This window comes from Paucibacter sp. DJ2R-2, from assembly GCF_025717675.1.
Classification (GTDB): Bacteria; Pseudomonadota; Gammaproteobacteria; order Burkholderiales; family Burkholderiaceae_C; genus Paucibacter_A.
Map to the genome: position 1 here is coordinate 172,675 of NZ_JAJIRT010000009.1, position 57,671 is coordinate 230,345.

The following is a 57,671-nucleotide window of genomic DNA, read 5'->3' on the forward strand; positions in this document are numbered from 1 at the left end:
CCGAAGGCGGTTGGGGCATCTTTGCCAACATCGGGGATGCAGCCAAAAAAGCACGATCGTTCTATTCTAAGCATGAAGCCAGAGTCGCGTCGGGCTGCCGCTAGACTGCAGCCCCCAATGAGCATGAGCAGCAGCCCTCCCCTCGCCGCGGCACGGCCGCCCGCGCCCACCATCGGCGTCTTCGATTCCGGCGTCGGCGGCCTGACCGTGCTGCGCGCCCTGCAGCAGGCGCTGCCCCAGGCAGCCCTGCACTATGTGGCCGACGCCGCCCACGCGCCCTACGGCCCGCGCAGCCCCGACTTCATCCGCGAGCGCAGCCTGCGCCTGGCCGACTACCTGGTGAGCCAGGGCGCGGGCATGCTGGTGGTCGCCTGCAACACCGCCACGGCGCACGCCATCGGCACGTTACGCCAGCGCTGGCCCGAGCTGCCCATCGTCGGCACCGAGCCCGGCATCAAGCCGGCGGTCGCGGCCAGCCTGGCGCGCACAAACGGCCCGCGAGGCTCACGCATCGGCGTGCTCGCTACCGTCGCCACCATCGCCAGCGCTCGCTACCAGGACTTGATCAGCCGACATGCCGAGGGCATCGAGGTGTTCAGCCAGCCCTGCCCCGGCCTGGTCGACCTGATCGAGCGGGGACAGCTGGACACGCCCGAGCTTCACGCCCTGCTGGACCGGCTGTGCCAACCTCTGCGCGAGGCCGGCGTGGACACGGTACTGATGGGCTGCACCCACTACCCACTGGTGCAGCCGGCCCTGCAGCGCGCCCTGGGGCCGCAGGTGCAGCTGCTCAATATCGAAACCGCCGTGGCTCAGCGCGCAGCAGCCTTGTGGGGCACGCAGGACGTGGAATCCGAATCCCGCCCCGCCCTGCGGCTGGAAACGACCGGCGAGGCCGCCAGGTTGCAAGACTTTGTGCGCCAGGTCCTGGCCTGGCCGGACGCTCGGGCCGCCCGCGTGCAGGCCTGAGAGCCGCTTTCAGCACGCCGGAACGAAACAGGCCCGAGGACTACTTCACCTCGCGCGCCAGCTTCAGCATCTGCGAGCTGAGCATCAGGCCGCGCCGCTTGGCTTCGCTGTGGTTGATGCGAAAGGCCATGCCATTGGGCTCCAGCACCAAGGCGATGATGGCGCCGGCCCGGAAGGCCTCGGCGCTGGCGCCGACCACCAGCAAGGGGCTGTCGGCCAAAGCGTCCAGCCAGAGCTGCAGCTCCTGGCGGCCTGCAAAGCCCAACACCAGCACATGGCAGGGCCCCGCCTCGGCTGGCGAGCCCAACACCAAGACCCGCCCCGCGGCCTGGCCCATGGGCTTTTGCGCCACCACGCGCATGGCGTCTTGCAGCTCGCGGTCGCCCGCCACGCAGTAATTGAACTCGCGGCCCGGCGGCGGCGGTGGCCACTGCGTGAACTGAGCAAAGCGGTAGATGAAAGCCGCCTTGAGCTGCGCCTCCTCCTGGCCGGGATGCGCACGAGCGTCCCCGGCAGCCCACAGCAAAGGCAAGAGCAGGCACGGCCCGCGCCATGAGCGCAGCCAGCGCTTCATGATCCCACCCGATGGTTGAACTGCAGGCGCAGCACGCGGCCCTCCTGCCACAGCGGTGGTGCGCCCACATCAGGTTGGTCAGCATAGTGCTGGCCCGTGAGGTTGCGCAGTCCCAGCGACCATTCGCTGTCAGCGCTCTGGCGCCACAGCAGGTGCAAATGGTGCAAGGCATGGCCCGGCAGACTGCCGGCCGGAACTTTGCGGCGACTCATGGCCTGGGTCTGCCAGCCCAGCTGCAGGTCATCACGCCAGAGCAGCTGGCTGTAGGCCAGCTTGAACAGGCGGCGCGGCGAGTTGTCGAGTTCGGTGCCGCTGCTTGGCTCGCGGCTGTGCTGCAGCGACAAGCCCATTTGCAAGCGAGCTCCACCGTCCCATCGCTTTTCCAGGCCCAGCTCGAGGCCTCGGCTGCGCACACCCTCGCTGTTGATGAAGCTGAGACTCGTGTCCGGATTCAACACCTGGGTGATCAAGCCCGTCATGCGTGCGCGGTAAACCGAGGCGCGGTACTGCAGCTGCGGGGTCAGGCGGTGTTCCAGCGCCAACTCCAGGCTGCGCGTGCGCTCGGCCGCCAACGCCGGCAAGCCAGGAGCTTGGTTGCTGCTGAATTCGTAGAAATTGGCAGCGCGGTAGGCGCTGCCCTGCATCAACTTGAGATTGGCCTCCGGGCTCAACTGCCAGACCCAGGCCAAGCGAGGGTTGAGGCGTGCACCATCAGCCCGGCGGTCATGGTCCCAGCGCAGGCCCAGCACCAGGCGATGCTGGGCGTGAAGCTGCCATTCGTCTTGCACAAACACGCCCAGGCGCTCGGACGCCGAGGTGAAATCCAAATCAGGCGGCAGGCCTCTCGCACCCAGAGCGATTCGCTGCAGCCGGTCACGCTGCCATTCCAGGCCGCCCAGCACATAGTGCCCACGCCAGGCCGAGCTGCCCAGGCGCAGGGCGAACTCGTCCCACTGGCCTTCGGACAAGGTCTCCAGCTCCAGAGGCGGCCGCTCCGGCTGCTCCAGCGGGTCGCGCCTGCGGGATTGCGAGACCTTGCTGGAGGCCTCCACGGTCAAATCCCAATCGGCGCCCAGCGCACCTTCATAGCCCAGGGCCGCGAACTGGTTGAAGTAGATCGAACGGCCTTGGCCGATGCCTCCAGCCGGCCGTGTCGGGTCCAGCGGCACGGCATTGCCGCGCACGCGCTCACTGTGGCCGGCGCGAAAGCTCCAGCCCGCCATGCTGGCGCGAGCAAGCACTCGGGTGCCATGGTCCCAGTTGTAGTCGCGCAGGCGATCGGCCACCTCCGCGGGCACAGGCGTGCTCAGGGGGATGCGGTCCTGCTGAAAACCCGAAATCGAGATCCAGCCTTCAGCACCGCTGTCGAGCCGCTGACCCGCACTGGCCTGCCAGCTGCCGCCGCGCAGCGAATCGAGCGCCAGTCGGGCACGCAGGCCGGCCAGCTTGTCGGCGCGCTTGGTCTGCACCTGGATCACACCAAAAAAAGCGTTATTGCCATAGAGCGCCGAACCCGGGCCCGGTGTGAACTCGACCCGGTCGATCAGGTCCACATCGACATAAAACTCCGGTCCAATCAGGGCTGCATCGAAGATGTTCTCGTTGACGCGTACCCCATCGATCATCAGCAGCAATCGGGCGTTGAAATCGCCCGGCCGCCCCAAGCCGCGCGCGGCCACATAGACAAAATTGCCATTGCTGGTGGTGAACAAGCCCGGCAAGCAATTGAGGATGTCGGCCATGCTGCGCAGGCCGTAAGCGCGTATCTCCGCATCGGTGAGCACATAGGTCTGCGCCGGAGCCTGCTCGGCACTTTGCGCGAAGCGCGAGGCGGTGGACACCTGCACCGCCTGCGGCACAGCCTTGAGCCCCTGGCGCAACAGGTCCTCCAAACCCAGATCCAAGCCAGCATTGACCTCCGCAGCCGCAGGCTGCGGGTCTGCGGCGTGCGCATTCGCTGCGAGCAGCCCACCACACAAAGTCGCGGCCACACCGGCATGGGCGACAGCGCGCCCAGCGCGCTGAGCCCACCCTGCAGGGTGCTCAGCTGCTTGCATGACTGGCGCGCCGATAGGTGTTCTTGCCCGCACGCTTGGCGGCATACATGGCCACATCGGCGGCCACCAATAAATGGGCGGCATCGACCTCATCGGTCGGGCAAAACGCCAAACCGACCGTGGCACCGACGGGCATCAGATGCTCGCCCACGTAAAGCGGCTCCCGCACCGCAGCGATCAAGCGCTCGGCCAGCTGTTCGGCGGCCGTGTCATTGGGCAAAGCCGGCAGGATCAGGCCGAACTCGTCGCCGCCCAGACGGCACAGCACATCATTGCCGCGCAGGACACGACTCATGCGCCGCGCCACCTCGCGCAGCACCTCATCACCGGCCTCGTGGCCATGTTTGTCATTGACGGTCTTGAAGTTGTCGAGGTCGATAAACATCAGGGCCATCAGCTCCACGTTCTGGCAGCTGGCGGCCATATGCCTCTCCAGCGCTGACTGGAAGTACAAGCGATTGGGCAGTTGGGTCAGGGCATCCCGATGGGCCAGCTGCTCGAATTGCTGGCCGGCCTCCTGCTCCTGGCGCAGGCGCAGATTCAGTTCGGCCTGAGTGGTCTCGACGCGCTGCAGCATCTGGTTGAAACGTTCGCTCAGCCGCCCCACCTCATCGGGCCAGTGGACGATGGCGCGACGGGTGAAATCCTGATCCGCAGACACCTGCTCGGCCAAACGCGACAGTTCCACAATGGGCGCCAATGCCCGGCGTTGAACACGGCGCAGGGCTCGCCAGGCTATGGCGATGGCGACTGCGATCAGCAAAGCGGCCGCGCTGACCATCTTCAGCACCAGCAGTTGCAGCTCCTGCAAGCTCTCGCGCAAGACCAGGCTGCCGACCCATTCGCCCTTGAGCTTCACAGGCACCCAGACTTCGACTTCGGCCAGACGCATGAAACGGATGGACTGGGACTGATCCAGACCGCTCGGAACACTGTGCACCTGCCCACCAGCACCGCCGGCCGACCACTGGACAAAAGGCGTCCGGGCTGCGCTCAAGGCCCGTACCTCCAGCACCTCGCCACGCCGCACGAAGGCCGCCAGTTCGGCGCTGGCGGCCGCGCGGTCCTCGAAGACCAGCATGGGCGCCAAGCTGTTGGCCAGCAACTGGGCGCTGAGCTCCGCACTGCGGGCCTGCCGTTCGCGCGCGCCCAACCAGAGCATGGCGGCAATCAAGCCGAAGCTCAGCACCATGGAGATGGACAGGACCTGCAGGTTCAGGCGCGTCAGGCGACGCACCAAGGAATGCTGAATCTCACCCCGAACGGGCGGGCTGACCGAAGCGGCAGCAGCCCCGGACTTGACACCACTGACAGATGGCAGCTCCGGACCCGCTGCGTGTGCAGGGGCATTCTTACTGCTACTTTCAACGCTCATCGATCATGCCCAACTGGCCCGGCGCAACATGCACCAGTCACAAGCGGCATTTTTTACCATTCAGCCGGCCCGGTCTATCGGGGAAACAGCGCGGTCAAAAGCCGGCTTTGCAAGGCTCGCCTAGGGTTGGCCGCCGCTCACTCACGAGCGCCCAAACCTCCACGCTGGCAGGGGGGCTCAGCTGGCGACCAAACCGTTGCGAATGGCGTAGACCGTCAGCTCGGAATTGTTCGCCAGAGCCAGTTTCTCCAGCACGCGGGCGCGATAGACGCTGACGGTCTTGGGGCTGAGCATCAGCTCTTCGGCGATGTCCGACAGGCGCTTGCCGGAGGCAATCATCACCAAGGTCTGCAATTCGCGATCGGACAACTTTTGATGCGCTTGCTCGCTGACTGGCGCGGTCAGGCTTTCGACCAGCATCTGCGCAATCTCCGGAGTCACGTACTTGCGCCCCTGGGCCACCGTGCGCACGGCCTGCACCAGCACCTGCGGATCACCGCCCTTGTTGACATAGCCGAAAGCCCCGGCCCGCAGCGCACGGATCGCGTACTGGTCCTCCGGATACATGGACACGATCAGGGTCCGGATCGCCGTGCCTTCGTCCTTCATCACATGCAGCACGTCCAAGCCGCTGCGGCCCGGCATATTGATGTCCAGCACCAGCACGTCGACCGCGGCATTGGGCCCAAGATCACGCAGCAGGCTGCGCAGCTCGCCGTAATCACCGGCCTCGCCGATCACCTCGATATCAGGCACATCGGACAAGGTGTCGCGAATGCCGCGGCGAATCAGGGCATGGTCGTCGCAGAGAATCACCTTAATCATGCGCCACCCCATGCCGACGGGTCATGCGCGACCGCCGCGCCCTCATCGCCGCCCAACTGATCCATGGCATCGGCCATCAACGGCACCGAAAGAATCAGGCTCGTGCCCTTGCTGTTGCTGCTCAAGTCCACCCAACCTCCTACCGTTGCGGCGCGCTCGTGCAAGCCGCGAATGCCAAAACTGCGCGCCTTGGCCAAGGCGCCTGCAGCAATGCCGACCCCATTGTCGCTGAGTTCCAGCGTTAGCACGCCGGAGTCCACGCTCAGCTCGATATGAACCCGCGTGGCCTGAGCATGCTTGGAGACATTGGTCAAAGCCTCTTGGGCCGTGCGATAGGCCACCAAGGGCACGCCGGCAGGCAGCTGCATCTGATCATGGCTGGTGCGCATGGTCGTGACGATGCCGGTGCGGCGCTCGAAGCGCGCCGCCATCCACTGCACCGCAGCCACCAAGCCCTGCTCGAGAATGGCCGGCCGCAGGTTGTGCATGATGCGCTGGCTGGCCTCAATGGCCGAGGTCACGGTCTCCAGCGCCGATTGCACGCGCTGCAACACAGCCGGGTCCTGGGCGTGGCGGTTGATCCAGGCCAGGTCGAACTTCAGCGCCGTCAAGGAGCCGCCGACATCGTCGTGAATCTCGCGCGCGATCGCTGCCCGCTCCATCTCAACACTGGTCTGCAGATGTCCCGCCAGTTCATGCAGACGTTGCTTCGACTTGAGCAACTCACGGTCGGCCTCGATGCGCGCTCGCTCCGACTCGCAGGCCTCAATGGCGTGCAGCAAAGCCGGCGCCAGCCGCGCCAGATCTTTCTTGAGCAAATAGTCCGAGGCGCCCGTGCGCATCGCCGCCACCGCCGTGTCCTCACCAATTTCGCCGGACACCAGCACAAAAGGCAGCAGGCGCTTGCTCTCTTTCAGCATGTCCAGCACCAGCAAGCCGGAAAAACCAGGCAAGTTGTAGTCGGAGACCACGGCGTCCCAGGGTTCATCGAGGGCCTGCCGCACTTCGGCCAGGGTGTCCACCCGGTGCAATTCCAAATTCAAACCGGCACGGCGCAACTGAGCCATGATCAATTGATGATCGAGCTCAGAGTCTTCTATATGCAACACGCGCAGCCGGCGATCAGCGGTAGAGATCGTCATGGGGGGCGAGTATGCCGGGAATGAATGAACTACTCGGTCCGCCACAGGTGCGGCATTGGCACGAATCAGCGAGGAAGCGACGCCAATAAAGGGTTTACCCTTATATTTACTTCGTCGCCGTTGTCGAATCACACAAATAGGCCGGTTATGCGTCCATTGTCCTGTCGACAGTTCTGCAGGAATTGCCGAAGATGCTCGCAAGAACCGGTCGCCCCGCTGGGCCGAGACACTGCCCCGAAACGGGGTCGGGTCTTGCGCTTGGCAGGTCCATAAGCGTGGAGCAAAGATGCTGATGAATGAAACGCCTGACCCGCCCGAACAGGGAATGACGCCGCTGCTGGCTGCGGCCGAGCTCCAGGATCACCTGATGACGGTCACCCATGACCTGGAGCGCCTGCAACGCCTGCTTGATGACGCAGGTGAAGCCCTGTCCACCCACTTCTACAGTGCATCCAGCCATGTACATGGCCTGCTCAACGAAGCCCAATCACCCGGTGACGGCCACGCCCCGGTGTTGCAGAAAGTCATGCTGGACATTGCCGGCGCGATCACCGCGCTGCAGTTCCAGGACATGGCCACCCAGCTGATCGCCCACACCAGCCAACGCCTGCGCAACTGCGCGGACCAGTTAGCACGCGATACCTTTGGCGATGACGAAGACGGTGCCGCCGTGGTGGAAATCGCCCCGCTGCGGCCGAATCCGGTCACGCAAGATGAGATGGACGCCGGTTCAGTCGAATTGTTCTAAAGAACCTCAGTAATTTTCCGAAACCAGCTTGATACCCGGAGAAACAACAATGCACTCAATTCTTGCTGTGGACGATTCGGCCTCGATGCGCCAGATGGTCTCCTTCACACTGAAGAACGCAGGCTTCAATGTGGTCGAGGCCGTCGATGGTCAGGACGCCCTGGAAAAGTCCGGCACGCGTGACTTTGACTTGGTGCTGACCGACCAAAACATGCCGCGCATGGATGGCATCAGCCTGACCAAGAAGCTGCGCGACAACCCGAAGTTCAAGACCACGCCGATCCTGATCCTGACCACCGAGTCCAGCGACCAGATGAAGCAAGCCGGCCGCGCCGCCGGTGCCACGGGTTGGTTGGTGAAGCCCTTTGACCCGGCCAAGCTGATCGAAGTCATCGGCAAAGTCATCCGTTGATGCCCTCACCACACTGGAGCAAAGCATGGGAGATATGACCTCCGAGGGCGCCAGCCTGAGCGCCGGCATCGACCTGAGCCAGTTTTACCAAGTCTTCTTCGAAGAGGCGGCCGAGAACCTCGACACCATGGAACAGCTGCTGCTGAACCTGAATGTCGAAACCGCCGACGACGAGGAACTCAACGCGATTTTCCGCTGCGCCCACTCCATCAAGGGCGGCGCTGCGACCTTCGGCTTCAGCGATGTAGCCGAGCTGACCCACCAAATGGAGACGCTGCTCGACAAGCTACGCCGCCATGAGCTCAACGCCACGTCGCCCATGGTCGACGTGCTCTTGCAGTCCGGTGATGCCTTGCGCGCCCAACTGGGCCGCCACCAGGGCTCCGGTGCAGCCGCCGTGGACACCAGTGATCTGCTAGTCAGCATTCGCAGCTTTGTCGAAGGCGAGCAAGCCGCCGCGCCTGCACCCGCGCCCAAAGCGGCTGCCGCCGCACCGGCACCGGCGCCCCGAGCAGCAGCGCCAGCCAAGCCGACCGCCCGTGAACTGGAGCTGCAAGTCGGCCCACTGAGCGACCTGAGCCTGGCCGACAATCTGGTCGAGCTGTTCAAGGAAATCACCGACCTCGGCACCATCGAGCCGCTGGACGGCGGAGTGGCCGCTGACGGGGTGCGTCGATTCAAGGTCCTGACCGGCAGCTCGGACAACGATCTGCTCGATCTGTTCACCTTCCATGTGGCCCGCGAACAGGTCAAGCTGACGCCCTTTGGCCCCGGCTTCGGCTTTCATGCCGACGCTCCGGGCGCTCCAGCTGCGGAGGAGAAAGACAACGACCCCGGCTACGGCTTCTTCGACAACGCACCGGGCGTGCCCGACAGCGCCGAAGCTGGCACCGAACTCAAAGTACAGGCCGAAGCGGCCAAGCCAGTGGTGGCGGCCGCCCCCGCCGTCAAGGCCGAGGCTCGGCCGGCTGCCGCAGGCATGGAGCAATCCACGCTGCGCGTGTCCATCGAGAAGGTCGACCAGCTGATCAATCTGGTCGGCGAACTCGTGATCACCCAAGCCATGCTGGCGCAGAACAGCCGCGATCTGGCACCTGGCCTGTACCAACAACTGGCCTCCGGCCTGGCCGATCTGGAGCGCAACACCCGAGATCTGCAAGAGTCGGTGATGTCGATCCGCATGATTCCCATGTCGGTCGTCTTCAACCGTTTCCCACGCATGTTGCGCGACCTCGCCGCCAAGCTGGGCAAGAAGGTCGAGCTGGTGACTCAGGGTGAAGCCACCGAACTGGACAAGAGTCTGGTTGAAAAGATCACCGACCCGCTGACCCACCTGGTGCGCAACAGCTGCGACCATGGCATCGAGCAACCGGCCGACCGCGTCGCCAAGGGCAAGCCCGAGCAAGGCACCATCACCCTCGTCGCTTCGCACCAGGGCGGCTCGATCGTGATCGAGGTGCGCGACGATGGCCGCGGCCTGAACCGCGAAAAGCTGATCAAGAAGGCCCGCGAAAAAGGCATCGACGCGCCAGACACCATGACCGACTCGGAGGTCTGGGGCCTGATCTTCGCGCCCGGCTTCTCCACGGCCGACCAAGTGACCGACGTCTCGGGCCGCGGTGTCGGCATGGACGTGGTGAAACGGAACATCACCTCGCTCGGCGGCACGGTGGAGATCGATTCCGCTGAAGGCTACGGCATGAAGGTCTCGGTGCGCCTGCCACTGACCCTGGCCATCATGGACGGAATGAGCGTGGGCGTCGGCGAAGAGGTCTACATCCTGCCGCTGTCCTCTGTGGTCGAGTCCTTCCAAGTGCAGGCCGACACCATCAAGACGGTGGCCGGCTCGGGCCGTGTGGTGGAGGTGCGTGACGAGTACATGCCCGTCATTGGCCTAGAAACCATCTTCAATGTGCCGCGCTTCGACTTCGAACATGTCTCGTCCATCATGGTGGTCGTCGAGGCCGAAGGCGGCCGGGTCGCCCTGCTGGTGGACGAACTGCTCGGCCAGCAGCAGGTGGTGGTGAAGAACTTGGAAGCGAACTACCGCAAGGTCACCGATGTGTCCGGCGCCACCATCATGGGCGATGGCCGGGTCGCGCTGATCCTGGACGTCGGCAGCCTGGTCCGCCGTTCGCGCCATTGATCCGGCTTCGGCCGGTTCTTTACCCAAGAAACTCAGAGGTATTCGATGAATTTGAGCGCCATGCTCCGAATGTTCAGCATCCGCACCCGCATGATCGGCGCCATTGCCATGGTTCTGGCCTTGCTGGTGATCGTGGGTGGTGTCGGCCTGTACGGCATGAACTCGCTGCGCGGCCAGAGCCAGCAGTTCGCGGAAAAGTCGGTGGGTGATGCCCATCACATGACCTTGTTGATCGAGGCCATGGGCAATCTGCGGCGCTATGAAAAGGACATGGTGATCAATCATGCCCAGGCCGATCAGGTCAAGACATACCACCAGAAATGGGATGAAGCCCGCAAGGCGTTGGAAGATAACGTCAAGGAGTTGATGCACGGCCACGAGGACGCCAACAACAAGGTGCTGGGCCAGATCCTGCCCTTGATGAACGACTACGTGGCCAAGGCTCAACCCGTCCTGGGACAGTTGGAATCCGGGAGCATGGCCAGCGCCAGCGACGCCAATGCCGCGCTGAAGGGGGCCAAGGAACACGCACAAGAGGCCGAGAAGCTGTTGGCCGAACTGCGCAAGTCACTGACCCAGGAATCAGACAAGGCCATGAAGGCCAGCGAGTCCACGCAAGGCACGGTGTTCACTGTGTTCATCGCCGTGCTGATTCTCAGCTCGGTGATCGTGGTGCCCCTGACCTTGCTCAATATGCAGAGCATCTGCACACCGCTGGCAGAAGCCGGCGCCTTGGCCGATGCCATTGCCAAGGGTGACTTGACCATGACCGCCAAGGAGGTGGTCGGACAGGATGAAGCCTCGCATCTGATGAACTCGCTGCAAAACATGCAGCAGGCCCTGCAAAGTCTGGTCGGTCATCTGCGCGTTTCGGCCGACAGCATCCGCACGGCCTCGGTCGAGATTGCCACCGGAAACCAGGACCTGTCGGGCCGCACCGAGCAGACGGCGTCCAACCTCCAGCAGGCGGCTTCCTCCATGGTGCAGCTGACCGGCACGGTCAAGCAAACGGCGGATTCGGCGCGTACCGCCAACCAGTTGGCCAATTCGGCCTCCACCGCAGCAGCCAAGGGCGGTGATGTGGTGGGCCAGGTCGTCGCGACCATGGACGAGATCAACACCAGCTCCAAGAAGATCAGCGACATCATCGGCGTGATCGATGGCATCGCCTTCCAAACCAATATCCTCGCCCTGAATGCAGCCGTCGAAGCGGCCCGTGCGGGCGAGCAAGGCCGTGGCTTTGCTGTCGTGGCCAGTGAGGTTCGTTCGCTCGCTCAGCGCAGCGCCGAGGCCGCGCGTGAAATCAAGACCTTGATCGGCGCCAGCGTCGAACGGGTCGAAACCGGCTCGCGCCTGGTGCAGGACGCCGGCACCTCGATGACCGAGATCGTCACCAGCGTGCAGCGCGTCAGCGACATCATTGGCGAAATCTCGGCCGCCGCCAGCGAGCAAAGCGACGGCATTGGCCAGGTCAATCAATCTGTGGTCCAGCTGGACCAAATGACCCAGCAGAACGCAGCCCTGGTGGAGGAATCCGCGGCGGCTGCCGAAAGCCTGAAAGACCAGGCCGAGCGACTGGCCGAAGCCGTGGACCGCTTCCGGGTCACGGCCGAAGCCAAGCCCGCACATGGCGCAGGATTCGGAGCAGGCAAGTCTCGCCCACATGCATCGGCCAGCCAGCAGGCCGCAGCGCCCCGCCCGGCCGCCAGCAAGATGGTCAAGCCTGCTGCTGCCAGCCCGCGCCCGGCAGCAAGCCAGGCCTCGCACTCACCTGCACCGGCCGCACGCCCTAGCGCCCCAGCTCGTTCGCCGGCTCCTGCTCCGGCACAAGCCGAGGGCGACTGGGAATCGTTCTGATCACCCTTCGTCTTCCTCCTCCTTCGCAACACGTCAAACCCGAACTTCCAACGAGGTAAGCCATGGAAACCACCCGAGACAATGTGCCGGCGCTGCGCCAGGACAATGGAAACCTTGCCCTGAAGGCGCACGGCCCGGCGAGCGGCGAGTACCTGACCTTCCGCCTCGGTGCCGAGGAGTACGGCATTGACATCCTGAAGGTCCAGGAAATCCGTTCTTATGAGCCGCCGACCCGCATCGCCAACGCGCCCGATTTCATCAAGGGCGTGGTCAATCTGCGCGGTGTCATCGTCCCCATCGTCGACCTGCGTCTGAAGCTGGGCTGCCCCAGCGCCGAGTACAACAGCTTCACCGTGGTGATCGTGCTCAATGTGCGCAACCGCGTGGTTGGCGCCGTCGTGGACTCGGTCTCCGATGTGTTGGAACTGAACCGCGACGCGATCCGCCCGGCACCGGAATTGAGCTCCGCTTCGGTCGACACCAGCTTCATCACCGGCATCGGTACGGTCAGCGACCGCATGTTGATCCTGATGGACATCGAAGGATTGATGAGCAGCGCGGACATGGGCTTGATGGACTCGCTGGCCATGTAAGTTTCACCCGCGCCAGCTTTGGCGACGGGATGTCATGCCCTGCCGGCACTGCCGGTGGAGGAACAAGTCTTCGAAGCATTCGTTGGAGCAGCCACTATGGCATCAGGTGTGACCTCGATCGCACGGCGCGTTTCGTTGGTGGGGGTGATCGCCCTGGCGGGCTCCCTGCTGACCGTCAGCGGCGCCGTCAGTGTTCTCTTGACCCGGGTGGCACATGAGCGGGTCACCAGCTGGGTCGGAGACAAGACGCAGTCCCTGGTCGATTCCATGACGGCCATGGACGATGTGGCCAAGACCATGGTGCAGCAGAGCTACGGCACCTTCCGCCAGGAATTCGGGCCGGTGTTCCAGCTTGATGAGAGCACCGGTGACCTGCGTGACTGGGGCCCCAAACTCAATGGAAACACCACCCAGGTGGACAAGTTTGCCGGCACCACCGGTGGCGCCGCCTCCATCTTCTCGATCAAGGGCGATGACTTCGTCCGCATCACTTCCTCGTTGAAGAATGCCTCTGGCGAGCGCAATACGGCCCCGCTGGGCAAGAACCACCCGGGCTATGCCAGCCTGATGCAGGGCAAGCCATTTGCCGGCCGCGTGGTGCTCGAGGGCAAGGTCTTCATGGCCTACTACGACCCGATCAAGAGCGAGGCCGGCAAGATCATCGGTCTGCTGGCGATCGCGCTGGACATGGAGGGCTTCCAAAAGGCCATGGACAAGATGGCGGCCGACGCCAAGTTCTTCGAGTCCGGTGGCACTTACGCCATTGCTGCAGACGCCGATGGCAAAAACGCCCGGCTGGTGTCACACCCCACGGCGAAGAACAAACTGGTCAGCGAGGTGTCACCAGAGTTCGACAAATTCATGACCGCGCTGATGGCCTCCAAAGACGGCTATGTCGCGGATGCGCCCGATGTGCTGAACGGCAAGGGCGGCAGCTATTTCGCTGTCGGCCGGCGCAATCCGCAAGGCGGCTTCTGGATCATCGCCCAGGTCTCACGCAGCGAGTCCATGGCTTCGCACTGGGCCACCCTGGTGCCGTTCTGGATCATGCTGAGCTTGACCACGGCCGGCCTGGGTTTCGGCCTGTTCTGGATGATGCGCAACTGGATCACCAAGCCGCTCGGCGACCTGACCGACGCCATCAGCTCAATTGCCCAAGGCGACCTGTCGCAATCGGTGCTCAGCCAGCGCAATGACGAAATCGGCCTGCTGATCCAGCAGACCGAATCCATGCGCGAGCGCCTGGCCGAAACCATCGGTACGGTTCGGCAGTCCTCCGATTCGATCGGCACGGCCAGTGCAGAAATTGCCTCCGGCAATCAAGACCTCAGCCAGCGCACGGAACAGACGGCCTCCAATCTTCAACTGGCCGCTTCTTCGATGACCGAGCTGACGGGCACCGTCAAGCAAACGGCCGATTCGGCCCAGACCGCCAACCAGCTGGTGTCGTCTGCGGCCACGGCCGCAGCCAAGGGTGGCCAAGTGGTCGGCCAGGTGGTCGCTACCATGGACGAAATCAATGCCAGCTCACGCAAGATCAACGACATCATCGGCGTGATCGACGGCATCGCCTTCCAGACCAACATCCTGGCTTTGAATGCTGCCGTCGAGGCCGCGCGGGCCGGCGAGCAAGGACGCGGCTTCGCGGTGGTTGCCAGCGAGGTGCGCTCATTGGCTCAGCGCAGCGCCGAAGCGGCCAAGGAGATCAAGACCCTGATCGGCGCCAGTGTCGAGCGTGTCGAAGTGGGTTCTCGCCTGGTGAACGAGGCCGGCAACTCCATGACCGACATCGTCTCCAGCGTGCAGCGGGTGCAGGACATCATCGGCGAGATCACCGCAGCGGCCAGCGAGCAGAGTGACGGCATCGGCCAGGTCAACCAGTCGGTGGTGCAGCTCGATCAGATGACGCAGCAGAATGCGGCCCTGGTTGAAGAGTCTGCGGCCGCGGCCGAAAGCCTGCGCGACCAAGCACAGCGCTTGATTGAGGCAGTCTCGGTCTTCCATTTGGCCAAGTCCAGCATGGTGAGCCAAAGCCCCGCTCGGTCCAAGCCGGCCAGCTCAAGCAAGACGGTGTCCGCATCGCCCGCCCCCCGGCCAGCCAGCACATCCACCAGCAAGCCCAAGCCCGCGATGAAGACGGCCAAGGCGCCTGCAGCTGCACCGAATGTCAGCGAAGCCGGCAGCCCACCAAGCCGAGCACCCGCACCGTCACGTGCGAGCAGCCCCGCCAGTCCGCCCCAGCAAGAGGGTGACTGGGAGAGCTTTTGAGGCGCAGCCGCCTGCCCCTACCCTACCCGCCGCGCTCCGACCATCGCAGAGGATCCCTCATGTTCGATTCCATCAAAACCCGCCTGATCACGCTCAGCATTGTGGTGGTGGTGCTCACCCTGAGTTTGGCCACGATCGCCAACTATGTGATCGTGCGAAGCCACACCTACAGCAGCGAGCTGGCCAGTCTGGACGCCCTTGCGGCTGGACGCGCGGCCACCATCAATCAATGGGTGAGCACCCAGCGCGACATCGTCAGCTCCATGGTGCCGGCAGCGGCCGAGGCAGATCCCAAGCCCTATCTGGTGCAGGCCGCCAAGTCAGGTCGGCTGGAAGCGGCCTATATCGGCCATGCCGACAAGCGCATGTTGTTCAACACGCCGCAGGACCTGCCCCCGGGCTATGACCCGACCGGCCGCCCCTGGTACACCCTGGCCTCCAATGCCAGCGGCCCCGTCATCACCGACCCCTATATGGATGCCGCCCGCAAGCTGCTGGTGGTGACTTTTGCTGTGGCGGTCAAGGAGGGTGGCTCAACCAAGGCCGTGGCCGCCACCGACGTGTTCCTGAACGAGGTCTCCACCACGGTCAAGGCCATCAAGCCGACACCCAATGGCTTCGCCTTTTTGATGTCCAGCAAGGGCAGCATCGTTGCCCACCCGAATGCCGAACTGGCGCTCAAACCGGTCAGCGAGCTCTCGCCCCAGCTCGATGCCAAGGCTTTGAAACAGTTGCAAGAGGCGGGAGCCCCCTGGGTGGACGCCACGATCGGTGGCAGCGACTTCCTGCTGCGCGGCGTGGCCATCGCCAACACCGACTGGGTGCTCGTCGTCGCCGCCGACCGCAGTGAGGCGCTGGCCTCATTGAGCTCGCTGCTGCGCACCGCCGCCCTGGTGCTGGTGGTGGTGATGGTGCTGGCCGGCGCCCTGATGACCACAGTGATCTCCACCATGCTGCGCGGCCTGGAGCGTGTGCGCGCAGCGCTGGACGAAATCAGCGCCGGCGGTGGCGACTTGACCCAGCGCCTGCCCGAAAGCGGCCGCGATGAAATCTCCCGAATCGCCGCCTCCTTCAATATGTTTGCCGAGAAGATTCAGCGCATCCTTCTTGACGTACGCTCGGCCAGCAACTCCATCACCACAGCGTCCAGCGAGATCGCCTTGGGTGCACAGGACTTGTCGCAGCGTACCGAGCAGACGGCCTCCAATCTGCAACAGGCCGCCTCGTCCATGGAACAGCTGACCGGCACCGTGCGCCAGACCGCCGATGCCGCGCAGACGGCCAACCAGTTGGCGTCTTCCGCGTCCTCGGCCGCGGCCAAGGGCGGCGAGGTGGTCAGCCAGGTGGTCACCACCATGGACGAGATCAACAACAGCTCGAAGAAGATCAGCGACATCATCGGCGTCATCGATGGCATCGCCTTCCAGACCAATATCCTGGCTCTGAATGCAGCGGTCGAAGCCGCACGGGCCGGCGAGCAAGGCCGGGGCTTTGCTGTCGTGGCCAGCGAGGTGCGCAGCCTGGCGCAGCGTAGCGCCGAGGCAGCCAAAGAGATCAAGGGCCTGATCGGCGCCAGCGTGGACCGGGTTGAAGTCGGCTCCAAGCTGGTGGAAGCCGCCGGCGCCTCAATGAACGACATCGTGTCCAGCGTTCAGCGTGTCACCGACATCATCGGCGAGATCACGGCAGCCTCCAGCGAGCAGAGCGACGGCATCGGGCAAGTCAACGGCGCGGTCGTGCAGCTCGATCAGATGACCCAGCAGAATGCTGCCCTGGTGGAGGAATCCGCCGCCGCCGCCGAGAGCCTGCGCGACCAGGCTCAGCGCCTGACCGAAGTGGTGTCGGTGTTCCGCCTGGGTGCTGACGAAGGACACGCTGGCCGTTCGGCTGCGCGCAGCCCGGCACCACGCAGCTCCAGTATGAACAGCTCCGCACAGTTCAAGAAGCCTGCCGCTCACAGCAGCCCAAGCTCCAGCCCCAAGCCGGCACCCAAGGCCAGCGCGGGCCGCCCTGCTGCCGGCACAAGCAGCCCGACACCGAGCCCGGCACCGGCCCCCGCAGCCAGCAAGGCCGACACGAACGACGACGACTGGCAGTCGTTCTGAAAGTGCGGGCTGCGGCCCGCCAGCTGAACCCAAGGCGCGCTCCCGCAAGGCAGCGCGCCTTTGTTTTTGGCGCCGCTTCGGCGTCCTGAAGAAACGCTTACTGGGTATCGGCCTCGCGCAAGGTTTGCATCACCGGACGGCGAAGCACGCCGCGCAAGCTCCACCAACCGGCGAGCTGGGCCAGCAAGGCGCCAGCCACCAGACTGAACAGCGGCACCCAGAGGTTGAGGTTCCAGGCAAAGCCGAAAGCAAAGCGCGCCAGCAAAGCCCCGAGCAGGACCGCCACAGCACCGGCCAGAAAGCCCGCCAGAGCACCAACGCCGAGCAGTTCAGCCCTCTGCACCTGGGCCAGCAGTCGCGAGCTGGCGCCCAAAGCCCGCATCAAGGCGAACTCGCGGGTGCGCGCCTCACGGGTGCTGCCCACCGAGGCCAGCAGCACCACCAGGCCCGTGGCCAGGGTGAAACCGAACAGCAGTTGCACCGCCTGGATCACCTGATTGAGCACGGTCTGCACCTGAGTCAGCTGGGCCGAGACATCGACCACGGTCAAGTTGGGCATGGCACTGCTCAAGGCTCGGTCCAGACCGCCACCTGTGGGCGCATGAAAGGCTGAGACCCAGGTGCTGGGCAGGTCGGGCATGTGCTCGCGCGGGAACAGCACGAAGAAATTGACCCGCATGGACGACCAGTCCACTTTGCGCAAGGAACTGATGCGCCCCTCCACCGGCACGCCGGCGACATCAAAGCGCAGGCGGTCACCGAGCTTCAAACCCAAGGTCTCCGCCAAGCCCTGTTCGACGCTGAGCCCGTCCGCCTCATCCTCGACCCATTGCCCCTGGACGACCGTGTTGTGCTGGAGCAGCTGGGCACTGTGGCTGAGGTTGAACTCGCGCTCGACCAGACGCTGGGCACGATCGTCGCTGTATTGCTGTTGCCGCACCGGCTGGCCGTTGATGGCCAGCAAGCGACCCCGGATCATGGGAAACAGGTCATAGCTGCGCACACCGGCCGCCTCGATCTGCGTGCGGAAAGCCGGCACCTGATCGGTCTGCAAATTGATGACGAAACGATCGGGCGCGTTGGCCGGCGTGGACTTGAGCCAGCTGTCGATCAGATCGGTGCGCAACAGCACCAGCAAGGCCAGGGCCAGCAAGCCCACGGCCAGCGAAGACACCTGGACCACGGCGAAGCCCGGTCGCGCCGCCACCTGCCGGGTCGCCAGCACCAGCCAACGTGGCAGCGTCGGCCCGGTGCCAGTGCCGTCACCCTGGGCAGCGCTCGCGCCCAAGGGCACCCAACGCTTGAGCAGCCAGACCGCCAACCAAGCCATGGCCGCGAACAAAGCCAGGGCCAGGGCGAAACCCAGGGCGGCAATCAGACCCAAGGTCAGCTCACCGGCCAGCACCATCAGGATGCCGGCAAAGCCCAGCACGCCCGCCACCAACACCAGGCTGGAGCCCGCCTTGAGGCCGCCCAGATCGCGCCGAATCACCCGCAAGGCCGGCACGGCTGCCAGCTGCAGCACCGGCGGCAGGCCGAAGCCCAGCAGCAGGCTCAAGCCCAGACCCAGGCCCAGCAGCGCGGGCCAGAGCGAAGGCGCGGGCAAGCTGACATTCAAGAGGCCTGCGAGCAGGCTGACAAAGGCGAAATGCAGCCCCCAGCCGAGCAAGATGCCGAGCAGACTGGCCGTCAGGCCGGCCAGGCCGAACTCGATGCTGTAGGCCCAGGCGATGCGCTTCTGCGCCTGGCCGAGCACGCGCAGCACCGCGCAATCGTCGAGATGGCGGGCCGCAAAATCCCGTGCGGCCAAGGCCACAGCCACGGCCGCCAACAGCGCCGACAGCATGGCCACAAGCTTCAGGAACTTACTCGCCCGGTCCAAGGTTTGGCGCATCTCGGGGCGGCCGCTTTCGAGCGAATCCAGGCGCACGCCGCGCCAGCCCGAGCGCTCAATCAAGGCCTGGGCACGCGTGACAAACTGCTTCACCGCATCCCCGGCTACAGCAGCCTGGCCGGACGCATCGGGTGCCGCCACCGCCAAGCGATAGGTGACGCGGCTGGCCGGCTGCACCAAGGCCGTCGCGGCCAGGTCGGCCTCGGCCAACATCAGGCGCGGCGCGAAATTCATGAAGCCGGCGCCGCGATCTGGCTCGGTGGCAATGACCCCGGCCACGGTCAGCGCGCTCTCGCCCAGTAAAAGCGAGTCGCCCACACGGATTTGCAAGGCATCGATGACCGCAGCGTCCACCCACACCGTTCCCGCTGCCGGTGCGCCCACTCGGCGCCCGTCCGCCAGCAGCAAACTGCCACGCAGGGGGTAGGCCGTTCCGACCGACTTCACCGCCACCAATCGGCTGCGTCCGCCCTGGGCCTCGGAAGCTCGAGCCATGCTGGGGAAATTGCTGCTCAGCGTGCTGGTCAAACCCTGCGTCCGCGCCAGGTCCTGCAAGGCGCCCGGGATTGGCTGGTCGGCCAGCAAGACCGCGTCGCCGCCGATCAGCTGAGCGGCATCGCGCCGCAGCCCTTGCTCCAGACGATCCGACAAGAAGCTGACCGCGCACAAAGCCGCCACCGCCAGGCAAACCGCCAACATCAGCAAGCGCAATTCGCCGGCTCGCCAGTCGCGCCAGAGCTGACGCCAGGCCAAGAGCCAGACCTGAGGCGGCTGGTGGCTGGCAAGCAAAGGCTGGGAGGACAAAGCGGGTGCGGTGCTTGAATTCATGCTGCGCACTGTAGCGAGTCCCCGCCAAACTTGCCGTTCGTCAGGCCAAGCCCCGTCACTGGAGTCCTCAGGCGCAGGACCGTGCAGGCAGGCTGAACGCTGCATTCAGGCAGTCGCAGCCCAAATGCCCGACCGCAGGCGCCCAATAGCGGCATGGACACCTCCAATCGCCCAAGCCCTCTGCCCAGTCTCTTCCTGTCCCATGGTTCGCCCATGACCGCACTGGAGGGTCATGAGACCGGCCAGTTCTGGCGCCAGCTGGGCGCAAGCCTGGATGCAAACTACGGCCGGCCGCGCGCCATCGTCGTCGTTTCGGCGCATACGTCGGCGCGCCAGCCCTTGCTGCTGGCTGCGGCCCGGCATGAAGCCATCTACGATTTCGGCGGCTTCGACCCGCGCTTGTACGAGCTGCGCTACGACGCGCCCGGTGCACCGGCCTTGGCGCAAGAAATCCATGGCCTTGCTGCCGCGGCCGGCCTGAATCTGCAAGTCCTGCCCCAGGGCGGTTTGGATCACGGCATCTGGGTACCCTTGCGCTCGCTCTACCCCGAGGCGGACATTCCAGTGCTGCCCCTGGCCTTTGTGGCCAGCCAGTCGCCTGCTCAGCAGTTTGCGCTCGGCGCGGCCTTGCGCTCACTCAGCGAGCAGGGTGTGCTCATCATCGGCAGCGGCAGCCTGACCCACAACCTGAGCCTCTTGTTCTCTTCGGGGCAGATGCCCGCCTACGACGCCCCAGAACTGCCGACCTCGGCCGAGTTCAGGACCTGGTGGTCGCAGCGGAGTACAGCGCTCGATTGGCCCGCCCTCCTCGACTATCGCCAGCGGGCGCCGCACGCCGTGGCCATGCATCCCAGTGACGAGCACCTGCTGCCCTGGTATGTGGCCGCAGGCGCAGGTGGCCGCGAGCACGCACCGCAGCGCATCCACAGCGCCCTCAGCTACGGCTGCCTGGCCATGGATGCCTATGCCTTCGGCCCGCAGGCTGAAGCGCTGGCCGCGCGCCTTGCGCCACCGTGAGCGTCGCGGCGAGATCGCTCGCTATACTGCCGCGCAGGCGGGCGTAGCTCAATGGCAGAGCTGAAGCTTCCCAAGCTTAAGACGAGGGTTCGATTCCCTTCGCCCGCTCCACATCTCTAGTAGGGTCAGGTCTTGCCTGATTCCTAAGGCAAGTTCAGGCACTCCCCCCAAGAGGAGGAGTCGGGCAAGCCTCAAACAGTGCTCTCCCCACCAGGAAGGATGGCCGTACGGCGCGCAAAGCCCGATGCTGACGGCATGAAATCCAAACAGCTCCACATGCAGCCCGCGGCCGCCGCAGTTGGCACGCCAGGTCTAAGCCACAGCACCGCGCCCGCCCAAGCGGGGCGGCTCTGGTCACTCAGCGACGACGCACCGGCCCGGCTCGATGGGCTCGAGGTCAGCGAATCCAGCTTCGACGACTGGGCCGCTGTTTTGGCCGAATTGGACGGCGCAACAGGCCAGCGCTGAGCCTCAGGCCAGGCCGGCCGCCACAGGGCCGGCCGTCATTGCTTGCGAATACGGCCCGACTCGATCTGAGCCATGGCTGCCACCGGGTTCTCCGACAGCCACTCCACCATGGCGTCGATGTCCACACCCAGAGGCACGCGGTCTTTGCCCTGGCGCAGCACGCTCAGGCCATCGCCGCCGTCGGCCATGAAGTTGTTAACGACCACACGGTAGTTGCGCTGCGGGTCCAGTGCCTTGCCGTCGACCTGCACGTCCAGCAGGAGAGGCTGGCCGTCACTGCCCTGGGTCCATTGGTAGCGCAGGCTGCTCGAGATCTGCAGCAAGCGCGCCGGGGCATCTCCCTTCGGCAACTGACGCAGCAGCAGCTCCTGCAGCTGCGCGCCGCTGATGCTCATGACCACCAGCTCATTGGCAAAGGGCTGGATGGCGAACAGATCGCTCATGGTCACCGGCCGGCCGGCTTCCACCGTCAAATCGGCCCGGATGCCGCCCGGGTTCATCAAGGCAATATCGGCGCTGCCGCGCTTCTTGGCATAGGCGAGCTGGGAATCGGCCACCAGATTACCTAGCGGCCCATCACCAAACGGCGCACGAGCGTTGCGCTGGGCCCCTTGGCTGAGCGTCGCCACCGGCTTGGTGCGCACCGCGGCCGTCAAGGCGGCAGCGCGCTGCACCAGGGCCACAAATGCCGGGTTGGGCTGGTAGGCCGACTGCAGCACCGGGTGATTGACGGCCTGCGCATCGAGCACCTTGCCCTTGGCATCCAGCGTCAGGCGACTTTCCGTCACCCAGCCACCGTAGCTGCCCGCCTGCACCAGCAGGCGGCCATTGATCTTGCAGGTGTAGGCCTGGTGCGTGTGGCCGCTGATGATCAAGGCATAGGCCGGGTCCAGGCGCTGGGCAATGTCGACACCGCGCCCCTGAATGCCTGGGCAGACATAGCTGGGGTCATTGGCACCGCCCGCCTGCGTGGCGCCTTCGTGCATGACCGCCACCAGCACTTGCGCGCCTTCGGCTCGCAACTGGGGCACCAAGGCATTCAGAGTGTCGGCCTCGTCGGCAAAGCGCAGACCGGTGATGGCCCGTGGCACGACGACCAAGGGCGTGTCGCGCGTGACGGCGCCCACAAAGGCCACCTTGTAGCCGCCCACGTCCTTGATCACATGGCTGGGCAACATCGCCTTGCCAGTGGCCGCGTCCAAAAGGTTGGCCGCCAGATAGGGGAATCCGGGTCCTTTGAACTCGGGCCAGGCGCAACCGCTGCTCGGGCATTCGCCGCGCGCCTTGCGCATCAGCTCGGGCAGACCGGCATCAAGCTCATGGTTGCCGAGCGCACTGGCCACCAGGCCCAGCTCACCCAAGGCGCTCAGGCTGGGCTCGTCCTTGAGCAGGGACGAGAGCTGGGGCGACGCGCCAATCAGATCACCGGCGGCGACGAACACCGAATGCTGGCGCGGCGCGCGCAGCTTTTGCATGGCATCGGCCAAATAGGCGACGCCACCGGCCGGCTGCGGCTTGATCTCGCCGGTCTGCGGGTCGGGCAAGCGCGGCATCAAGGGGGTCGGCGACTTGGGCTGGATGTGCCCGTGGAAGTCGTTGATCGAGAAGATGCTGAGTTCGCGCGAGGCGGCGCTTGCGGCGGCCGGCGGTGCGGAAGCATCGGGCAGGCGCTGGGGACCGGCGCAAGCGCTGAGCAAGGCAGCGACAAGCCCGAAGCTGCCCAGCAGACGCAGCCGAACAGGTCGAGGGGCATGCCGCAAGGCGTGTGGCAGGGGCTTGGCGATGGCAATGGCGGACATGGGCAAGGCGGACTCCAAAACGGCAGAAGGCAAACAGCGCAAGGGCGCGCCAGGAAGTGGGACGCGGCCATGCTATGGACATGGAATGACAGCGCACATGGACCCTGCTGTCACGGAACAGCAGTGGCCGTGGCAAATTCGCAACGCAAGATGCGAAGCGTCGCCGCTGTCACGGAACTTCAATATGAACTAGGCACAGTGCGGATCGGAGCCAGATATGCCCAGTAAGCCAGTGCTCTCCCCCCCCGATTTCCGGGTGCACCCGGATATCGCCCAAGTGGGCAAGCGCTGGAAAATTGGGCCCTGAGATCTAGTTTCTGAACGCCACCGGTCAGACCCTGGGTCGACAATTGAACATTCTGCCCGCTCTGCCGCTTTTTTTTGACTCAACGCGCAAACGTTTTCGAATGGAAACGCTGAAAGCGGAAAGTTGCGAAATGTGACAGGCACAAGGCCCGGATTTTGACAAGAAGGAATTTCTGCGAAGCCGCAGGTATGTGGCTTCAATGCGGAAAACAGGCGCAAGTAAACGTTTGCGGCCGCCTTCGATGTACATTTTTGTGACAGATTTTTTACGCGTATTTCAGCGCTTTTATTGGAGTGATCACGATGAGCAGCAGGCATTGGACAGATTTTTCCCGGACGGCGCTGAGCGTCGCGGTCGCCATCGTGGCGGCAGCCCCGGCGATGGCACAGAACACGACCTCGGCTGTGGCCGGTCGCGTCACCAGCGCTGACGGCAAGGCCATGGCCGGAGTGGCCGTTAGCATCCGCCACGAAGAATCGGGCTCGGTCAACAACGTGATCACCGATGCCGAGGGCCGTTATTCGGCCCGCGGCCTTCGGGTCGGCGGCCCCTACACCATCAGCATCAGCAAGGGTTCGGACAAAGATCTGCGTCAGGGCGTCTACCTGGCGCTGGCTGAAAGCCTGAATCTCGACTTCACCCTGGGCGGCAATGTGCTGAGCACGGTGGTGGTGTCGGGCAGCAGCGCGGCCAACAACAAGTTCAGCAACTCCACCATGGGCTCGGGCACCAGCGTCAGCCGCAAGGAACTGGACGCATTCGCCTCCATCAGCCGCAGCCTGTCGGACTACGCCCGCAACGACCCGCGCCTGTCGCAAACCGACAAGGGCAGTGGCGAAATCTCCGCCGCCGGCCAAAACGCCCGCTTCAACTCCATCACCGTCGACGGCGTGCGCGTCAATGACACCTTCGGCCTGGAATCCAATGGCTTGCCCACCCTGAAACAGCCGATCTCGGTCGACGCGATCCAGGCCGTTCAGGTCAACATCTCGAACTACGACGTCACCCAGCAGGGTTACACCGGCGCCAACATCAACGCCGTGACCAAGTCGGGCACCAACGAGTTTGCCGGCAGCGTGTACTACGTGTTCCGCAACGACAAGACGTCCGGCGACCGCTACACCCTGGCCAACAAGGCCTATGCCCGCCCTGGTCCGTTCACGGAAGACCTGAAGGGCTTCACCCTGGGTGGCCCGATCATCAAGGACACCCTGTTCTTCTTCGCCAGCTACGAAGAACTGAAGAGCAGCCGCACCGCCCCGAGCTTCGGCCCGGTCGGCAGCAGCCAGGCCAATGTCGGTATCACCACCGACCAAATCGCCGCTGCGCAAGCTCTCGCCAAGGATGTCTACAACATGGACATCGGCAGCTTGGCCGTACCCAGCGGCATCAAGCTGGTGGCCAAGGACACCCTGCTGAAGCTGGACTGGAACATCAGCGAAAAGCACAAGGCCAACCTGCGCTACACCAAGTCCGAGGAAAGCAACCCGATTTTCCCGAACCTGAACTCCACCACCCTGTCGCTGTCTTCGCACTGGTACAAGCAAGACAAGACCCTGGAAACCGTGGTTGGCCAATGGTTCGCCGATTGGACGGACAACTTCTCGACCGAGCTGAAGCTGTCGCAGCGCGACTACAAGAGTAATCCGGTCAACGCCAGCGATCTGCCTCAAGTCAGCCTGACCTGGACCACCCCGGCCCCAGCTGGCACCGCCACCGGGAACCGCACCCTGCGCTTCGGCACGGAAGCCAGCCGCCATTTCAACAGCCTGCAAACCAAGACCTTCGATGCCTTCGTCGCCGGCACCCTGGCGCTGGATAAGCATGAAATCAAGGCCGGCGCCGACCTGCAGCGCAACGAAATCTTCAACGCCTTCCTGCAGAACACCAAGGGCACCTACACCTTCAGCGGCAACGACCCCGTGGCCCTGTGGAAGGCCAGCACCGTGACGGGTTACACCGTCCAGCTGCCGCTCGCGGGCAACGTGTTGCAAGACGGCGCGGCGGACTGGAAGCTGACCAACGTCGGCCTGTTCCTGCAAGACACCTGGACTGTCAGCAAGCAGCTGACCCTGACCGGCGGCGTGCGCATCGACACGATGAGCACCAACGACCGTCCCAAGACCAACGCCAAGGCCTCGGGCCCGGTGGTGGCTGGCAATGTCGCCACCAACACCCGCCAGACTGGCGGCTTCGGCTACGACAACACCAACACCCTGGACGGCGAAAAGCTGATTCAGCCACGTTTCGGCTTCAACTACGCGCTGGACCCGGTGGACAAGCGCAAGTCGCAAGTCCGCGGTGGCGTCGGCCTGTTCATGGGTTCGGCTGCCTCGGTCTGGCTGACCAACCCCTTCCAAAACAACGGTGCGGCCACGGCCAACTTCAACTGCGGCAATGGCGCCACGCCTTGCTCCAGCATCAAGTTCACGCCGAACACCGGTTCGCAACCGACCGTGGACGGCACCCCGCCGGCTGCACTGGTCGATTTCGTGGCCCCGGGCGTAGGCCAGCCGTCGGTGTGGAAGAGCAATATCGCGTTTGACACCGAGCTGCCCTGGCATGGCCTGGTGGCAGGTGCCGAGTTGCTGAACACCCGTGTGGACAACGGTCTGTACTACAAGTTCCTGAATTTCGGCCCCATCATGTCGACCTCGCCGATCGATGGCCGCGAGATGTACTACAACGCGGCCGGCCGCTCACCTCTTTGCTACGCTGGCGGCAATGACTCCAGCCCCACCACCTGCGGCCGCCTGACCCGCGCCCTGAACAACAACGCGTTCACCAACGTGACCGTGGTGGAAAAGACCAAGAAGGGTGGTGGCAATGCCCTGACCCTGAGCTTGTCGCTGCCCAACACCCAAGGCTTCGGCTGGGGCATGGCTTACACCCGCACCAGCGCAACGGAAGTCAGCCCGCTGACCTCCTCGACGGCCAACTCCAACTTCATCAACCGGGCTGTGTTCAACCCGAACGAAGAAGTGGCAGCCAACTCGGCCACCCTGGTTCGCAACCGCTTCAACGCGCAAGCCAGCTGGTCCAAGGCCTTCATCGGCAGCTACAAGACCACCGTCGGCTTGGTCTACGAAGGTCGTGAAGGCCGCCCCTACAGCTGGACCTTCAACAACGACATGAACGGCGATGGCGTGGCCGGGAACGACCTGCTGTACATCCCCAAGGCCCCGGGCTCGGGTGAAGTGCTGTTCCGCCTGCCTGTCAGCGGATCGACCATTGCCAACCAAGCCGCGCTGGACGCTTATCAGAAAAGCACCGCCGCTGCGGCTGAAGCCAAGTTCTGGACCATCGTTGAAAGCGAGTCGGGCCTGCGCAATGCCAAGGGCGGTGTGACCGGACGGAACAACTCGTTCTCGAAGTTCACCAACAGCCTGGACGTGCGCCTCAGCCAGGAACTGCCGGGCCTGTTCGGCAAGAACAAGGGCGTGGTCACGCTGGACATCCTGAACTTCACCAACCTGCTGAACAAGCGTTGGGGCCGCATCGACGAAATCGGTTTCGGCACCGGCGGCAACGTTCGCAACTTCGTGAACTTCGCCGGTATCGATCCCGCCACCGGCAAGATGATCTACTCGGTCAACGACCCGACGGACTACACGACCAAGCAAACTCGCGGCGAATCCGCATGGGCAGCTCAGGTCACCCTGAAGTACGAGTTCTAAGCATCTTCGACCGCCCACCCCAAGACTGCAAAGCATCGGGGCAGGCAGCCAGAAACCAAAAGGGGCCGCTCACGCGGCCCCTTTTTCATGGGCGCTGAGCTCTTACCTAGCTCAGCGCTTCATTCGCTTCAGTCCAAGCGAGCTCTGCTCACTTCTGGATGTCCCCCAGGCACAAATACTTCGTCTCCACATAATCGTCCATGCCCTGATGCGCCCCTTCGCGGCCGAGGCCGGATTGCTTGACGCCGCCAAACGGCACTTCGGCAGTCGCGATCAGGCCGGTGTTGATGCCGACCATGCCGTACTCCAAGGCTTCGCCCACGCGGAAGATGCGGCCGACATCGCGGCTGTAGAAATAGCTGGCCAAGCCGAACTCGGTGTTGTTGGCCAAGGCAATCGCCTCCGCCTCGGTTTGGAACTTGAACACCGGCGCCACCGGGCCAAAGGTTTCTTCCCGCGAGCACAACATCTGTGCGCTGGCATCAGCCAACAGGGTCGGTTCGAAGAAATAGCCATTCGGTCCTTCGACGCGCTTGCCGCCCGCCAGCAGGCGCGCACCAAGAGCCAGTGCGTCGTTGACATGCCGCTCCACCTTCTCCAGCGCCTGCTCGTCGATCAGCGGCCCGATCTGCACACCCGACTCGAAACCATTGCCCAACTTCAGCGCGCTGACCTTGGCGGCCAGCTTCTCCAGGAAGGTCTCGTAGACACCGGCCTGGACATAGAGTCGGTTGGCACAGACACAGGTCTGGCCTGCATTGCGGTATTTGCTGGCGATGGCACCCTCCACCGCGCTGTCGAGATCGGCATCGTCGAAGACGATGAAGGGCGCGTTACCACCCAACTCCAGGGACAGCTTCTTGACGGTCTGCGCACATTGCCGCATCAGAATTCGGCCGACCTCAGTCGAGCCGGTGAAGGACAGATGGCGCACCACATCGCTGTCGCACAGCACGTGGCCAATAGCGATGGAGTTGCTGGCATCCGCCGTCAGCACATTGAGCACACCGGCGGGCATGCCGGCACGCTGCGCCAGCTCAGCCACGGCCAAGGCCGACAGCGGCGTTGCCTCGGCGGGCTTGATGACCACGGTACAACCGGCCGCCAGGGCCGGCGCCACCTTGCGCGTGATCATGGCGATCGGAAAGTTCCAGGGCGTGATGGCCGCGCAGACGCCCATGGCCTGCTTGATGACCAGATAACGCTTGTTGTTGTCGGTGGTCGGAATGGTCTCGCCATAGACACGCTTGCCTTCTTCGGCAAACCAGTCGATGAAGCTGGCGCCATAGGCCACCTCGCCGCGCGCCTCGGCCAGGGGCTTGCCCTGCTCGGCCGTCATGATGCGGGCCAGATCATCGGCATGCTTGTTGAGCAATTGCGACCAGCGCATCAGGATGGCCGCGCGTTCCTTGGCGGTCTTGCTGCGCCACGGGCCGAAGGCGTTGTGCGCGGCGGCAATGGCCGCCTCGGCCTCGACGGTGCCCAGGTTGGCGACTTCAGCCAGTTGTTGGCCGGTGGCGGGGTCGCAGACGGCAAAGCGGTCCGTGCCGGCCACCCATTCGCCGTTGATGAGTGCTTGCGTGCGCAGGAGGCTGGCGTCCTCGAGGGCGGCCAGCGGGGAAGTCAGGGCATGGTCCATTGCAAAAGCTCCACGTGTCTTGGGTATTTGATGGGTTCTTGAGGCCACACTCTACCCGCTTCACCCGAGCCGCCCTCGATTCCGGTGCGGCCCGCAACCTATAATCAAAAGTCCTCAAAAATCAAGCATTTACCCTGTTCGAAAGACAGGGCTGCCCGCAGAAAGCCACGGAATGAAAGCAGCTGAAATTCGCCAGACGTTTCTGAAGTTTTTTGAATCCAAAGGTCACCAGATCGTGGCGTCCAGCCCCGTGGTGCCTGGCGATGACCCGACGCTGCTGTTCACCAACGCGGGCATGAACCAGTTCAAGGACGTGTTCCTGGGCTTCGACAAGCGCGCCTACAGCCGCGCCACCACCAGCCAGAAGTGCATCCGCGCAGGCGGCAAGCACAACGACCTGGACAACGTAGGCTACACCGCGCGCCACCACACCTTCTTCGAAATGCTGGGCAACTTCAGCTTCGGGGACTACTTCAAGCATGACGCCATCTCCTACGCCTGGGAGCTGCTGACCACCAAGTTCATGCTGCCGGCCGAGAAGCTCTGGGTCACCGTCTACGCCGAGGACGATGAGGCCTACGAGATCTGGAACAAGGTGGTGGGCGTGCCCGCCGAGCGCATCGTGCGCATCGGCGACAACAAGGGCGGCCGCTACATGTCCGACAACTTCTGGATGATGGGCGACACCGGCCCTTGCGGCCCCTGCACCGAAATCTTCTACGACCACGGCCCCGATGTCGCTGGCGGCCCTCCGGGCAGCCCGAACGAAGACGGCGACCGCTATATCGAGATCTGGAACAACGTCTTCATGCAGTTCAACCGGACTGAAGACGGCGTGATGCACCGCCTGCCCAAGCCCAGCGTCGACACCGGCATGGGCCTGGAGCGCCTGGCCGCCGTGCTGCAGCATGTGCACTCGAACTACGAGATCGACACTTTCGTGGCCCTGCTGGCTGCTGCCAAGGCAGCGGTCGACAGCTCCGGCGCTCAAGATTGCGACAAGGACAGCGCCTCGCTCAAGGTCATCGCCGACCACATCCGCGCTTGCAGCTTCACCATCGTCGACGGCGTGATCCCGGGCAATGAAGGTCGCGGTTATGTGCTGCGCCGCATCGCCCGCCGCGCCATCCGCCACGGCTACAAGCTGGGCGCCCGCACCCCCTTCTTCCACAAGATCGTGGCCGAGCTGGTGAACCAGATGGGCGAGGCCTATCCCGAGCTGCGCCAAGCGCAAGCCCGCGTGACCGAAGTGCTCAAGCAGGAAGAAGAGCGCTTCTTCCAGACCATCGCCAACGGCATGGAAATCCTGGAAGCCGCCCTGGTCGAGATGGGCAAGAGCGGCAGCACCGTGTTCGATGGCGAAACGGCTTTCAAGCTGCACGACACCTACGGCTTCCCGGTCGACCTGACCGCCGACGTCTGCCGCGAGCGCGACGTGACGGTCGACCAGGCCGGCTTTGACGCCGCGATGACGCGCCAGCGCGAACAAGCCCGCGCCGCCGGCAAGTTCAAGATGGCCGCCGGCCTTGAGTACAGCGGTGCCCCCACCGCCTTCCACGGCTACGAGCACCTGAGCTGCGAGACCTCCAAGGTCACCGCCGTTTACGTGGACGGCGCCCTGGTCGAGCAGGCGAATGCAGGCGACGACGCCGTCATCGTGCTGGACCACACGCCCTTCTACGCTGAGAGCGGCGGCCAGGCCGGTGATGCCGGCGAACTGCGCAACAACACGAGCCGCTTCGCCGTGGAAGACACGCTGAAGATCCAGGCCGATGTCTTCGGCCACCACGGCCGGGTGCTGGAAGGCGCCATCAAGGCTGGCGACAGCTTTGTCGCCAAGGTCCACGCCGAAGCCCGCGCCAAGACCGTGCGCAACCACAGCGCCACCCACTTGATGCACAAGGCCTTGCGCGAAGTGCTGGGCGCCCACGTGCAGCAAAAGGGTTCCCTGGTCAACGCCGAACGCACCCGTTTTGACTTTGCCCACAACGCCCCGGTCACGGCCGAGCAGATCGCCAAGGTCGAGGCACAAGTCAACGCCGAAATCCTGGCCAACGCCGGAGCCAATGCCGAAGTCATGGCCCTCGATGATGCGCAGAAGAGCGGCGCCATGATGCTGTTCGGCGAGAAGTACGGCGAAACCGTGCGCGTGCTGAGCATCGGTTCCTCCAAGGAACTCTGCGGCGGCACCCACGTCAAGGCCACCGGCGACATCGGCCTGTTCAAGATCGTGTCCGAAGGCGGCGTGGCCGCCGGCGTGCGCCGCATCGAAGCCGTCACCGGCGACAACGCCCTGGCCTATCTGCAGCAGCTGGAAGGTACGGTCAGCCGCGCCGCCCAGACCCTGAAGACCGCGCCGGCCGATCTGGAACCGCGCCTGCATGCCGTGCTGGACCAGGTCAAAGCGCTGGAGAAGGAACTGGCCACGGCCAAGAGCCGTTTGGCTGCAGCTCAGAGCAATGAGCTGTTGACCCAGGCCGTTGAAGTCAAGGGCGCCAAGGTCCTGGCCGTCACGCTCGACGGCGCCGATGCCAAGACCCTGCGCGAAACCATCGACAAGCTGCGCGACAAGATGCACTCGGCCGTGATCGTGCTGGCCGCCGTCGAAGGCGAGAAGGTGCATCTGTCGGCCGGCGTCACCGCCGACTACATTGCCCGCGGCCTCAAGGCCGGCGAGCTGGTCAGCTTCGTCGCCCAGCAATGCGGCGGCAAGGGCGGCGGCAAGCCCGATCTGGCCATGGCCGGCGGCACGCAGCCGGCGGCTGTGCCGGCCGCGCTGGCCTCGGTCCAGGCTTGGGTGGCCGAACGCCTGTAAACCCCCTACCATCCTCTCCATACGCAAGGGCCCAAGCGAATGGGCCCTTGTTCTTTTCAGCTACACCCCACCAGGAGTCCGCATGAGCGACACCATTGACCACCAAAACGCCGAGCGCCTGGCCGCTCTCCTGCAGATCCTCGTGGCCGCCACCCCCGAAGAAGAAACTGCCGTGCCCATCGACATGCTGGACGGCTACCTGACCGCGCTGATCTGCGGCCCGGTGGTGGTCACGCCCATCCAGGCCATGGATGCGCTGTTCGGCGAAGACTGGGCCGATGCCCTGGACGAGCAGGATGCGACCGAGGAGTTCATGAGCGTGCTGCACGAGCGCTGGAACGAGATCGCTGACAGCCTCGAACCCGAAGCCCTGGCCGCCAACCCGGAAGCCATGCAACTGACGCCGCTGATCACCGAGTTCGACGAGGCCACCAAGGCCGACCTGCTGAGCCAGGGCGTGCTGACGGCCGAACAGCTGGAACAGCTGCCGCCCAACGGCCTGATGTGGGTGGAAGGCTTTATGCAAGCCGTCGATGACTTCGAAGAAGCCTGGTACATCTTCGACAGCGAAAGCGAAGAAGCGCAGATGCTGGACGCCATGCTGATGTCGGTCGCTGCCGTGGCCATGGCCCCGGGCGAGCAACGCGAGGCCTACATCGCCGAAGCCTATGACGAAGGCGAAGAAGTCGACCAGGACGTGCTGCTGGACGACGCCCTGTTCTCGGCCCAGGACCTGCGCCTGTTCTGGATTCAGCAGTCGGACGACGAAGCCGCCAACGACGACGCAGGCCCGGACGCCTGAGACCTGATTCGCAGCCGGCGGGCCTGAGCGGGGCCTCGCCCAGGCGCTCGCCCTGTCGCTGCCCCTCCGCTCACAAGCGCCCGGCGCAGTTGGGCGCGCCGCAGCGGCAGCGCAGCCGCCCTTCATGGTGGCTTTCGCCGTAATCGCAGCTCAGCTCCTCGCCGGCCGCGATATCGCGCAAGGCATAAAACTCCACCCGGCCTTGGCTGATGCGCAGCACCGCGTTCGCAGCACAGCTGTGGTTGATGTAGCGCAGCGCATCGGTGGACAAGGTGGCGTCCACCGCTCGGGTTTCCGAGACCTCGACGATATGGATGCGCTCGCGGCCCTTGGCCCGGCGACGCGCCTCGCGCACCGAGATCGCCTCGCCGCGCAGCTCGCCAATCTTGCGCCGCTGCGGAATCGGCTCGGCGGCGAACACCCCCATGCCATCGATGGCGCTCTCGCCCACACGCAGCGCAAAGCGCTCGGCCGGCAAGGGTGGGCGTTTGCCGACTACGGCGGGCTCGGCCTGAGGCGCGGCAGGGGCGGATTCGATGGGCAAGGTGGAAATTCGAGGCATGGTGCTGCGATTGTCGCTGCGGCACCGCAGTCCGCACAGCCACCCTCGCCTGCTACTTGACCCCACCGAGGGCCGGCCGACATACTGGCCCGCATGAGTTCCGCAGCCATTCAAATTCACAGCCAAGCCAGCCGCAGCTGCCATAAGCCGCTGGTGGTGCTGATGGCGCTGGCGCACATGCCTGTGCTGCTGGCGCAAGTCCAGCACGCGGAGACGAGCAGGCTGCAGCGGCCCCAGCTCTCGCCCTGAACTCACAGACGAGTCCCCCGAATCCCTCCAAGCCCGCTGCCCCCAGCGGGCTTTTTTATTGCCCCACTGTCCCCACCACCAGGAGCCCATCGATGGAGAAGATCACGATCCGACGCAGCCAGGTTTCAGACGCCGCCGCCATGGCCCGGCTGATGTCCCACCCCGAGGTCTTCTCTGGTCTGCTGCAACTGCCCTACCCCAGCGAGGAACTCTGGCGCGCCCGCCTGCAGGACAACGCCGCACCGGGCAAAACCGATCTTTCGCTGGTGGCCGAGGTCCAGGGCGCGGTGGTCGGCAGCGCCGGTCTGCATCCGGCCGGAGCTTCACTGCGCCGCCGGCACGCCATGGGCTTGGGCATCTCGGTCGCGGCCGAAGCCCAAGGCCAGGGCGTCGGCCGCGCCCTGATGGCCGCCCTGCTCGACTACGCCGACAACTGGGGCCAGGTCTTGCGCACCGAGCTGACGGTCTACGCCGACAACGCACGCGCGATCCGGCTGTACGAGCACTTCGGCTTCCAGCGCGAGGGTCTGATGCGCGCCTACGCCCTGCGCAATGGCGCGTTTGTCGACACCCTGGCCATGGCCAGGCTGCACCCGAAGCCGCCGCGCTGGGATTGAGGCCCACGGGGCTGCCAAAAAAGCAAAAGGCCGCGAACGCGGCCATTTTGCATATGGGGGGAATAAAGGCGCCTCGCGGCGCGTGTAGGCCTCAGATCGGACGGAACTGGGCACGGCGCAGGTCGGCCATGCGCATTTCTTCCGGTGTAGCCTGACCTTCAACCACGACCTTGGGCAGTTGCTTGGCGGGGGCTCGCACGACAGGTGCAGAGCTCAGGCGCTTGCCAGTCACCACCAGGCGAGCCAGCTTGACCACTTCACTGGCCTGAACCGGTGCCGGCGGAAAGGCCAGCCCCAGAAAAGCGGCACTCAAGGCCAGCGGTGCGGCCCAAGCGCGAGAAAAGGGACGGGCCCGTGTGGTTCTCTGCTGCATTTCCAAATCTCCCCCGCCTGCTTTGGGCGATGTGTATTCAATGGAGCGGAGTATCACCAAGCCACGCACTCGGCTCCAGCAAAAAGCGACGAACTGCAGTTTTGGGCGATGAGGCAGCGCTGCAAGCGCCTGAATTTCCCATCAACCCACTGCTTTCTAGTTTTGATCTGCCTCAAGCATACCGAAGCTCACTCGACTTTCCCCAGAATACCCGGTAGGCGAACCACGTGTAGATCAGGATGGCCGGCAGTGTGACCAAGACCCCCCACAGAATGACGGCCAGGGACTTGGGCGCGGCCGCCGCCTGCCAGACTGTCAGACGGTCGATCAGCACATAGGGATAGAGGCTGTAGGCCAGGCCCAGGGCGCCGAGCAACATGACCGCGACCATCAGAGCAAAAGGCAGCCAGCAGAGCTTGCCGAGCACCCGGTGCGAGTTCAGCAAGGCGCGCAAGGCCAGCAAGGACAGACCCGTCATCAGCGGGATGGGCAGCAAGGCGATCAGCTCGGGCATGCGGAACCAACGCTCGCTGACCGTGGCGCTGACCCAGGGCGTCATCAGGGACACGCCGGCCAGGCCCAGTACTACGGCCGGCCAAGCCAGCTTGGCTCTTTGCACGGCCAGGGCTTGCACGGCACCGTCCATTTTCATGATCAACCAGCCGGCGCCCAGCATGGCGTAGGCCGCAGCCAGGGCCAGGGCAATCAGCAAGGCAAAAGCGGTGTAGCCCGGGCCTTCGGCGAAGCCGGTGATGTAGCGCGCCAGCATCCAACCCTGGGACAGTGCCGCCAGGGCAGAGCCGGCGATGAAAGCACCGTTCCAGAACGGCTTCCAGTCGGCCGGCGCCTTGACGCGGAAGTCGAAGGCCACACCGCGCAGCATCAAGCCCAGCAACATCAGCGCCACCGGCAGGTAGAGCGCCTGCAGGATCAGGCCATGGGCTTTAGGAAAAGCCACCAGCAAGATCCCCACCCCCAGCACCAGCCAGGTTTCGTTGGCGTCCCAGAAGGGCCCGATCGAGGCCACCATCTGGTCCTTGTGGGCGTCGCTGGCGCCGATCATCAGCAGGCCGACACCAAGGTCGTAGCCGTCCAGGACCACATAGATCAGCAGCGACAGGCCCATCAGGCCCAGGAACACCAAGGGCATCCAGCCGGCGGGGGTGCTCAGGTCGGGGTTCGAGAGGTTCATCAATGCGTCCATCAGGCAAAACTCCGACTCTGGGTCAGGCGCACGGGCGTGCTCGGGCCATGCTCAAGTTGCTTCTCCGCCATGTACTTGAGCGCACCGATATAGGCCACGATCAGGAACAGGTACAGCGTCACATAGCCGGCCAAAGTCAGGGCGATATAGGGCGCCGGTGTGGTCGAGGCCACCTCGCTGGTGCGCAGCAGGCCGTAGACGATGAAGGGTTGGCGGCCGATCTCGGTGACATACCAGCCGGACACGGTGGCCAGCCAGCCCGAGAACGCCATGCCGGTCAGGCCCCAGAGCAGCGGCCGCGGCAGCTGCTCGGCCACCCAGGCGCGGCGGCGGTACAGCCACAGACCCGCCCAGCTGAAGGCCAGCATCAAGACGCCCGTGCCGACCATGATGCGAAAGCCGAAGAACAGCGGTGCCACCGGCGGATGCGCGCCCTTGAACTCGTCCAGGCCGCGGATCTCGCCCTCGGCTTCATGAGTCAGGATCAGGCTGGCCAGCTTCGGGATGCCCAGCGCGAAATCATTGCTGCGCGTCTTCTCATTCGGCCAGGCAAACAACAGCAAGGGCGCGCCGCGCTCGGTCTGCCAGACGCCTTCCATCGCCGCCACCTTGGCCGGCTGGTGCTTGAGCGTGTTGAGCCCGTGCATATCGCCCACCAGGATCTGCAGCGGGATCAGCACCGCGCCCAACGTCAGGCCCACCCGCAGCACGCGGGCGGTGCTGGGCTGGCTCTTGCGCTTGAGCAGCTGCCAGGCGCTCAGGCCGGCCAGCAGAAAGGCCACCGTCAGGCCCGATGCCAGCAGCTTGTGGGCCAGTCGGTACGGGAAGCTGGGGTTGAAGATCACCTCGGCCCAGCTCAGCACATGGAACTCGCCGTTGATGATCTCGAAGCCCTGGGGCGTCTGCATCCAGGAGTTCAGGCTCAAGATCCAGAAGGCGCTCAGGCTGGTGCCAAAGGCCACCAGGAAGGTGGCGGCCAGATGCACCCGCTCGCTGACCCGGCCATGGCCGAACAGCATCACACCGAGGAAACTCGCCTCCAGAAAGAAGGCCGTCAGCACCTCGTAGCCCAGCAGCGGCCCGGCGATATTGCCGGCCCGCTCCATGAAGCCGGGCCAGTTGGTGCCAAACTGGAAGCTCATGGTGATGCCGCTGACCACGCCCAGCGCAAAGCTCAGCGCAAACACCTTGGTCCAGAAACGGTAGGCATGGAGCCAGGCCTCCTGGTGGGTACTCAGCCAGCGCCAGCGGAAGAACAGCAACACCCAAGCCAGAGCGATGTTGATGGTGGGAAACAGGATGTGGAAGGTGATGTTGGCGGCGAACTGCATGCGGGCCAGCACCACGGGGTCGAGGGCATGAAGGGCGTCCATGGCATCAAGCCTCCGAAGCCGGCTTAGCCGCAACACCGCTGACGGCGCGGCCGATGCGGCCCGGCAACTCCAGCATCTTCTGCACCTTGGAGCCCATCTTCATCAGCTGGCCCAGGGTCTGCGAATCCATCTTCTGCACATCGTCGAACCAGGTCGTCATCAGCTCGATCAGGTCGTGCATGCCGCGCATGCGCTCCTGCGCCACACGGTCCTCCTCGCAGGTCGGTGCCTCCAGCAAGGCATTGCGCAGCATGGTCAAGGTCGGTTCGATCTCGCGCCGGCGGCGCTCTTCGGCCAGGGTGCGAAAGATCTCCCAGGCGTCCGAAGGCGCCTCGAAATACTCGCGCCGGTCGCCCGGCAGATGGCGCAGGCGCACCAGGCGCCAGGCCTGCAACTCTTTCAGGCCCATGGAGACATTGGAGCGGCTGAACTCCAGGTTCTCGGCGATGTCGTCGGCGTTAATGGCCTGGGGCGAGACAAAAATCAAGGCATAAATCTGCCCGACGGTGCGATTGATGCCCCAGCGGCTGCCCATTTCACCGAAATGGGCCACAAAACTACGAACCAAGGGACTCATGGCTTGCATGGCGGTTTGTCCTTGCGCCAGCGCAAAGCCGGCGACTTCTGAGGGTGGAGGAATTTGATCTGCTTCAAGATTTTGCTGAATTTTCAAGAATTACTGAAAATTCAGCAAGCCCACAAGTCCAAGACCGTGCGAGCAGCGAGGTTGCTGCGCCAAGCGCCGGCCAATAATGGCGCGCCCCTCCAACACCGCGGCGCCGCGATGCCCGCCCTTTCTTAGCTCTTCCCTCCATGCTGACCCGCCCCCGACTTCTTCTGATGAGCTGGCTGCTGGCCCTGAGCGCCGGTGCCCTCGCCAGCGATGCCGCCCACCGCGTCCAGATTGCCAGCCTGCCCCAGCAAGACGGCAAGCCCCTGGCCCTGAGCGGCTACTGGTTTCCGGCCGCAAACGGCGCCGAGGCCCAAGCCCAGACCCGACCGGCCGTGCTGCTGCTGCACGGCTGCGGCGGAGCCCTTGGTCGACAGGCGGACCAGCTGTCCGAGCGCATGCACAGCTACCGCACGCTGCTGAACCAGGAAGGCTGGCATGTGCTGGTGCTCGATTCCCTGAGCCCGCGCGGCGAGCGCGAGCTCTGCACCCAACGCATCGGCAGCCGCCAGGTCACCATGCGCGAGCGCCGCCGCGACACCTTGGGCGCCCTGCAATGGCTGGCCGCCCGCGCCGAGGTGGATCCGGCCCGGCTGGCCTTGCTGGGTTGGTCCAATGGCGGCAGCACCGTGCTGGCCAGCACGGCGGCCGACCATGAAGAGGTGCAAGCCAACCCAGCCAAACCCCGCGCGGCCGTCGCCTTCTACCCCGGCTGCGAAGCCGAGCTCAAGCGCGGCTATCGGGCGCAAGCACCCTTGCTGATGTTGCTGGGCGCGGCCGACGACTGGACACCCGCCAAGCCCTGCGAACAGCTGGCCGCGGCCGTGCCGAAGCAGCTCGGCACTGCCGCCATTCAATTTCAGAGTTATGCCGGTGCCTACCACGGCTTCGATTCCGCCGCGCCCATGCGCCTGCGCCGCGAGGTGCCCAACGGCGTGAACCCGGGCGCGGGCGTCCATGTGGGCGGCAATGCCCAGGCCTGGGCAGCCTCGCGCGAAGCCCTGCTGGGCTTTCTGCGGGAGCAGCTGAAATGAGCGGCAGAGCAGGGGCTGCGGCACTCCCCGAACTGCACAGCCAGCGCTTGCTGCTGCGTGCGCCCTCACCCGCCTTGCTGGAGGCCGTGATTGCCTTTCAGACGCGCAACCGCGAACATCTGGCGCCCTGGGACCCGCCGCAGCCCGCCGACTTTCTCGAGCCCGAGTTCGTGCGCGCTCGCCTGCAGCAAGGCGCCGATGAATTCACTGCGGGCACGGCGCTGCGCTACTGGTTCGCACGCCGGGAGGAGCCTGCCCTGTTGATCGGCCAGGTCGGTGTCTCGCAATTGGCGCGCGGCCCCTTCCAGAACGCCAGCCTGGGCTACAGCCTGGATGAGCAGGCCCAGAGCCAGGGCCTGATGCACGAAGCTCTGCAAGCCGTCATCGCTGAGCTGTTCGGCCCGCGCGTGCACCTGCATCGTCTGCAAGCCGCCGTGCGGCCCGAGAACCAGCGCAGCCGTGCGGTGCTGCAGCGCCTGGGCTTCAGCCCCATCGGCCTGAGCCGGCGCTACCTCTTCATCAACGGCGCCTGGCGCGACCACGAGCTCTTCGACCTGATCAACCCGGGCTGGCCCGACGGTCTGCCGCCCTGAGGCAAAAGGCACGCGGACCTGTCGGAGCGCAGGCGCGACACCGCTCATCCCCGCTCATCCCCGTCTATAGCCGCTCGGCACCTTTTCTCCCAAGGTGAGTCGCGGGTCGAGACACTGGCGGCGCCGGGTCACTGTTCATAACCATGGACAGCGCCGCGGCACTCGCCATGAAAGCCCACTCACCATGACTCCGATTCGCTTGCTCCAAGGCCGCAGCCTCGCCCTGCTGATTCAACTGGCCGCCTGCGCCAGCCCAAGCTGGGCTGCACCACCAAGTTCCGGGCTGGACCTGCCCGGCTTCGACACCGCGGTGCGCGCGCAAGACGATCTCTACCGTCACAGCAACGGCGGCTGGCTGCGGACGACCCGCATTCCTGAGGACAAGGCCGAGGTCCACGGCGCCGACATGCCGGCCGTGGTGGACCAGCGCATCCGCAGCATCCTGCAAGAGCTGTCCTCGCGCCCCCAGCCCAAGGGCTCCAACGCGAGAAAGATCGGCGACTTCTACACGGCCTTTCTCGACACCGCCGCCATCGACAAAGCCGGACTGGCGCCGATCCAACCGCTGCTGGCCGAGATTGCCGCGATCAAGACACCGCAGCAGCTCGCCGCCTGGGCCGGCCGCGCCCAAGGGCAGATCGAAACCCCGATCTGGCTCTGGGGCGGCTTTGCCGACTTCATGAACCCTGACCTGAACCGCGTGATGGCCTGGCAAGGCGGCCTGGGCCTGCCCGACCGCGACTACTACCTCAAGCTTGAAGACGCCCAGTTCGCTCAAACGCGCGCCGCCTACTTGGTTTATTTGGGCCAGTTGGCCCGCCTCGCCGGCCTGCCCAAACCTGTCGAACTGGCCGCACGCGTGCTGGCACTGGAGACGCGCCTCGCGCAAGCCCACACGCCTTTGAGCGAGGCGCGCAACCCCGCCAAGATGTACACGCCCAAGACTGCGAACGAGTTGATGGCCACAGCCCCTGGGTTTGATTGGCAGGCCTTCTTGGCCGCGGCCAAGATCTCCGCCGAGGACAAAGTCACCGTCACGCAATGGGACACGGCCGTCGCCACGGCCCAGCTTTTCAGCGAATTGCCCTTGGCTGACTGGCAGGCCTACTTTGCGCTGCGCAGCCTGGATGCTGCCGCGCAAGTCCTGCCCCAAGGCTTTCGGGCGGCCCACTTTGCCTTCCACGGCAAGGCGAGCACAGGGGCACAGTTCGAGCAGCCACGCCAGGACCGTGCACTGGACCAGGTCAAGCAAGCCTTGAACGAAGCCCTGGCTCAGCACTATGTGGCACGCCACTTTCCAGCCTCGCACAAGCAAAGGGTGGAGACCATCTATCAGAACGTGCTGGCGGCTTACCAAGCGCTGATGGCAGAGAACCACTGGATGGAACCCAGCACCAAGGCGGCCGCACTGGAAAAGCTGGCCAAGTACCGGGCCAAGATCGGCCACCCGGACAGCTGGCGCGACTACGCCGCGCTTGAGGTGCGTGCCGGAGATGCTTTCGGCAACCACCAGCGCGCCAGGCGCTTCGCCTGGGAGCACAAGGCCGCCGCGGCCGGCAAGCCCATGGATCGCAAGGCATGGCCCATGTCACCGCTGGAGGTGAACGCCTTCTACGACCCTATGGGCAACGAGATCCATCTGATGGCCGGCATCTTGCAAGCCCCGCTGTTCGATATGCAGGCCGATGATGCAGCCAACTACGGCGGCATCGGCGCCACCATCGGCCACGAGATCAGCCATGGCTTCGACAATATGGGCGCCCAGTTCGACGGCGACGGGAAGATGCGTCCCTGGTGGAGCGAGGCCGACCGCAAGGCCTTTGAAGCGCTCAGCGCCCAGCTGGTGGCGCAGTTCAATGCGATGGAGGCGCTGCCGGGCAGGTCGGTCGATGGCACCCTGACGCTGCCGGAGAACATCGCCGACCTGGTGGGCTTGCAAATTGCCTATATGGCCTACCAGCGCAGCCTGGGCGGCCAGCCGGCGCCGGTGATCGACGGCTACAGCGGCGCGCAGCGATTCTTCTTGAATTTCGCTCAAAGCTGGCGCGTCAAGCGCCGCGATGAACGCACGCTGCAGCTGCTGAGCTCCGACCCCCATTCGCCGCACGAGTTCCGTGCCAACGGGGCGGCGCGCAATGTCGACGGTTTCCACGACGCGTTCGGAACCCGAGCCGGAGACGCCATGTTCAAACCCGCCCAAGAGCGTGTGCGCCTGTGGTGAGGCGCCATCGCGCAAGCGACACGCCCCGGCCCCACCCGCCCGTCCAGCTAGCATCGCTGCCATGAAGTTCTTTCCCGACGAGCGTCAGTTCTGGCTCTATCACGGCGCCGCCATGGGCTTCATCGCGGCGGTGACTCTGCTCAGCATCCTATTGTTCGGCCGCTTGGACGCCCAGAACCTGGCGTCCACCCTGGCCTGGATGCCGCCCTACACCTTGGCGGTGCTGGGCTTTCGTTGGCTCTATCAGCGGCGCGGCTGGGACCGGCTGGCCATGGGGCGGCTGATTCCCATCGTCATCGCCTACGGCAGCCTGAGCGGCGTGGCCGTCATGGCGGCCGTGGCCGCCCTGGTGATGCCTTTTTTCTGGGACCAGATCAGCGCCGGGCAAAAGGACTTCAACGCCTTGAGTTTTCTGGTCCGCAATATTCTCAGCAATGGCTTGCAAGCCCAGCTCTTCATCTGCGCCTGGGCCTTCGTCTACATCAGCGCTGCTGCGGCACAAAGGGCCCGCGAGGGCGAGCTTCAGAACCTGCGCCTGCAGATGAGCTTGAAAGCCGCTCAGCTGAGCAGTTTGACCGATCAGCTCAAGCCGCATTTCCTGTTCAACGCGCTGAACAACGTCCGCTTCATGATCCATGAAGACCCTGAGCGTGCCGACGCCATGATCGTGGCCTTGTCCGAGCTGCTGCGCTACTCGCTGGAAAGCAGCCAAAAAAGCAAGACCCGCCTGAGCGAGGAACTCGCCATCACCGAAGCCTTCGTGTCCATCATGCGCACGCAAATGGAAGCGCGCCTGGACTTCCGGCTCAGCGTTGCGCACGAGCTGAGGAACTGCCTGCTGCCGCCCTTGGTCCTGCAGCTCCTGGTCGAGAACGCCATCAAACATGGCCTCGATCACTTGCCCCAGGGCGGCCTGCTCCATGTCGAGGCGCGCGATGAGGGCGCGCGCCTGCGTCTGATCGTCGGCAATGAATGCCCCTTGAACGCCGCCACGGCCGTGCCCGGGCTCGGCCTGGGTTTGCCCAATATCGAGCGCCGGCTGAAATTGCTCTACGGTGGGCGCGCGAGCCTGGACATTCAGACGAGGCCCGGTCATTTCCAGGTCGAGCTCAGCCTGCCCAAGGAGTACAGCTGATGGAGCCAAGCAAGCTCAGAGCATTGGTGGTTGAGGATTCGCGCCTGGCCCGCGAGGGCCTGGTGCGCATGCTGGCCGCCTTTCCCGAGCAGGTCGAGATCGTCGGCCAGGCTGGCGACGCAGAACAGGCGCTGGCCTCGATCGAACTCTTGCGCCCCGACCTGCTCTTTCTCGACATTCACATGCCCGGCGAGAACGGCTTTGATCTGCTGGAGAAACTTGACTACACGCCCCGCATCGTGTTCACCACCGCCTACTCCGAACACGCGATCCGCTCTTTTGATTTCAACACGGTCGACTATCTGCTCAAGCCGATCAGCCCCTTGCGCCTCGCCCAGGCCGTGGCCAAGCTGAGCCAGAACCTGCCGCCGGAACCGGCCTCGCGTGAGCCCGAACACGAGAGCGTCAGTGAGCCCAGACCCGTTCTGGACCTCGACAGCAAGATCTTCATCAAAGACGGCGAGCGCTGTCACTTGGTCGCCCTGCCCTCGATTCTCTACATCGAGAGTTGCAAGAACTATGTGCGCGTGCACTATGCCAACAAGAGCAGCGGCATGAGCCAAAGCGCCTACGTCAAGAAATCGCTGAACCAGATTGAGGAGCGCCTGCCGGCCCAGCATTTCTTCCGCGCCAGCCGACAGCATCTAGTCAATCTGCAGGCAATCACCAGCATTGCCGCCTCGATACGCGAGGGCTTTGAGATCACCATGAGCGACGGCAAGCGTCTGGAGGTTTCACGCCGCCATGCGGCCGAGCTGAAAGATCTGCTGAGTCTTTGAGGCGACCGGAGGCCAGCCGACGGTGCCGAGCCCTGCGCCCCTTGGCAGCGGACAAAGCCTTGGCGCGCTGCGCGACGATCAAACAGCTCTTGCCTGCCCCGGCAGCGGGGCGTCCGACGCCCCTCCAAGCATCGCCAGCCGATTCCATAGGAAATATTGATTTATTTCTATAAATTATTGTTTTACAGAAATTGTTTCGCGAGAATGGCGCCCATGCGCTCCCATTCCGACTCGCCCGACACGCGCCCGCCCAGCGCCGCGACTGGCCACCCCTCCGCCGCCCTGGACCGCGTCCGCCGCCTCGCGCGCTGGGTGCAGCTGCTGTGCATCGCCGGCGCCGCCATCGTCCTCATCGTCCCCGCCCAACTCTGGAGCCGGGCCGAATGGCTGGAAAAAGTCACCCGCAACTACTGGGTCACCGACGCCGACATTCCCCTGCAGCTGGACGCTGCCTCGCGGGCCTGGGGCTGGGCAGCCAGCTGCCTGCCCAGCGCCGTGCTGCTGTTCGCGCTCTGGCAGGTCTGGTGCTTGTTCGGCGCCTACCGGCGCGGTCAGGTCTTCACCCGCGAGCCGGTGCTGCGCCTGCGTCGCCTGGCGCTGAGCCTGATGGTTCACGCCCTGGCCCAGCCGCTGGGGCACACCTTGTCCATCCTCGCACTGACCTTCTACAACCCGGTCGGCCAGCGCCAGCTGGTGCTGGGCCTGGGTTTTGACCATTTCCTCAGTTTCTTCGTCGGCCTGGTGATCTGGGGCATTGCCCAGGTCATGCAGGAAGCGCAGGCAGTGGCAGCGGAGAACGCGGAGTTCATCTGATGCCCATCGTGCTGACCCTGGATGTGATGCTGGCGCGGCGCAAGATGCGCTCACGCGAGCTGGCCGAGCGGGTGGGCATCACCGAGGCCAACCTCTCGCTGCTGAAATCGGGCAAGGTGCGCGGCGTGCGCTTCGACACTCTGAGCCGCATCTGCGCCATCCTGGAATGCCAACCCGGTGATTTGCTGCGTTATGATCCCGGCCCCGAGCCTGCCGAACCCGAGGCATCGCCATGAGCGCCCCGGCTGCCTTCTTGGCCCCGCGCCGCAACAAGCTGGGGGGCTGGGCGATCGTGATGCTCGTGCACATCGTCCTGCTGGCCATGTTCTTCCACGCGCGCCAATCCAACCTGGTCGGTGTGCCCAAGCCTCCCGCACAGGGCCAATGGGTAAGCATGCGTTTGCTCAGCCGCCCCTCGCTGCTACCCATGCCCCCCAAGCCCAAGCGCGAGATGCTGCGCCGGGCCAGCCCGCCGGGCACAGCGCGCGCTCGGGCGGAACAAAGCCTGGCCGCGCCCCCCCACAGCCCTGTGCCTGCGACAGCCGAGCCCGGCCCGAATGCCATCACCTGGGTGGCGCCGCCGGCCGCGCCCGCTCCGCCGCAAGCCAAGGCCCTGGCCTCGCCTGCGCCCCTGCAGCTGGGCCTGCCCGGCCGAGCGGCCTCGGGCGCTCTGCCCGGACTGGCCGAGATGGTGCGCCGCGATCCCCGGGCCAACACCCAGCGGCTCACCGTGGAAGCGCGCATTGCCTCAGCCCTCGGCAATGCCGAGATAAGCGAAGAGTCCATCAAGCCCGGCCACACCCGTTTCCGCCAGGGCAGCAGCTGTATCGATGTGCAGGACGCCCGCGTCAGCGAGCTCTTCGCCTTTGACGCGGTCGCGCGCGGCGCACCCAAGCTGGTATCTGCCTGCAAGAAGTAGCCCTTGAACGCCACCATCCAAGCCCTCTGACACCATGCCCAACACCACACCTCGCCAGAATCTGCGCTACTCGCGGCCCTTGTCCTTGCTGCTGCTGGCAGCGGCGGCACTCGGCCACAGCGCGCAAGCTCAGCCCACGCCCACCGCCGCAGCCGCCAGTGCAGCCACGGACAGCCCGGTGCAACTGGAGACGGTATCCATGACGCTGCAGCGCGACGGCTCGCTCATCCCTTATGCCAAGATGAACGAGATCCTGGGCCTGATGCAAAAGCATGGCGAAGGCCTGTTCTATATGGAATTCAAGCTCGCCTTCAAAGAAGCAAAGCCGGCCAATTTCACGCCCAAGCTGGCGGTGCAACACAACGACGGCGTGCTGCCCGTCAAGCTGGCCGAGGACGGCACATTCCAGCTGCCGGTGCTGCCGGCCGAGCAGGGCAAGGATGCCGACCTGGCCCGCAACTGGAAGCGCGGTGCAGCCTCGCTGAGCGCCAGCCTCAGGCTGTCGATCCAGCCGGATCAGCTGACCATGGGCGCGGTGCGCCGCATCGCCCGACTGGCCCACAAGCTGCGCAGCGAGATGCTGCCCTGGTATTTGCGGCCCTTGTTCCCTCAGTTCGAAGGCGTGCGCATCTGCAGCAACAAGCCCGAATGGGAGCTGGAATGGCGCGAAAAAGGCCAGCTGCTGGCGCTGCCACTGACGGCCGACCCCAAGGACCGCGATCCCGATGCCGTCAAAGGCCAGCCGCCGCGCAGCTGCACCGTGCTCAGCGGCCAGGAAAGCTGGCCCGACGAGGCGCGCCTGATCGCGCCGCCGGACAGCCGGCTCAGCGTGCGCGTCTTGAGCAGCAAGTGAAGCCCATCGCGCCCGTCTCGCCCACCCCTACACTGAAGCCATGACGACATTGCGCCTTCTCCACAACCCGCGCTGCTCCAAGTCGCGCGAAGCCCTGGCCTTGCTGCAAAGCGGCGGCCATGCCGTCGAAGTGATCGACTACCAGCAGACCCCGCTGGACCTGCCGGCCTTGCAGACCCTGCTTGGCCAATTGGGCCTGGGTGCCCGTGAGCTGCTGCGCAGCGGCGAGCCCGAATACCAGGCCCTGGGACTGGAGCGGCCCGAACTGGGTGAGGCGGAGTTGCTGGCCGCTCTGGCGGCGCACCCGCGGCTGCTGCAAAGGCCTATCGTCATTGACGGACAACGGGCCTTGATCGCCCGGCCGCCCGAGCTGCTGCGGGCCTGGCTGCGCTGAGCGCGCCCGGCTGCTCGCCTCAAGCTTTTTTGTAGCGCTGCAGGTCCGGCCCCGCCAGACGGCAGATGCGCCACTCGGGCAGCACATGGGCGCCCATGCGTTCGTAGAAACGGATCGCGTCCTCGTTCCAGTCCAGCACGGTCCACTCAAAGCGACCGTAGTCGCGCTCGACGGCGATCTGCGCCAGGCGACTCAGAATGCCCTGGCCCAGTCCGCTGCGACGGTGGGCCGAACGGACATAGAGGTCTTCCAGATAGAGGCCCGGCTTGCCCAGAAAGGTGCTGAAGTTCGTGAAGAACAGTGCGTAGCCGACCACCTCACCGTCGATTTCACCGACCAGGGCCTCGACCACAGGCTTGGCACCGAACAAGTGCAGCTGCAGCTTTTCCACCGTCAGCTCCAGCAGGTGGCTGAGGTTTTCAAACTCGGCCAATTCCTTGACCAGGCCCACAATGGCCGGCACATCTCGGGGCTCGGCGGAACGCAAGGTGTATGAAATCATGCGCAGCATTCTGCCCGGGAACGGTGACACATCCGCCACGGTTCAAGTGCTCGAGCGAGCACAGACCTCGGCTCGCCTACAGTGCAGGGCATGAATGCCCCAGCCGCCCCCTCGATCTACGGCCCACGCCGCCCCCACGACAGCGATTTCCTGACCCTGCGCGGCCTGCGCCACCACCTGCTGCGCTGGGGCCCCACGGCGTCCGCCAGCCCGCAGAAACCCTTGCTGGTGCTGCTGCACGGCTGGATGGATGTCGGCGCCTCGTTTCAGTTCCTGGTCGACGCGCTCAGCGCGCTCAATGACGAACGCCCCATCCTGGCCATGGACTGGCGCGGCTTCGGCCTCAGTGACAACGCGCCCGGCAGCAATTACTGGTTTCCGGACTACCTGGCCGATCTCGACGCCTTGCTCGACCAGATCAGCCCGGAGCTGCCGGTCGACCTGCTCGGCCACAGCATGGGCGGCAATGTCGTGATGAGCTACGCCGGCGTGCGGCCCGAACGGGTGCGCCGGCTGATCAATCTGGAGGGCTTCGGCCTGCCCGAGGCCAAGCCCGAGCAAGCGCCCGGCCGCCTGGCCACCTGGCTCAAGGAGCTGAAGGAAGCACCGCAGCTGCGCCCCTACGCCAGCCTCGATGCCGTGGCCCAGCGCCTGATCAAGACCAACCCGCGGCTGAGCCCGGACAAGGCCGCCTGGCTGGCCCCGCACTGGTCACGCCAGCAGGCCGATGGCAGCTGGCAGCTGCTGGCCGACCCCGCGCACAAGCGCGCCAACCCCATCCTCTACCGCAAGGACGAGATCGTGGCTGGTTGGAAGCTGATCACGGCGCCAACCCTCTGGGTGGAGGGTGATGCCAGCGATTTGAGCCAGTTCTGGGGTGACCGCTATCCGCGGGCCGACTTCGAGGCCCGGCTGAGCGCCGTGCCGCGCTTGGACAAGCAGATGATCCGCGCAGCCGGCCACATGCTGCACCACGACCAGCCCGAGGCGCTGGCGCGCTGCCTGGAAGACTTCCTGCTCCAGTGAATGCCCGGGGCCTGGCACTCAGCCGGGCGGGGCGTACAGCTCATCGAGCTTGCGCATGGCCCGGGCATAGAAGGCCACGATGACGCAGAACACCGCCAAGGCGCCCTGGGCCGCCACCCAGAAACTGAAGGGCCAGCCGAAAAAGGCGAAGCTGAGTTCGCGGGCGAAGTAGGTCAAGCCGAAAGACACGGCCAGCCACAAGAGCAGCAGCCACGCGGTCAGCCGGCGCGTGCGCTGCCAGTATTGCAGCTGGCGCGAGCTGGCCGGCGGCGGGTTTGGCTGAGCCGCGGGGCGGTCGAAATCATGCAGATTCATGGCTGGGCAGTGTGCAGCATTTCCCCCGGCGCCCGGCCTGGGACAAGCGCTTTGCCGCCCGGGGCCCATGGCATGTGAAAATAGCGGGTTCGGATGCAGGTGCGCCCGGCCCCGACCCCGCTCAGGGCCGCGCGGCGCCCACCCACGCATTCCACCGCAAGCACTCCTTGGGAACCAAGAACATGGACATCGAACGCATCAACACCATCGGTACCACCCTGGCCGACCTGACAGCGCGGACTGCCGCGCTAAGGGGGTATCTTTGACTACGATCGCAAAGCACTGCGACTGAACGAAGTCAATGCCGCGCTGGAGAACCCCAGCGTCTGGAACGAACCCAAGCGCGCCCAGGAGCTGGGCAAAGAAAAGCGCACGCTGGAAAACGTGGTCAACACCGTCGACCACCTCGAGAGCAATCTGGCCGACAACGCCGAGCTCTACGACATGTCCAAGGCCGAAGATGATTTCGCGGGCCTGGAAGCCATCGAGGCCGATGCGGCCAAGCTGACGGAAATCGTCGAGCAGATGGAATTCCGCCGCATGTTCAACAACCCGGCCGATCCGCTGAACTGCTTTGTCGACATCCAGGCCGGCGCCGGCGGCACCGAAGCCTGCGACTGGGCCAGCATGCTGCTGCGCCAGTACCTGAAGTACGCCGAACGCAAGGGCTTCAAGGCGACGCTGGAAGACCAGACCGACGGCGACGTGGCCGGCATCAAGAGCGCGACCATCAAGGTGGAAGGCGAATACGCCTTCGGCCTGCTGCGCACCGAGACCGGTGTGCACCGCTTGGTGCGCAAGAGCCCCTTCGACAGCTCGGGCGGCCGCCACACCAGCTTTGCCTCGCTGTTCGTCTACCCGGAAGTCGATGACTCGATCGAGATCGACATCAACCCGGCCGATGTGCGCACCGACACCTTCCGCGCCTCCGGCGCCGGCGGCCAGCACATCAACAAGACCGACTCGGCCGTGCGCCTGACCCACATCCCGACCGGCATCGTGGTCCAGTGCCAGGACGGCCGCAGCCAGCACAGCAACCGCGACGTGGCCTGGAAACGCCTGCGCTCGCGCCTGTACGACCATGAAATGCGCAAGCGCATGGAAGAACAGCAGAAGCTGGAAGACACCAAGACCGATGTGGGCTGGGGCCACCAAATTCGCAGTTATGTGCTGGACCAGAGCCGCATCAAGGACCTGCGCACCAACTACGAAACCTCGGCCACCCAGAAGGTGCTGGACGGCGACCTCGACCCCTTCATCACCGAGAGCCTGAAGCAAGGCGTCTGAGACCCAGACGCCCGCCCGGCTCTTTCCCTGACCTGCCTCTGACCCCGCGCCACCCGCGCGGGGCTTCAAACCTCTTGCCACCCAAGGATGCCCGCCATGCGTGAAGGCACTGCCACCCTGATCCGCCGCGAAGACTACTGCGCGCCCGCGTTCTGGATCCGTACCGTCGACCTGACTTTCGATCTGGACCCGGCCAAGACCCTGGTCACCTCCAAGATGCAGCTGGAGCGCAATGCCGCCGTCGCCCACGGCGCCCTGCGCCTGCACGGCGAAGAGCTCAATGTGCTGCGCGTGCTGATCAATGGCGAGAGCGTGTCCTTCCGCCAGGAAGGCCATGAGCTGATCATCGACAACGTGCCCGATGCCGATTTCGCGCTTGAGATCCGCAACACCTGCGCGCCCGACAAGAACACCGCGCTCAGCGGCCTCTACACCTCGGGTGGCAGCTTCTTCACGCAGTGCGAGGCTGAGGGCTTCCGCCGCATCACCTACTTCCTGGATCGCCCCGATGTGATGGCGGTCTACACCGTGCTGCTGCGCGCCGACAAGGCCAAGTTCCCGGTGCTGCTGTCCAACGGCAATCTGCTCGACTCGGGCGATCTCGACAACGGCCGCCATTTCGCCAAGTGGCACGACCCCTTCCCCAAGCCCAGCTATCTCTTCGCCCTGGTGGCCGGCGATCTGGTGGCGCGCGAACAGCGCGTGCGCACCCGTGCAGGCAAGGACCATCTGCTGCAAGTCTTCGTGCGCCGCGGTGATCTGGAGAAGACCGAGCATGCGATGAACTCGCTGATCGCCTCCATCGTCTGGGACGAAGCCCGCTTCGGCCTGCCCCTGGATCTGGAGCGCTTCATGGTCGTCGGCGTGTCCGACTTCAATATGGGCGCGATGGAGAACAAGGGCCTGAACATTTTCAACACCAGCGCCCTGCTGGCCTCGCCGGCCACCGCCACCGATGCCGACTTCGGCCGCATCGAGTCCATCGTTGCGCACGAGTACTTCCACAACTGGACCGGCAACCGCGTCACCTGCCGCGACTGGTTCCAGCTCTCGCTGAAGGAAGGCCTGACCGTCTTCCGCGACCAGGAATTCAGCATGGACATGGCCGGCGGCGCCAGCGCCCGCGCGGTTTGCCGAATCCAGGACGTGCGCGCCCTGCGCGCCAGCCAGTTCCCCGAGGACTCGGGCGCCATGGCCCACCCGGTGCGCCCCGACACCTTTGTCGAGATCAACAACTTCTACACCCCCACCGTCTACGAAAAGGGTTCGGAAGTCGTGCGCATGTACCAAACCCTGGTCGGCCGCGCCGGCTTCGAGAAGGGCATGAAGCTCTACTTCGAGCGCCATGACGGCCAGGCCGTGACCTGCGACGACTTCGCCGCCGCCATCGCCGACGCCAACCCCGGCTCGGCCCTGAGCACACGCCTGGACAACTTCAAGCGCTGGTACTCGCAAGCCGGCACGCCGCGCGTGCAGGCCCGCGGCGTGTACGACGCGGCCGCCCAGACCTACACCCTGACGCTCAAGCAGCACAACCCCGCCACCCCGGGCCAGGAGCACAAGCTGCCCCAGGTGATCCCGGTGGCCCTGGGCCTGCTGAGCCCCGAGGGTCAGGCCTTGCCTCTGCAGTTGCAGGGCGAAGCGCAGGCCGCCGGCCTGGAGCGCGTGATCGTGCTGGATGAAGCCGAGCAAAGCTTCGTCTTCACCAACCTGGCCAGCCAGCCCGTGCCCTCGCTGCTGCGCGGCTTCTCGGCCCCGGTGGTGCTGGATGACGGCCTCAGCGATGCGGACCTGCTGGTGCTGCTGCAACACGATGCCGATGCCTTCAACCGCTGGGAAGCCAGCCAGCGCCTGGCTCTGAACCGCATCCTGGCGGCCGTGCGCAGCGGCAGCGCCTTGCAGCTGGACAGCGCCTTCATCGAGGCCATGCGCGCCGTGCTGCGCCACCCCGAGCTGGACGCCGCCTTCAAGGACCTGGCCCTGACCCTGCCCGGCGAAGGCTATATCGCCGAGCAGCTGGAGGTGGTGGACCCGCAAGCCATCCACGCCGCCGTGGAGGCCGCGCGCAGCCAACTGGCGCAAGCCCTGCGCGATGACTGGGCCCAGGCCTTCGAGGCCAACCAGATCAAGGGCGGCTACACGCCCGATCCGGTGTCCTCCGGCAAGCGCGCCTTGGCCAATCTGGCCCTGAGCATGCTGGTGCTGGACGCCGCCCGCAGCGGCGACACGGTTTGGCCCGGCCGCGCCTACCAGCGCTTCAAGGACGCCGGCAATATGACCGAGCGCCTCGGCGCCCTGAGCGCCCTGGTCAACGCCCATGCCGAGCTGGCCGAGCCGGCCCTGGCCCGCTTCCACGAGCTGTTCAAGGACGACCCCCTGGTCATCGACAAGTGGTTCGCCCTGCAAGGCCGCACGCCGGAGCTGGATGGCAAGAGCTTCGCCCGCGTCAAGCAGCTGACCCAACACCCGGACTTCACGCTCAAGAACCCGAACCGCGCGCGCAGCCTGATCTTCTCGCTGTGCATGTTCAACCCGGCCGCTTTCCACCGCGCTGATGCGGCGGGTTATGTGTTCTGGGCCGAGCAGGTGCTGGCCCTGGACGCCATCAACCCACAGATCGCCAGCCGCCTGGCGCGGACCATGGACCGCTGGACCACCCTGGCCCAGCCCTTCCGCAGCGCCGCCCTGGAAGCCATCCGCCGCGTGGCCGCCAAGCCCGACCTGTCCAGCGATGTGCGCGAGGTCATCGACCGCGCACTGGAATCCGACAAGTCGGCCGACGCCGCCGCCTGAACGGGCAGATGACAAGGGGCCACGAGGCCCCTTTTCTTCGTCTGCCGCGCTCCGACCCGATTTTTTACTTCCCCGAGAAAGACCGTCACCATGACACGTCGCATCAGCCTGACTCAATACCTGATCGAACAACAGCGCCAGCACGGCCACATCCCGCAGGAGCTGCGCCTCCTGATCGAGGTGGTCGCGCGCGCCTGCAAGCGCATCGCCATCAGCGTCACCAAGGGTGCGCTCGGCGAGGTGCTGGGCACGGCCGGCAGCGAGAACGTGCAGGGCGAGATCCAGAAGAAGCTCGACATCATCGCCAATGAGGTGCTGATCGAAGCCAATGAATGGGGCGGCCATCTGGCGGCCATGGCCTCCGAGGAAATGGAAGGCATCTACCTGGTGCCCAACCGCTTCCCCAAGGGCGAATACCTGCTGATGTTTGACCCGCTGGACGGCTCATCCAACATCGACGTCAACGTCTCCATCGGCACCATCTTCTCGGTGCTCAAGAAGGCCGAGGGCAGCAAGGGCGTGTCGGAAGACGACTTCCTGCAGCCGGGCAAGCAGCAAGTGGCCGCCGGCTACTGCGTCTACGGCCCGCAAACCACCCTGGTGCTGACCTTCGGCGCCGGCGTGGCCATGTTCACCCTGGACCGCGAGCAAGGCAGCTTTGTGCTGACGCAAGAAGGCGTGAAGATCCCCGAGGACACCAAGGAGTTCGCCATCAATATGTCGAACATGCGCCACTGGGATGCCCCAGTAAAGCGTTACATCGACGAATGCCTGGCCGGCGAAGAAGGTCCGCGCGGCAAGAACTTCAATATGCGCTGGATCGCCTCCATGGTGGCCGATGTGCACCGCATCCTGACCCGCGGCGGTGTCTTCATGTACCCCTGGGACCAGCGCGAGCCCAACAAGGCCGGCAAGTTGCGCCTGATGTACGAAGCCAACCCCATGGCCTTCCTGGTCGAGCAGGCCGGCGGCGCCGCCACCAATGCCCGCCAGCGCATCATGGACCTGACCCCCACCCAGTTGCATGAGCGTGTGGCCGTGGTGCTGGGCTCCAAGAACGAAGTCGAGCGCGTGACCGCCTACCACCTTGATTCGGCCAAATAAACCCTGCTAGAATCTTGGGCTTGATGCCGGTGTAGCTCAGTCGGTAGAGCAGCTCATTCGTAATGAGAAGGTCGGGTGTTCGATTCATCTCTCCGGCACCATCAAAAAAATCCGCAAAGCCCAGTTCGCAAGAGCTGGGCTTTGTTGTTTCCGGTAGCGCTTTCCTACTTCACCGGTCACCGTGAACCAGTCAGCCACTCCCCCCCCTCTGCTTGAACGCCCCGCCATCCAAAGAGGCCTGGCCCTGCTCTTTGTGCCGCTGATCCTGATCATCAGTTGGCTGGCGCTGAGCCCGAAGCCGCCCCAGCAGATGAGCCTCGGTTGGGACAAGCTCAATCATCTGTGCGCCTTCGGCTCCCTGTGCTTGCTCGGGAGTTTGGCCTGGCCCAGGCGCCAATTTGCATTGCTTCTGGCCCTGTTGGCCTACGGCGGCGCCATCGAGTTGCTGCAGACCCTGGTGCCCGGACGCAGCGGCGAATGGCCAGATCTCCTGGCCGATGCCCTGGGACTCTTGCTGGGCAGTCTGGCAACTTGGGCCCTGCGCCGCCTGCTGCAGCCATCCCCTCGCAAGGCGAATTGAGTTAGTCTCCCTCCAGCGGTCAGAGCACCCAAGGCCGGCCGCAGGGAGCGGATATGAAGCATGGCGACAAGCCCAGTGCCTTGGCTCTGGCTGTGCTGCTGGGCGGCTGCGTGCTGGCATGGGCTGGCACCGTCGCCTTGCAGCATCGGCAAGCGACCGAGGCGCAGACCCACTTCACCGAGCTGTCACAGCAAGCTCTGGGCCAGGTCCAAGACCGCCTGCGCAGCTATGAGTACGGCCTGCGCGGCGCTCGTGGCGCGGCGCTGGCGGCCGGCCTGGACCGACTCAGCCGCGAGAGCTTTCAGGAATACATGCGCTCCCGCGACCTGGAGCGTGAGTTTCCAGGCGCCCGTGGCTTCGGCCTGATCCGGCGCCTGCTGCCGCAGCAGGAGGCGGCCTTTCTGCGTCGCATCCGGCTCGACGGCCGACCCGACTTCCACATCCAAGCGCTCAGCCCCAACCAGAGTGAACGATGGGTGATTCAGTTCATCGAGCCGGTAGCGCGCAACGAGGCCGCCTTGGGCCTGGACATCGCCTCCGAGGCGACGCGACGCGAGGCCACGCTGGCAGCCGTGACCAGCGGCCAGGCGACCTTGACCCGGCCCATCACCTTGCTGCAAGCCAGTGGCAAGCCGGGCCAGGGCCTGCTCTTCATGCTGCCGATCTTTCGCAGCGGCAGCACACCGGCCACCGTGGCCGAACGCCAGGCCGAAGTTCAGGGCCTGGCCTATGCACCGCTGCTGCTGGAGGAAGTGCTGGCCGGTCTGGACTTCCAACGCAACAGCTTCGCCCTGCGTCTGCTGGATGCCGAGGCTTCGCCCGAGCCCCAGGCCTTCTACGACTCCAAGCCAGCCGCCGTCGCCGCGGCCGGGCTCCGTGTGCGTCTGCCGCTGCAGCAATTCGGTCGCCAATGGCTGCTGGAGGTCAGGGCACAACCTAACTTTCTAATTCAGCGCAACTTTATCGAGCCAAAGCTGGTCGGCATCGGCATGGCCGGCATCGCCGCGCTCCTGGCACTGCTCACGTATTTGCTGGCAAGCAACCAGCAGCGCAAGCAGCAGGCCGAGGCGCGCATCTTGCAACTCAACGCCAGCCTCGAGAGTCAGGTCCAAGCGCGCACCCAGGAGCTGGAAGCCGCCCGCCGGCGCCTGCGCAGTGTGATCGACGCCCTGCCCTCCATGATCGGTTACTGGGACAAGCAGCTGATCAACCAGGTGGCCAACCATGCCTATGCCAGCTGGTTCGGCGTTGATCCCGAAACCTTGCCCGGGCGACATATCTCCAAGCTGCTCGGGCCTGAGCTGTTCGAAGCCAACCGCAAACACATCGACGCGGCATTGCGTGGCGAAACCCAGACCTTCGAGCGCAGCATCCGCATTCCCGACAGCGAGCGCATGCGGCACGCCCTGACCCACTACCTGCCGGATTGCCTGGACGGCGAGGTTCAGGGCTTCTACGTGGTCGTGCACGACATCAGCGAAATCACCGAACAGCGCCTGCAGCTGCAGCGCGACGAGCGCTTTCTGCACACCCTGCTGGACATCGTGCCCGGCATGATCCTTTACTGCACGCCCGACCGGCGCTGCGCTTTTGCCAACGCCGCTTTCAAGTCCTGGCTGGGCCTGGGCCAGGTCGAGCTGCAGGGCCGGTCCATGCGCGAGCTGCTCGGCGAAGAACGCTATGCCTGGTACCAGCCCTATGTGGAACGGGTGCTGCAAGGCGAGCCGCAGCAGCTCGAGCGCCAGCTACTAGACGCCGAAGGCCACAGCCGCGACGCCTGGGTGCATTTCATTCCCGACCGCGACGACAGCCATGTGCGCGGCTTCTTCGTGCTGGTCACCGATGTCAGCGCCCTGAAGCAGGCGCAACAACGTCTGCAAGAGCTGAATCTCGAATTGCTTGAACGCAGCGAACAGGCGCAGTCCGCCAACCAGGCCAAGAGCGAGTTTCTGGCCAATATGAGCCACGAAATCCGCACGCCCATGAATGCCATCCTGGGCATGAGCTATCTGCTGCAGCGCCAGCCTCTGGAGGCCGGCGTGCTGCAGATGGTGCGCAAGATCGAGCTGTCCGGCAACAACTTGCTGGCCATCATCAACGACATCCTGGACTTCTCCAAAATCGAGGCGCACCGCCTGGACATCGAGTCCATGCCCTTCCGGCTCGACGATGTGCTGGACCAGTTGGCCAACCTGATGGCCACGGCCGTGGGCAACAAACCGGTGGAGGTGCTGGTCGGCGCAGCGCCGGCCGGTGCCCTGTTCCTCAAGGGCGATGCCTTGCGACTCGGCCAGGTGCTGACCAATCTGGCCAGCAATGCCATCAAGTTCACACCGGCAGGCGAGGTCGTGGTCCATGTCCGGCGCCTGACAGCGCCTGCGGATCGGGGCAAGGACTGGATCCAGCTGGAATTCAGCGTCCAGGACAGCGGCATCGGCATCAGCCCGGACAAGCTGAACAGCATCTTCCACGCCTTCAGCCAGGCCGACAGCTCCACCACCCGGCGCTTCGGCGGCACCGGCCTGGGCCTGACCATCAGCCGCCAGCTGGCCGAGCTGATGGGCGGCAGCATCACCGTTCGCAGCGAGCTGGGCCGCGGCAGCACCTTCACCGTCAGCCTGCCCTTCCAGCTGAGCGAGGTGACCGAGAGCTCCCTGCCCGCCATGGTGCACCAGCGCGTGCTGATTGCCGACGACCATGCCGTGGCCCGCCAGGTGATGTGCAACACGGCACAAAGCCTGGGCTGGTACGCCGACAGCGCGGACTCGGCCCAGCAAGCCCTGCAGCTGCTGCACGAGCGGGCACCGCAACTGCCCTATGACGTGATCTTGCTCGACTGGCGCATGCCGGTGGTCGACGGCCTGGCCGCTGCGATGCAGATCCGCGAGCTGCAAGTGCAGGCGCATGAGGCCCAAGCCCATGAACCGGGCCATTCAGATGATCCGGACGCGCCCATCATCATCATGGTCACCGCCTTTGACCGCGACCGCCTGCGCGACCAAGCCGGCAGCGAGCTCATCGACGCGGTGCTGACCAAGCCGGTCACCGCCTCCGGGCTCTACAACGCAGTGCTGGACGCCAAAAACCGCCGCGGCGCCCTGCTCGCCAGCAAGCCGGCCGCACCGCAGCTGCAGCGCCTGAAGGGCCTGCGCATCCTGCTGGCCGACGACAGCGAGATCAATCGCGACGTCGCCCAGGACATCCTGCGCGGCGAAGGCGCCGTCGTCACCCAGGCGCTGGACGGCCTGGATGCCATCACCCAGCTGCTGGGCCAGCCGGACAGCGTCGACGTGGTGCTGATGGATGTGCAGATGCCCGTCATGGACGGCTATGCCGCCACCGAGAAGATCCGCGCCACGCCGCAGCTGCGACACCTGAAGGTGATCGCCCTGACCGCCGGTGCCTTCAGCCAGCAACGCCAGGCCGCACTGGATTCCGGCATGGACGCCTTCGTGGCCAAGCCCTTCAATGTCGACGAGCTGGTGGGCAAGATCAACCAGCTGATGGGCCGAGCCAGCGACGGCCAGAACGGCAAGGCTGAAGCGAACCAGCCGGCGCCTGCGGCCGAGCCGCCCCCCAAACTGCCCGGCTTCGACGCCGCCGTCGGCCAAGCCCGTTTCAAGGAGCCGGAGCGCTTCCAGACCCTCTTGAGCCGTTTCCTGGCCGACACACAGCTGCGCATCCATGCGCTGGAGGACAAGGACCGCGCCGGCTGGCGCCAGCTGGCCCATGCCAGCGGCACCTCCTCGGGCTATCTCGGCATGGCCGAGCTGAGCGAGCGGGCGGGTGCTTTGGAGCGGGTCTGCAGCGAGGAGGCCGGCGACGCCCCAACCGCTGATTCGGCCGCTGATTCGGCCGCTGATTCAAGCGACTATTCGGCCGAACTGCAGGCCTTCCGCCAGGCCTTTGAAACCGCACGGGCGGCGGCGCAGAACTACCTCGACACGCGGCAGCCCGC

General features: G+C 65.1%; 46 protein-coding genes and 2 tRNA genes (1 of these 48 running past the window's edge). 33 read left to right on the top strand and 15 right to left on the bottom strand.

The genetic code is table 11. The features are described 5' to 3' along the window. Nucleotides 1-123: 123 nt before the first annotated feature. Nucleotides 124-969: a glutamate racemase gene (gene murI, locus LNV28_RS19540; protein WP_263519494.1), complete on the top strand. Its 846-nt coding sequence runs from the start codon at nt 124-126 to the stop codon at nt 967-969. 40 nt (nt 970-1,009) lie between these two features. Here murI and LNV28_RS19545 read toward each other — a convergent pair whose 3' ends face one another. From LNV28_RS19545 to LNV28_RS19565, 5 genes are all read right to left on the bottom strand, one after another. Beyond that, the gene (locus LNV28_RS19545; RefSeq protein ID WP_263519492.1) at nt 1,010-1,543 is read right to left on the bottom strand and encodes a YfiR family protein; all 534 of its coding nucleotides are present in this window, start codon (nt 1,541-1,543) and stop codon (nt 1,010-1,012) included. Beyond that, entirely contained in the window at nt 1,540-3,447 is a 1,908-nt protein-coding gene (locus LNV28_RS19550) for a TonB-dependent receptor plug domain-containing protein (protein ID WP_263519490.1), read from the bottom strand. Before LNV28_RS19550 ends, LNV28_RS19545 begins: the two co-directional genes overlap by 4 nt. 139 nt (nt 3,448-3,586) lie before the next feature. Further along, entirely contained in the window at nt 3,587-4,837 is a 1,251-nt protein-coding gene (locus LNV28_RS19555; protein WP_263519488.1) for a sensor domain-containing diguanylate cyclase, read from the bottom strand. Between the two features lie 315 nt (nt 4,838-5,152). Then, the gene (locus tag LNV28_RS19560; protein ID WP_263519486.1) at nt 5,153-5,800 is read right to left on the bottom strand and encodes a response regulator; all 648 of its coding nucleotides are present in this window, start codon (nt 5,798-5,800) and stop codon (nt 5,153-5,155) included. Continuing rightward, nucleotides 5,797-6,942 (bottom strand): hybrid sensor histidine kinase/response regulator, encoded by a 1,146-nt coding sequence (locus LNV28_RS19565; protein ID WP_263519484.1) that lies wholly within the window; start codon nt 6,940-6,942, stop codon nt 5,797-5,799. Before LNV28_RS19565 ends, LNV28_RS19560 begins: the two co-directional genes overlap by 4 nt. 286 nt (nt 6,943-7,228) lie before the next feature. Between LNV28_RS19565 and LNV28_RS19570 the strand changes: the two genes are divergently transcribed. The 7 genes from LNV28_RS19570 (at nt 7,229) to LNV28_RS25110 (ending at nt 17,071) form a co-directional block, all read left to right on the top strand. Further along, nucleotides 7,229-7,690 (top strand): hypothetical protein, encoded by a 462-nt coding sequence (locus LNV28_RS19570; RefSeq protein WP_263519482.1) that lies wholly within the window; start codon nt 7,229-7,231, stop codon nt 7,688-7,690. 49 nt (nt 7,691-7,739) lie between these two features. Then, the gene (locus LNV28_RS19575; RefSeq protein ID WP_102767284.1) at nt 7,740-8,102 is read left to right on the top strand and encodes a response regulator; all 363 of its coding nucleotides are present in this window, start codon (nt 7,740-7,742) and stop codon (nt 8,100-8,102) included. A gap of 25 nt (nt 8,103-8,127) precedes the next feature. After that, nucleotides 8,128-10,248 carry a chemotaxis protein CheA gene (locus LNV28_RS19580; RefSeq protein ID WP_263519479.1) on the top strand — a complete coding sequence of 707 codons (2,121 nt, stop codon included), beginning with the start codon at nt 8,128-8,130 and terminating at the stop codon, nt 10,246-10,248. Nucleotides 10,249-10,293: 45 nt separating this feature from the next. Beyond that, entirely contained in the window at nt 10,294-12,105 is a 1,812-nt protein-coding gene (locus LNV28_RS25105) for a methyl-accepting chemotaxis protein (protein ID WP_318013882.1), read from the top strand. A gap of 62 nt (nt 12,106-12,167) precedes the next feature. Further along, the gene (locus LNV28_RS19595) at nt 12,168-12,698 is read left to right on the top strand and encodes a chemotaxis protein CheW (protein ID WP_263519478.1); all 531 of its coding nucleotides are present in this window, start codon (nt 12,168-12,170) and stop codon (nt 12,696-12,698) included. Between the two features lie 96 nt (nt 12,699-12,794). Continuing rightward, on the top strand, nt 12,795-14,966 hold the full coding sequence (locus tag LNV28_RS19600) for a methyl-accepting chemotaxis protein (RefSeq protein ID WP_263519476.1): 2,172 nt from the start codon (nt 12,795-12,797) through the stop codon (nt 14,964-14,966). Nucleotides 14,967-15,025: 59 nt separating this feature from the next. After that, on the top strand, nt 15,026-17,071 hold the full coding sequence (locus tag LNV28_RS25110; RefSeq protein ID WP_318013883.1) for a methyl-accepting chemotaxis protein: 2,046 nt from the start codon (nt 15,026-15,028) through the stop codon (nt 17,069-17,071). A gap of 97 nt (nt 17,072-17,168) precedes the next feature. On the opposite strand, the gene LNV28_RS19615 is transcribed toward LNV28_RS25110, so the two are convergent. Further along, nucleotides 17,169-19,793: an ABC transporter permease gene (locus LNV28_RS19615; RefSeq protein WP_263519475.1), complete on the bottom strand. Its 2,625-nt coding sequence runs from the start codon at nt 19,791-19,793 to the stop codon at nt 17,169-17,171. Nucleotides 19,794-19,946: 153 nt separating this feature from the next. Here LNV28_RS19615 and LNV28_RS19620 point away from each other — a divergent pair, with 153 nt between their 5' ends. The 3 genes from LNV28_RS19620 (at nt 19,947) to LNV28_RS19630 (ending at nt 21,278) form a co-directional block, all read left to right on the top strand. Further along, complete coding sequence (locus LNV28_RS19620) at nt 19,947-20,810, top strand: DODA-type extradiol aromatic ring-opening family dioxygenase (RefSeq protein WP_263519473.1); 864 nt, start codon at nt 19,947-19,949, stop codon at nt 20,808-20,810. A 37-nt stretch (nt 20,811-20,847) separates the two neighbouring features. Then, a tRNA-Gly gene (locus LNV28_RS19625) sits at nt 20,848-20,921 on the top strand. A gap of 144 nt (nt 20,922-21,065) precedes the next feature. Then, entirely contained in the window at nt 21,066-21,278 is a 213-nt protein-coding gene (locus LNV28_RS19630) for a hypothetical protein (protein ID WP_263519471.1), read from the top strand. 35 nt (nt 21,279-21,313) lie between these two features. Here the strand turns inward: LNV28_RS19630 and LNV28_RS19635 are convergent, their stop codons facing one another. Beyond that, nucleotides 21,314-23,077: a bifunctional metallophosphatase/5'-nucleotidase gene (locus LNV28_RS19635; RefSeq protein ID WP_263519470.1), complete on the bottom strand. Its 1,764-nt coding sequence runs from the start codon at nt 23,075-23,077 to the stop codon at nt 21,314-21,316. A gap of 609 nt (nt 23,078-23,686) precedes the next feature. Between LNV28_RS19635 and LNV28_RS19640 the strand changes: the two genes are divergently transcribed. Beyond that, nucleotides 23,687-27,061, top strand: a complete 3,375-nt coding sequence (locus LNV28_RS19640) for a TonB-dependent receptor (RefSeq protein ID WP_263519468.1) — start codon at nt 23,687-23,689, stop codon at nt 27,059-27,061. A gap of 148 nt (nt 27,062-27,209) precedes the next feature. Here the strand turns inward: LNV28_RS19640 and LNV28_RS19645 are convergent, their stop codons facing one another. Continuing rightward, complete coding sequence (locus tag LNV28_RS19645) at nt 27,210-28,700, bottom strand: NAD-dependent succinate-semialdehyde dehydrogenase (protein WP_263519467.1); 1,491 nt, start codon at nt 28,698-28,700, stop codon at nt 27,210-27,212. Nucleotides 28,701-28,872: 172 nt separating this feature from the next. On the opposite strand from LNV28_RS19645, the gene alaS reads away from it, so the two are divergent. Continuing rightward, entirely contained in the window at nt 28,873-31,515 is a 2,643-nt protein-coding gene (gene alaS / locus LNV28_RS19650; protein WP_263519465.1) for an alanine--tRNA ligase, read from the top strand. 82 nt (nt 31,516-31,597) lie between these two features. Continuing rightward, entirely contained in the window at nt 31,598-32,317 is a 720-nt protein-coding gene (locus tag LNV28_RS19655; RefSeq protein ID WP_263519463.1) for a UPF0149 family protein, read from the top strand. 70 nt (nt 32,318-32,387) lie between these two features. On the opposite strand, the gene LNV28_RS19660 is transcribed toward LNV28_RS19655, so the two are convergent. Continuing rightward, a complete protein-coding gene (locus tag LNV28_RS19660; protein WP_263519462.1) occupies nt 32,388-32,879 on the bottom strand; it encodes an SET domain-containing protein in 492 nt (163 codons plus the stop codon). A gap of 93 nt (nt 32,880-32,972) precedes the next feature. On the opposite strand from LNV28_RS19660, the gene LNV28_RS19665 reads away from it, so the two are divergent. Further along, complete coding sequence (locus LNV28_RS19665; RefSeq protein ID WP_263519460.1) at nt 32,973-33,128, top strand: hypothetical protein; 156 nt, start codon at nt 32,973-32,975, stop codon at nt 33,126-33,128. A gap of 92 nt (nt 33,129-33,220) precedes the next feature. Beyond that, nucleotides 33,221-33,745: a GNAT family N-acetyltransferase gene (locus LNV28_RS19670; RefSeq protein ID WP_263519459.1), complete on the top strand. Its 525-nt coding sequence runs from the start codon at nt 33,221-33,223 to the stop codon at nt 33,743-33,745. A gap of 91 nt (nt 33,746-33,836) precedes the next feature. On the opposite strand, the gene LNV28_RS19675 is transcribed toward LNV28_RS19670, so the two are convergent. The 4 genes from LNV28_RS19675 to LNV28_RS19690 form a co-directional block, all read right to left on the bottom strand. Further along, nucleotides 33,837-34,118, bottom strand: a complete 282-nt coding sequence (locus LNV28_RS19675) for a hypothetical protein (RefSeq protein ID WP_263519457.1) — start codon at nt 34,116-34,118, stop codon at nt 33,837-33,839. Nucleotides 34,119-34,290: 172 nt separating this feature from the next. Further along, on the bottom strand, nt 34,291-35,310 hold the full coding sequence (locus tag LNV28_RS19680) for a cytochrome d ubiquinol oxidase subunit II (RefSeq protein ID WP_263519456.1): 1,020 nt from the start codon (nt 35,308-35,310) through the stop codon (nt 34,291-34,293). 11 nt (nt 35,311-35,321) lie between these two features. Further along, nucleotides 35,322-36,695 (bottom strand): cytochrome ubiquinol oxidase subunit I, encoded by a 1,374-nt coding sequence (locus tag LNV28_RS19685; RefSeq protein WP_263519454.1) that lies wholly within the window; start codon nt 36,693-36,695, stop codon nt 35,322-35,324. 4 nt (nt 36,696-36,699) lie between these two features. Continuing rightward, nucleotides 36,700-37,281, bottom strand: coding sequence for a GbsR/MarR family transcriptional regulator (locus tag LNV28_RS19690; protein WP_263519453.1), 582 nt, complete (start codon nt 37,279-37,281; stop codon nt 36,700-36,702). A gap of 254 nt (nt 37,282-37,535) precedes the next feature. Here LNV28_RS19690 and LNV28_RS19695 point away from each other — a divergent pair, with 254 nt between their 5' ends. From LNV28_RS19695 to arsC, 10 genes are all read left to right on the top strand, one after another. Then, nucleotides 37,536-38,399 carry a dienelactone hydrolase family protein gene (locus tag LNV28_RS19695; protein ID WP_263519452.1) on the top strand — a complete coding sequence of 288 codons (864 nt, stop codon included), beginning with the start codon at nt 37,536-37,538 and terminating at the stop codon, nt 38,397-38,399. Next, complete coding sequence (locus tag LNV28_RS19700) at nt 38,396-38,992, top strand: GNAT family N-acetyltransferase (RefSeq protein WP_263519451.1); 597 nt, start codon at nt 38,396-38,398, stop codon at nt 38,990-38,992. Before LNV28_RS19695 ends, LNV28_RS19700 begins: the two co-directional genes overlap by 4 nt. Nucleotides 38,993-39,176: 184 nt before the next feature. Beyond that, nucleotides 39,177-41,213, top strand: coding sequence for a M13 family metallopeptidase (locus tag LNV28_RS19705; RefSeq protein WP_263519449.1), 2,037 nt, complete (start codon nt 39,177-39,179; stop codon nt 41,211-41,213). A gap of 61 nt (nt 41,214-41,274) precedes the next feature. Beyond that, nucleotides 41,275-42,348, top strand: a complete 1,074-nt coding sequence (locus LNV28_RS19710; protein WP_263519448.1) for a sensor histidine kinase — start codon at nt 41,275-41,277, stop codon at nt 42,346-42,348. Continuing rightward, complete coding sequence (locus tag LNV28_RS19715; protein ID WP_263519446.1) at nt 42,348-43,127, top strand: LytR/AlgR family response regulator transcription factor; 780 nt, start codon at nt 42,348-42,350, stop codon at nt 43,125-43,127. The genes LNV28_RS19710 and LNV28_RS19715 overlap by 1 nt, the downstream gene beginning before the upstream one ends. A gap of 213 nt (nt 43,128-43,340) precedes the next feature. Beyond that, on the top strand, nt 43,341-43,940 hold the full coding sequence (locus tag LNV28_RS19720) for a DUF2975 domain-containing protein (RefSeq protein ID WP_263519445.1): 600 nt from the start codon (nt 43,341-43,343) through the stop codon (nt 43,938-43,940). After that, nucleotides 43,940-44,176 (top strand): helix-turn-helix domain-containing protein, encoded by a 237-nt coding sequence (locus LNV28_RS19725; protein ID WP_263519444.1) that lies wholly within the window; start codon nt 43,940-43,942, stop codon nt 44,174-44,176. Before LNV28_RS19720 ends, LNV28_RS19725 begins: the two co-directional genes overlap by 1 nt. Beyond that, a complete protein-coding gene (locus LNV28_RS19730; protein WP_263519443.1) occupies nt 44,173-44,859 on the top strand; it encodes a hypothetical protein in 687 nt (228 codons plus the stop codon). Before LNV28_RS19725 ends, LNV28_RS19730 begins: the two co-directional genes overlap by 4 nt. 34 nt (nt 44,860-44,893) lie before the next feature. Next, nucleotides 44,894-45,712 (top strand): hypothetical protein, encoded by an 819-nt coding sequence (locus LNV28_RS19735; protein WP_263519442.1) that lies wholly within the window; start codon nt 44,894-44,896, stop codon nt 45,710-45,712. Between the two features lie 40 nt (nt 45,713-45,752). Continuing rightward, nucleotides 45,753-46,106 (top strand): arsenate reductase (glutaredoxin), encoded by a 354-nt coding sequence (gene arsC, locus LNV28_RS19740; protein WP_263519441.1) that lies wholly within the window; start codon nt 45,753-45,755, stop codon nt 46,104-46,106. A gap of 19 nt (nt 46,107-46,125) precedes the next feature. Here arsC and LNV28_RS19745 read toward each other — a convergent pair whose 3' ends face one another. Continuing rightward, nucleotides 46,126-46,617, bottom strand: coding sequence for a GNAT family N-acetyltransferase (locus LNV28_RS19745; RefSeq protein ID WP_411969999.1), 492 nt, complete (start codon nt 46,615-46,617; stop codon nt 46,126-46,128). Between the two features lie 81 nt (nt 46,618-46,698). Between LNV28_RS19745 and LNV28_RS19750 the strand changes: the two genes are divergently transcribed. Then, nucleotides 46,699-47,634, top strand: coding sequence for an alpha/beta fold hydrolase (locus LNV28_RS19750; RefSeq protein ID WP_263519439.1), 936 nt, complete (start codon nt 46,699-46,701; stop codon nt 47,632-47,634). 18 nt (nt 47,635-47,652) lie between these two features. Here the strand turns inward: LNV28_RS19750 and LNV28_RS19755 are convergent, their stop codons facing one another. Beyond that, nucleotides 47,653-47,949 carry a DUF4212 domain-containing protein gene (locus tag LNV28_RS19755; protein ID WP_263519438.1) on the bottom strand — a complete coding sequence of 99 codons (297 nt, stop codon included), beginning with the start codon at nt 47,947-47,949 and terminating at the stop codon, nt 47,653-47,655. 182 nt (nt 47,950-48,131) lie between these two features. On the opposite strand from LNV28_RS19755, the gene prfB reads away from it, so the two are divergent. The 6 genes from prfB to LNV28_RS19785 form a co-directional block, all read left to right on the top strand. Next, a protein-coding gene (gene prfB, locus LNV28_RS19760; protein ID WP_263519437.1) for a peptide chain release factor 2 occupies nt 48,132-49,236 on the top strand; the annotation gives its coding sequence in 2 pieces (ribosomal slippage) (nt 48,132-48,212 and nt 48,214-49,236; 1,104 coding nt in all). A 96-nt stretch (nt 49,237-49,332) separates the two neighbouring features. Next, entirely contained in the window at nt 49,333-52,029 is a 2,697-nt protein-coding gene (gene pepN, locus LNV28_RS19765) for an aminopeptidase N (protein WP_263519436.1), read from the top strand. Nucleotides 52,030-52,119: 90 nt separating this feature from the next. Continuing rightward, complete coding sequence (locus LNV28_RS19770) at nt 52,120-53,133, top strand: class 1 fructose-bisphosphatase (protein ID WP_263519435.1); 1,014 nt, start codon at nt 52,120-52,122, stop codon at nt 53,131-53,133. A gap of 25 nt (nt 53,134-53,158) precedes the next feature. After that, nucleotides 53,159-53,234: transfer RNA gene (locus tag LNV28_RS19775), tRNA-Thr, on the top strand. Nucleotides 53,235-53,314: 80 nt separating this feature from the next. Next, nucleotides 53,315-53,713 carry a VanZ family protein gene (locus LNV28_RS19780; RefSeq protein ID WP_263519434.1) on the top strand — a complete coding sequence of 133 codons (399 nt, stop codon included), beginning with the start codon at nt 53,315-53,317 and terminating at the stop codon, nt 53,711-53,713. Between the two features lie 53 nt (nt 53,714-53,766). Beyond that, nucleotides 53,767-57,671, top strand: partial view of a CHASE domain-containing hybrid sensor histidine kinase/response regulator family protein gene (locus LNV28_RS19785; protein ID WP_263519433.1) — the 5' portion only. 7 nt of this gene lie beyond the right edge of the window; the window shows 3,905 of its 3,912 coding nt (coding positions 1-3,905); the start codon lies at nt 53,767-53,769; its stop codon lies beyond the right edge, outside the window.

Bases quoted from the DNA above. Each gene is read 5' to 3' on its own strand.
- murI (WP_263519494.1), top strand. From the start codon at position 124: ATGAGCAGCAGCCCTCCCCTCGCCGCGGCACGGCCGCCCGCGCCCACC.
- LNV28_RS19545 (WP_263519492.1), bottom strand. From the start codon at position 1,543: ATGAAGCGCTGGCTGCGCTCATGGCGCGGGCCGTGCCTGCTCTTGCCT.
- LNV28_RS19560 (WP_263519486.1), bottom strand. From the start codon at position 5,800: ATGATTAAGGTGATTCTCTGCGACGACCATGCCCTGATTCGCCGCGGC.
- LNV28_RS19565 (WP_263519484.1), bottom strand. From the start codon at position 6,942: ATGACGATCTCTACCGCTGATCGCCGGCTGCGCGTGTTGCATATAGAA.
- LNV28_RS19570 (WP_263519482.1), top strand. From the start codon at position 7,229: ATGCTGATGAATGAAACGCCTGACCCGCCCGAACAGGGAATGACGCCG.
- LNV28_RS19575 (WP_102767284.1), top strand. From the start codon at position 7,740: ATGCACTCAATTCTTGCTGTGGACGATTCGGCCTCGATGCGCCAGATG.
- LNV28_RS19580 (WP_263519479.1), top strand. From the start codon at position 8,128: ATGGGAGATATGACCTCCGAGGGCGCCAGCCTGAGCGCCGGCATCGAC.
- LNV28_RS25105 (WP_318013882.1), top strand. From the start codon at position 10,294: ATGAATTTGAGCGCCATGCTCCGAATGTTCAGCATCCGCACCCGCATG.
- LNV28_RS19595 (WP_263519478.1), top strand. From the start codon at position 12,168: ATGGAAACCACCCGAGACAATGTGCCGGCGCTGCGCCAGGACAATGGA.
- LNV28_RS19600 (WP_263519476.1), top strand. From the start codon at position 12,795: ATGGCATCAGGTGTGACCTCGATCGCACGGCGCGTTTCGTTGGTGGGG.
- LNV28_RS25110 (WP_318013883.1), top strand. From the start codon at position 15,026: ATGTTCGATTCCATCAAAACCCGCCTGATCACGCTCAGCATTGTGGTG.
- LNV28_RS19615 (WP_263519475.1), bottom strand. From the start codon at position 19,793: ATGAATTCAAGCACCGCACCCGCTTTGTCCTCCCAGCCTTTGCTTGCC.
- LNV28_RS19620 (WP_263519473.1), top strand. From the start codon at position 19,947: ATGGACACCTCCAATCGCCCAAGCCCTCTGCCCAGTCTCTTCCTGTCC.
- LNV28_RS19630 (WP_263519471.1), top strand. From the start codon at position 21,066: ATGAAATCCAAACAGCTCCACATGCAGCCCGCGGCCGCCGCAGTTGGC.
- LNV28_RS19635 (WP_263519470.1), bottom strand. From the start codon at position 23,077: ATGTCCGCCATTGCCATCGCCAAGCCCCTGCCACACGCCTTGCGGCAT.
- LNV28_RS19640 (WP_263519468.1), top strand. From the start codon at position 23,687: ATGAGCAGCAGGCATTGGACAGATTTTTCCCGGACGGCGCTGAGCGTC.
- LNV28_RS19645 (WP_263519467.1), bottom strand. From the start codon at position 28,700: ATGGACCATGCCCTGACTTCCCCGCTGGCCGCCCTCGAGGACGCCAGC.
- alaS (WP_263519465.1), top strand. From the start codon at position 28,873: ATGAAAGCAGCTGAAATTCGCCAGACGTTTCTGAAGTTTTTTGAATCC.
- LNV28_RS19655 (WP_263519463.1), top strand. From the start codon at position 31,598: ATGAGCGACACCATTGACCACCAAAACGCCGAGCGCCTGGCCGCTCTC.
- LNV28_RS19660 (WP_263519462.1), bottom strand. From the start codon at position 32,879: ATGCCTCGAATTTCCACCTTGCCCATCGAATCCGCCCCTGCCGCGCCT.
- LNV28_RS19665 (WP_263519460.1), top strand. From the start codon at position 32,973: ATGAGTTCCGCAGCCATTCAAATTCACAGCCAAGCCAGCCGCAGCTGC.
- LNV28_RS19670 (WP_263519459.1), top strand. From the start codon at position 33,221: ATGGAGAAGATCACGATCCGACGCAGCCAGGTTTCAGACGCCGCCGCC.
- LNV28_RS19675 (WP_263519457.1), bottom strand. From the start codon at position 34,118: ATGCAGCAGAGAACCACACGGGCCCGTCCCTTTTCTCGCGCTTGGGCC.
- LNV28_RS19680 (WP_263519456.1), bottom strand. From the start codon at position 35,310: ATGAACCTCTCGAACCCCGACCTGAGCACCCCCGCCGGCTGGATGCCC.
- LNV28_RS19685 (WP_263519454.1), bottom strand. From the start codon at position 36,695: ATGGACGCCCTTCATGCCCTCGACCCCGTGGTGCTGGCCCGCATGCAG.
- LNV28_RS19690 (WP_263519453.1), bottom strand. From the start codon at position 37,281: ATGCAAGCCATGAGTCCCTTGGTTCGTAGTTTTGTGGCCCATTTCGGT.
- LNV28_RS19695 (WP_263519452.1), top strand. From the start codon at position 37,536: ATGAGCTGGCTGCTGGCCCTGAGCGCCGGTGCCCTCGCCAGCGATGCC.
- LNV28_RS19700 (WP_263519451.1), top strand. From the start codon at position 38,396: ATGAGCGGCAGAGCAGGGGCTGCGGCACTCCCCGAACTGCACAGCCAG.
- LNV28_RS19705 (WP_263519449.1), top strand. From the start codon at position 39,177: ATGACTCCGATTCGCTTGCTCCAAGGCCGCAGCCTCGCCCTGCTGATT.
- LNV28_RS19710 (WP_263519448.1), top strand. From the start codon at position 41,275: ATGAAGTTCTTTCCCGACGAGCGTCAGTTCTGGCTCTATCACGGCGCC.
- LNV28_RS19715 (WP_263519446.1), top strand. From the start codon at position 42,348: ATGGAGCCAAGCAAGCTCAGAGCATTGGTGGTTGAGGATTCGCGCCTG.
- LNV28_RS19720 (WP_263519445.1), top strand. From the start codon at position 43,341: ATGCGCTCCCATTCCGACTCGCCCGACACGCGCCCGCCCAGCGCCGCG.
- LNV28_RS19725 (WP_263519444.1), top strand. From the start codon at position 43,940: ATGCCCATCGTGCTGACCCTGGATGTGATGCTGGCGCGGCGCAAGATG.
- LNV28_RS19730 (WP_263519443.1), top strand. From the start codon at position 44,173: ATGAGCGCCCCGGCTGCCTTCTTGGCCCCGCGCCGCAACAAGCTGGGG.
- LNV28_RS19735 (WP_263519442.1), top strand. From the start codon at position 44,894: ATGCCCAACACCACACCTCGCCAGAATCTGCGCTACTCGCGGCCCTTG.
- arsC (WP_263519441.1), top strand. From the start codon at position 45,753: ATGACGACATTGCGCCTTCTCCACAACCCGCGCTGCTCCAAGTCGCGC.
- LNV28_RS19745 (WP_411969999.1), bottom strand. From the start codon at position 46,617: ATGCTGCGCATGATTTCATACACCTTGCGTTCCGCCGAGCCCCGAGAT.
- LNV28_RS19750 (WP_263519439.1), top strand. From the start codon at position 46,699: ATGAATGCCCCAGCCGCCCCCTCGATCTACGGCCCACGCCGCCCCCAC.
- LNV28_RS19755 (WP_263519438.1), bottom strand. From the start codon at position 47,949: ATGAATCTGCATGATTTCGACCGCCCCGCGGCTCAGCCAAACCCGCCG.
- pepN (WP_263519436.1), top strand. From the start codon at position 49,333: ATGCGTGAAGGCACTGCCACCCTGATCCGCCGCGAAGACTACTGCGCG.
- LNV28_RS19770 (WP_263519435.1), top strand. From the start codon at position 52,120: ATGACACGTCGCATCAGCCTGACTCAATACCTGATCGAACAACAGCGC.